The sequence below is a fragment of the Dictyoglomus sp. genome, assembly GCA_025060475.1.
GTDB lineage: Bacteria > Dictyoglomota > Dictyoglomia > Dictyoglomales > Dictyoglomaceae > NZ13-RE01.
The window spans coordinates 1-57,671 of record JANXBZ010000011.1; the positions used below are offsets into that span (position 1 = coordinate 1).

Annotated in this window: 50 protein-coding genes, 4 tRNA genes and 1 riboswitch (1 of these 55 running past the window's edge); of the genes, 46 read left to right on the top strand and 8 right to left on the bottom strand. The window is 31.0% G+C overall.

Annotated features, from left to right (window positions below; translation table 11 throughout):
* Positions 1-107 precede the first annotated feature (107 nt).
* The 7 genes from NZ841_06880 to NZ841_06910 all read left to right on the top strand — a co-directional run bounded on the left by NZ841_06880 (position 108) and on the right by NZ841_06910 (position 12,637).
* Positions 108-1,319 carry an iron-containing alcohol dehydrogenase gene (locus NZ841_06880; GenBank protein ID MCS7202482.1) on the top strand — a complete coding sequence of 404 codons (1,212 nt, stop codon included), beginning with the start codon at positions 108-110 and terminating at the stop codon, positions 1,317-1,319.
* A 13-nt stretch (positions 1,320-1,332) separates the two neighbouring features.
* A complete protein-coding gene (locus NZ841_06885; GenBank protein MCS7202483.1) occupies positions 1,333-4,563 on the top strand; it encodes a diguanylate cyclase in 3,231 nt (1,076 codons plus the stop codon).
* Positions 4,564-4,605: 42 nt separating this feature from the next.
* Positions 4,606-5,760 carry an iron-containing alcohol dehydrogenase gene (locus NZ841_06890; GenBank protein ID MCS7202484.1) on the top strand — a complete coding sequence of 385 codons (1,155 nt, stop codon included), beginning with the start codon at positions 4,606-4,608 and terminating at the stop codon, positions 5,758-5,760.
* A 68-nt stretch (positions 5,761-5,828) separates the two neighbouring features.
* Positions 5,829-7,511, top strand: coding sequence for a dihydroxy-acid dehydratase (gene ilvD / locus NZ841_06895; protein ID MCS7202485.1), 1,683 nt, complete (start codon positions 5,829-5,831; stop codon positions 7,509-7,511).
* A gap of 17 nt (positions 7,512-7,528) precedes the next feature.
* The gene (locus NZ841_06900; protein ID MCS7202486.1) at positions 7,529-8,506 is read left to right on the top strand and encodes a methylcobamide--CoM methyltransferase; all 978 of its coding nucleotides are present in this window, start codon (positions 7,529-7,531) and stop codon (positions 8,504-8,506) included.
* Positions 8,503-9,531, top strand: coding sequence for a methionine synthase (locus tag NZ841_06905; protein MCS7202487.1), 1,029 nt, complete (start codon positions 8,503-8,505; stop codon positions 9,529-9,531). The genes NZ841_06900 and NZ841_06905 overlap by 4 nt, the downstream gene beginning before the upstream one ends.
* Before the next feature lie 10 nt (positions 9,532-9,541).
* Positions 9,542-12,637 carry a glycosyl hydrolase-related protein gene (locus NZ841_06910; GenBank protein ID MCS7202488.1) on the top strand — a complete coding sequence of 1,032 codons (3,096 nt, stop codon included), beginning with the start codon at positions 9,542-9,544 and terminating at the stop codon, positions 12,635-12,637.
* A gap of 28 nt (positions 12,638-12,665) precedes the next feature.
* Here the strand turns inward: NZ841_06910 and NZ841_06915 are convergent, their stop codons facing one another.
* Positions 12,666-13,703, bottom strand: a complete 1,038-nt coding sequence (locus NZ841_06915) for a Gfo/Idh/MocA family oxidoreductase (GenBank protein ID MCS7202489.1) — start codon at positions 13,701-13,703, stop codon at positions 12,666-12,668.
* A gap of 117 nt (positions 13,704-13,820) precedes the next feature.
* Positions 13,821-14,102 (bottom strand): RNA-binding protein, encoded by a 282-nt coding sequence (locus NZ841_06920; protein ID MCS7202490.1) that lies wholly within the window; start codon positions 14,100-14,102, stop codon positions 13,821-13,823.
* A 168-nt stretch (positions 14,103-14,270) separates the two neighbouring features.
* Here NZ841_06920 and NZ841_06925 point away from each other — a divergent pair, with 168 nt between their 5' ends.
* The 3 genes from NZ841_06925 to NZ841_06935 all read left to right on the top strand — a co-directional run bounded on the left by NZ841_06925 (position 14,271) and on the right by NZ841_06935 (position 16,957).
* A complete protein-coding gene (locus NZ841_06925; protein ID MCS7202491.1) occupies positions 14,271-15,215 on the top strand; it encodes a D-alanine--D-alanine ligase in 945 nt (314 codons plus the stop codon).
* Between the two features lie 65 nt (positions 15,216-15,280).
* The gene (gene ppcA / locus NZ841_06930; protein ID MCS7202492.1) at positions 15,281-16,741 is read left to right on the top strand and encodes a phosphoenolpyruvate carboxylase; all 1,461 of its coding nucleotides are present in this window, start codon (positions 15,281-15,283) and stop codon (positions 16,739-16,741) included.
* Between the two features lie 121 nt (positions 16,742-16,862).
* Positions 16,863-16,957, top strand: a tRNA-Ser gene (locus NZ841_06935).
* A 4-nt stretch (positions 16,958-16,961) separates the two neighbouring features.
* On the opposite strand, the gene NZ841_06940 is transcribed toward NZ841_06935, so the two are convergent.
* Positions 16,962-18,371, bottom strand: a complete 1,410-nt coding sequence (locus NZ841_06940; GenBank protein MCS7202493.1) for an FGGY family carbohydrate kinase — start codon at positions 18,369-18,371, stop codon at positions 16,962-16,964.
* Between the two features lie 48 nt (positions 18,372-18,419).
* Positions 18,420-18,521: riboswitch (purine riboswitch) on the top strand.
* 136 nt (positions 18,522-18,657) lie between these two features.
* Here NZ841_06940 and purB point away from each other — a divergent pair.
* The 32 genes from purB to NZ841_07100 all read left to right on the top strand — a co-directional run bounded on the left by purB (position 18,658) and on the right by NZ841_07100 (position 50,097).
* On the top strand, positions 18,658-19,992 hold the full coding sequence (gene purB, locus NZ841_06945; protein ID MCS7202494.1) for an adenylosuccinate lyase: 1,335 nt from the start codon (positions 18,658-18,660) through the stop codon (positions 19,990-19,992).
* The gene (purS, locus tag NZ841_06950; protein MCS7202495.1) at positions 19,973-20,233 is read left to right on the top strand and encodes a phosphoribosylformylglycinamidine synthase subunit PurS; all 261 of its coding nucleotides are present in this window, start codon (positions 19,973-19,975) and stop codon (positions 20,231-20,233) included. Before purB ends, purS begins: the two co-directional genes overlap by 20 nt.
* On the top strand, positions 20,224-20,901 hold the full coding sequence (purQ, locus tag NZ841_06955) for a phosphoribosylformylglycinamidine synthase I (GenBank protein ID MCS7202496.1): 678 nt from the start codon (positions 20,224-20,226) through the stop codon (positions 20,899-20,901). The genes purS and purQ overlap by 10 nt, the downstream gene beginning before the upstream one ends.
* Before the next feature lie 11 nt (positions 20,902-20,912).
* A complete protein-coding gene (gene purL / locus NZ841_06960; protein ID MCS7202497.1) occupies positions 20,913-23,048 on the top strand; it encodes a phosphoribosylformylglycinamidine synthase subunit PurL in 2,136 nt (711 codons plus the stop codon).
* A 2-nt stretch (positions 23,049-23,050) separates the two neighbouring features.
* A complete protein-coding gene (gene purF / locus NZ841_06965; protein ID MCS7202498.1) occupies positions 23,051-24,445 on the top strand; it encodes an amidophosphoribosyltransferase in 1,395 nt (464 codons plus the stop codon).
* Positions 24,385-25,443 carry a phosphoribosylformylglycinamidine cyclo-ligase gene (gene purM, locus NZ841_06970; protein MCS7202499.1) on the top strand — a complete coding sequence of 353 codons (1,059 nt, stop codon included), beginning with the start codon at positions 24,385-24,387 and terminating at the stop codon, positions 25,441-25,443. Before purF ends, purM begins: the two co-directional genes overlap by 61 nt.
* Positions 25,440-26,087: a phosphoribosylglycinamide formyltransferase gene (gene purN / locus NZ841_06975; protein ID MCS7202500.1), complete on the top strand. Its 648-nt coding sequence runs from the start codon at positions 25,440-25,442 to the stop codon at positions 26,085-26,087. Before purM ends, purN begins: the two co-directional genes overlap by 4 nt.
* Positions 26,056-27,303, top strand: a complete 1,248-nt coding sequence (gene purD, locus NZ841_06980; GenBank protein ID MCS7202501.1) for a phosphoribosylamine--glycine ligase — start codon at positions 26,056-26,058, stop codon at positions 27,301-27,303. Before purN ends, purD begins: the two co-directional genes overlap by 32 nt.
* A gap of 109 nt (positions 27,304-27,412) precedes the next feature.
* On the top strand, positions 27,413-27,853 hold the full coding sequence (speD, locus tag NZ841_06985) for an adenosylmethionine decarboxylase (protein MCS7202502.1): 441 nt from the start codon (positions 27,413-27,415) through the stop codon (positions 27,851-27,853).
* Positions 27,840-28,724, top strand: coding sequence for an agmatinase (speB, locus tag NZ841_06990; GenBank protein ID MCS7202503.1), 885 nt, complete (start codon positions 27,840-27,842; stop codon positions 28,722-28,724). Before speD ends, speB begins: the two co-directional genes overlap by 14 nt.
* Positions 28,721-29,860 (top strand): UDP-N-acetylglucosamine 2-epimerase (non-hydrolyzing), encoded by a 1,140-nt coding sequence (wecB, locus tag NZ841_06995; GenBank protein ID MCS7202504.1) that lies wholly within the window; start codon positions 28,721-28,723, stop codon positions 29,858-29,860. The genes speB and wecB overlap by 4 nt, the downstream gene beginning before the upstream one ends.
* A complete protein-coding gene (locus tag NZ841_07000) occupies positions 29,853-30,554 on the top strand; it encodes a ComF family protein (GenBank protein ID MCS7202505.1) in 702 nt (233 codons plus the stop codon). Before wecB ends, NZ841_07000 begins: the two co-directional genes overlap by 8 nt.
* Positions 30,555-30,569: 15 nt before the next feature.
* Positions 30,570-31,106 (top strand): ribosome-associated translation inhibitor RaiA, encoded by a 537-nt coding sequence (raiA, locus tag NZ841_07005; protein MCS7202506.1) that lies wholly within the window; start codon positions 30,570-30,572, stop codon positions 31,104-31,106.
* A complete protein-coding gene (secA, locus tag NZ841_07010) occupies positions 31,106-33,574 on the top strand; it encodes a preprotein translocase subunit SecA (GenBank protein MCS7202507.1) in 2,469 nt (822 codons plus the stop codon). The genes raiA and secA overlap by 1 nt, the downstream gene beginning before the upstream one ends.
* Before the next feature lie 2 nt (positions 33,575-33,576).
* Positions 33,577-34,693, top strand: a protein-coding gene (gene prfB, locus NZ841_07015) for a peptide chain release factor 2 (protein ID MCS7202508.1) whose coding sequence is annotated in 2 segments (ribosomal slippage) — positions 33,577-33,654 and positions 33,656-34,693 — 1,116 coding nt in all. Because the reading frame shifts where the segments join, the coding sequence is not laid out codon by codon here.
* Between the two features lies 1 nt (position 34,694).
* The gene (gene csaB / locus NZ841_07020) at positions 34,695-35,699 is read left to right on the top strand and encodes a polysaccharide pyruvyl transferase CsaB (protein ID MCS7202509.1); all 1,005 of its coding nucleotides are present in this window, start codon (positions 34,695-34,697) and stop codon (positions 35,697-35,699) included.
* Positions 35,696-36,421 (top strand): WecB/TagA/CpsF family glycosyltransferase, encoded by a 726-nt coding sequence (locus tag NZ841_07025; GenBank protein ID MCS7202510.1) that lies wholly within the window; start codon positions 35,696-35,698, stop codon positions 36,419-36,421. Before csaB ends, NZ841_07025 begins: the two co-directional genes overlap by 4 nt.
* Before the next feature lie 5 nt (positions 36,422-36,426).
* Entirely contained in the window at positions 36,427-37,266 is an 840-nt protein-coding gene (locus tag NZ841_07030; GenBank protein MCS7202511.1) for a YitT family protein, read from the top strand.
* Positions 37,263-37,841: a Maf family protein gene (locus tag NZ841_07035; protein ID MCS7202512.1), complete on the top strand. Its 579-nt coding sequence runs from the start codon at positions 37,263-37,265 to the stop codon at positions 37,839-37,841. Before NZ841_07030 ends, NZ841_07035 begins: the two co-directional genes overlap by 4 nt.
* A gap of 26 nt (positions 37,842-37,867) precedes the next feature.
* A complete protein-coding gene (locus NZ841_07040) occupies positions 37,868-38,911 on the top strand; it encodes a rod shape-determining protein (protein ID MCS7202513.1) in 1,044 nt (347 codons plus the stop codon).
* Positions 38,912-38,913: 2 nt separating this feature from the next.
* Positions 38,914-39,699: a rod shape-determining protein MreC gene (locus NZ841_07045; GenBank protein MCS7202514.1), complete on the top strand. Its 786-nt coding sequence runs from the start codon at positions 38,914-38,916 to the stop codon at positions 39,697-39,699.
* A 426-nt stretch (positions 39,700-40,125) separates the two neighbouring features.
* On the top strand, positions 40,126-41,874 hold the full coding sequence (mrdA, locus tag NZ841_07050; protein ID MCS7202515.1) for a penicillin-binding protein 2: 1,749 nt from the start codon (positions 40,126-40,128) through the stop codon (positions 41,872-41,874).
* The gene (locus NZ841_07055; GenBank protein MCS7202516.1) at positions 41,855-42,442 is read left to right on the top strand and encodes a septum site-determining protein MinC; all 588 of its coding nucleotides are present in this window, start codon (positions 41,855-41,857) and stop codon (positions 42,440-42,442) included. Before mrdA ends, NZ841_07055 begins: the two co-directional genes overlap by 20 nt.
* Positions 42,443-42,452: 10 nt before the next feature.
* Entirely contained in the window at positions 42,453-43,247 is a 795-nt protein-coding gene (minD, locus tag NZ841_07060) for a septum site-determining protein MinD (protein ID MCS7202517.1), read from the top strand.
* 9 nt (positions 43,248-43,256) lie between these two features.
* Positions 43,257-43,499 carry a cell division topological specificity factor MinE gene (minE, locus tag NZ841_07065; protein ID MCS7202518.1) on the top strand — a complete coding sequence of 81 codons (243 nt, stop codon included), beginning with the start codon at positions 43,257-43,259 and terminating at the stop codon, positions 43,497-43,499.
* 72 nt (positions 43,500-43,571) lie between these two features.
* Positions 43,572-44,423, top strand: coding sequence for a shikimate dehydrogenase (gene aroE / locus NZ841_07070; protein MCS7202519.1), 852 nt, complete (start codon positions 43,572-43,574; stop codon positions 44,421-44,423).
* Positions 44,411-45,577 carry a chorismate synthase gene (gene aroC / locus NZ841_07075; protein MCS7202520.1) on the top strand — a complete coding sequence of 389 codons (1,167 nt, stop codon included), beginning with the start codon at positions 44,411-44,413 and terminating at the stop codon, positions 45,575-45,577. The genes aroE and aroC overlap by 13 nt, the downstream gene beginning before the upstream one ends.
* Complete coding sequence (aroB, locus tag NZ841_07080) at positions 45,559-46,629, top strand: 3-dehydroquinate synthase (GenBank protein ID MCS7202521.1); 1,071 nt, start codon at positions 45,559-45,561, stop codon at positions 46,627-46,629. The genes aroC and aroB overlap by 19 nt, the downstream gene beginning before the upstream one ends.
* A gap of 4 nt (positions 46,630-46,633) precedes the next feature.
* Positions 46,634-47,659: a 3-deoxy-7-phosphoheptulonate synthase gene (gene aroF / locus NZ841_07085; GenBank protein MCS7202522.1), complete on the top strand. Its 1,026-nt coding sequence runs from the start codon at positions 46,634-46,636 to the stop codon at positions 47,657-47,659.
* On the top strand, positions 47,656-48,498 hold the full coding sequence (locus tag NZ841_07090; protein MCS7202523.1) for a prephenate dehydrogenase: 843 nt from the start codon (positions 47,656-47,658) through the stop codon (positions 48,496-48,498). The genes aroF and NZ841_07090 overlap by 4 nt, the downstream gene beginning before the upstream one ends.
* Positions 48,495-49,796: a 3-phosphoshikimate 1-carboxyvinyltransferase gene (gene aroA / locus NZ841_07095; GenBank protein ID MCS7202524.1), complete on the top strand. Its 1,302-nt coding sequence runs from the start codon at positions 48,495-48,497 to the stop codon at positions 49,794-49,796. Before NZ841_07090 ends, aroA begins: the two co-directional genes overlap by 4 nt.
* Entirely contained in the window at positions 49,777-50,097 is a 321-nt protein-coding gene (locus tag NZ841_07100; protein MCS7202525.1) for a YerC/YecD family TrpR-related protein, read from the top strand. Before aroA ends, NZ841_07100 begins: the two co-directional genes overlap by 20 nt.
* A 10-nt stretch (positions 50,098-50,107) precedes the next feature.
* Here NZ841_07100 and NZ841_07105 read toward each other — a convergent pair whose 3' ends face one another.
* The 5 genes from NZ841_07105 to NZ841_07125 all read right to left on the bottom strand — a co-directional run bounded on the left by NZ841_07105 (position 50,108) and on the right by NZ841_07125 (position 56,729).
* Complete coding sequence (locus NZ841_07105) at positions 50,108-51,088, bottom strand: ABC transporter ATP-binding protein (GenBank protein MCS7202526.1); 981 nt, start codon at positions 51,086-51,088, stop codon at positions 50,108-50,110.
* On the bottom strand, positions 51,081-52,049 hold the full coding sequence (locus NZ841_07110) for an ABC transporter ATP-binding protein (protein MCS7202527.1): 969 nt from the start codon (positions 52,047-52,049) through the stop codon (positions 51,081-51,083). Before NZ841_07110 ends, NZ841_07105 begins: the two co-directional genes overlap by 8 nt.
* An 11-nt stretch (positions 52,050-52,060) precedes the next feature.
* Complete coding sequence (locus tag NZ841_07115) at positions 52,061-53,443, bottom strand: ABC transporter permease (protein MCS7202528.1); 1,383 nt, start codon at positions 53,441-53,443, stop codon at positions 52,061-52,063.
* Positions 53,444-53,455: 12 nt separating this feature from the next.
* On the bottom strand, positions 53,456-54,445 hold the full coding sequence (locus NZ841_07120; GenBank protein ID MCS7202529.1) for an ABC transporter permease: 990 nt from the start codon (positions 54,443-54,445) through the stop codon (positions 53,456-53,458).
* Positions 54,446-54,614: 169 nt separating this feature from the next.
* The gene (locus NZ841_07125) at positions 54,615-56,729 is read right to left on the bottom strand and encodes an ABC transporter substrate-binding protein (GenBank protein MCS7202530.1); all 2,115 of its coding nucleotides are present in this window, start codon (positions 56,727-56,729) and stop codon (positions 54,615-54,617) included.
* A 172-nt stretch (positions 56,730-56,901) separates the two neighbouring features.
* Between NZ841_07125 and NZ841_07130 the strand changes: the two genes are divergently transcribed.
* From NZ841_07130 to NZ841_07145, 4 genes are all read left to right on the top strand, one after another.
* Positions 56,902-56,976 (top strand) — tRNA-Gly (locus NZ841_07130).
* A gap of 7 nt (positions 56,977-56,983) precedes the next feature.
* Positions 56,984-57,059 (top strand) — tRNA-Cys (locus tag NZ841_07135).
* Between the two features lie 7 nt (positions 57,060-57,066).
* Positions 57,067-57,141, top strand: a tRNA-Ala gene (locus NZ841_07140).
* 25 nt (positions 57,142-57,166) lie between these two features.
* Positions 57,167-57,671 carry the 5' portion of a hypothetical protein gene (locus NZ841_07145; GenBank protein MCS7202531.1) on the top strand. The gene runs 188 nt beyond the window's last position, so the window shows 505 of its 693 coding nt (coding positions 1-505); it begins with the start codon at positions 57,167-57,169; the stop codon falls past the right edge of the window.

Sequence of the window (57,671 nt, forward strand, 5' to 3'; positions counted from 1 at the left end):
AAATAGAAAGGTATGCAGAAGAAGTAAGAAGAGTTTTAAATCCTGTCTGGATTGAAGAGTTTGGTGGAAAAGCACCTATGGAGGAGAAAGAAGAAGTGAAGGTATAAATGTTGGAATGGGATGAAGATTTTAAGAAGTTAATTTGTTTTTTGAAATATCAAAAAGAAAAGCCTTTTTTAATTTGTGATGAAAATACTTATAAGGTTTGTGGAGATTATATTTCGAAAGAATTAGAAAAACAAAAAAGAGAGTATGATTTATTAATTCTTCCAGGAAACTCTTCTTCTGACGAAAAAAGTATCTGTAAAGTTTTATTAAATACTGAAGAGAACTCATTAATAGTTTCCATAGGATCTGGAAGTATAACTGATACTGCAAGATTTGTGGCTTATAAACAAAAACTAAGATTTGTTTCTGTTCCTACAGCTCCTTCAATGGATGGATACGCATCACCTGTTTCCGCTCTTACTATTGATGGTTTAAAAACAACAGTTTTAGCTAAACCTCCCGAAAAAATCTTTGTAAATTTTAATATTATAAAAAACTCACCTGATATATTAAAAAAAGCTGGTTTTGGAGACTTAATGGGTAAATATACTGCTCTCTCCGATTGGATGCTTTCTAATATCTTAACAGGTGAGAATATAAATTTAAATGTAGTAAATGAAATGTATGATGCTTGTGAAAATACATTAAAAAGCATAGAAAAAGAAGATTTTGAAAAATTGCTTCTTGAAGGACTTGTTAAGTCGGGGAAACTAATGATAGTTGTGGGAAATTCAAGACCAGCATCAGGTTCTGAGCATCATTTAGCTCATTATTTAGAATTTTTAGGATATAATTTGTTTCATGGTATAAAAGTTGGTATTTCAACTTTATACATAATTCGCCTTTATAAAAATCTTTTGAAGATTGATTTAGATGATTTCAGAAACAATATTGCATATTCCATTGAAGATTGGAAAAAAGAGATTAAAAATAATTTTCCCAATATTTATGATAAAATTATTAAAGAAAATATTGAAAGACTAAAAAAAATGAATGATCCAAGTTTTAGAAGAGAAATGATTAAAAAAATTAAAGAGAATATTAAAAAAATATATTCAATTGTTGAAACTTTAGATAAAAAAGAAAAAGAAATTTTAGAGGGTTATAAAAAAATAAATTTTTCGATAACTTTAGAGGACTGGGGAATTAAAAAAGAGGACTTAAGAAGAGCAATAATCTATTCTCTATATATTCGTGATAGATTCTCAATTCTAACCTTATATCAAATGTTAGGAATATTAAAAGAAGAGGCAGAAAAGATTATTTCATAAGGGGAAATAGCTTTTGAGAAAAAACATAGGAATTATTGTAAATGCACTTTATGAAAGTTATCAGCTAAAAATACTTTCTGGAGCATTTACTGCAGGAAAGAAATTAAATGTAAACCTATTTACTTTTGTAGGGGGCTCCTTAAATCCTGACCCTGAAAGTTTACAGAGGAACCAGATATATAATCTCATATCAAAGGAAAGTCTCCATGGTCTTATTATATTGGGATTAGTAGTAGGTTTTAACCTTCCTAAAAATAAAATTGCTGAATTTTATAATAATTTCTCAAAAGAATTACCTATTGTAAGTATAGGTTTAAATTTAGAAAATATTCCTAGTATAATCGTGGATAATGAATTGGGATTTAAAGAACTCTTAATCCATATTATTGAAAAACATAAATACAAAAAAATTGCCTTTGTTAAAGGACCATCTAATAATGAAGAAGCCCAATCAAGATATGAGACTTTTATGGAGATTATGGAATATTATGGGATTAAAATAGATGATAATTTTATATTTGAAGGAGATTTTTCTGAAACTGCTGGGATAAATGCAATTAGGACCTTTCTCGATGAAAGAAAACTATTTCCTGATGCTATTATTTTTTCTAATGATACAATGGCAATTTCTGCTCTTAATGAGTTGAAAAGAAGAGGGATAAAAGTCCCACAAGATATTGCTATAACTGGATTTGATGATATAGAGGAAGCAAACCTTGTAGATCCACCTCTTACCACGGTATATCAGCCTCTTTATGATCTAGGCTTTAAATCTGTAGAAACATGTTATTCTATGATTTCAGGAGAAAAAGTGCATGATAAAATTATTCTTCCTACAAAAGTTAAAATTAGAGATTCCTGTGGTTGTAAACTTTTATTTGATAGAAAAAAAGTAGAACCTTTAGAGAAAGACAAGTTAAATAGTTTTAAAGATTTAAGAAATTTAAAAGAACAATTTCTTAAATATATAGAGAGAAATTTAAAATTCTATGATAAAGAAATAACTCCATCTTTAGAAAAGCTTTATTTATCATTTATAAATGATCTTGAAGAAAAAACTCAAAGAGATTTTCTTGAGAATTTAGAAAATTTTTTAAAAGAAGAAAAAAAGAATTTAGAAATTTATCATGAGTTCATATCTCTTCTTAGGAAATTTCTCTATCCCTATTTAAATGATACTCTTCTTATTATGGCAGAAAATTTATGGCACCAAGCAACAATTATAGTTAGTAATATTTCAGATAGAATTCAGAAATTAGAGAGAGTCAAAAGTCAACAACAAACCATACAAATTACAGGAATCGGAGTAGACTTTATTACAACCTTTAAATTAGAACATCTTCTTGATAGTATTTCCTCAAGACTATTGACCCTTGAGATTCCATCTTTTTATATTTCCTTATACGAAGATAAAATTCCCCCTTTTAAAAAAGCAAGACTAATTCTTGCGGTTAATGATGGAAAAAGATTGAGAGAGACAAATATTAACTATCTCTTAAAGGAAATAATACCTCAAAAATATCTTCCTAAGAGAAGATTTACAATGATTGTTGAGCCTCTATTCTTCCAGAATAATCCTCTTGGTTTTGCTATTTTTGAGGTAGGTCCAGAAATAGGAATAATATATGAAAATCTAAGATCTCAAATTAGTTCAGCTATTCAAGGAGCTTTAATCTTTGAGGAGAGGGAAAAATTTATAAATGAACTAACTACTATTAATAAAATTGGAAGCACAATTACTTCTACTATTGAGTCAGATCTTCTTTGGGACTTAGTTATAAAAGAGATTTCAAAAATTTTTGAATATTCTGCTTTTTATATAATTCTATGTAAGGAAAACCATACCAAATTTAAAATAGTTGCTAAGGATATAAAAGAGAATATTAAAAAAGACTTGTCTTCTACAGAAATAGATTTAATATTGAAGATCTTGGAAAAGAAAAAAGCAAGATGGAAAAGAAGCAAGGATGGTATGATCAAATCCTTCTTAGGAGTTCCTATTATATTAGGAGAAAAAGTTAAGGGGGCTTTAATTCTTGAGCATTTTGAAAAGGATAATTTATATAATGCACATAGTATTGATATTTTATCTATCATTTCCGATTTTATTGCCGTTGCTGTAGAAAATATTCACCTCTTTGAAGAAATAGAAAAACTAGCCATATTGGATCCTCTAACAGGTGTCTTGAATAGAAGAGGATTTGAAGAAATATATCAAAAGGAAATATCAAGGGCTAAAAGATATAATAGACCTTTATCGGTCATGATTCTTGATATGGATGATTTTAAATTATTAAATGATACCTATGGACATCTTTTTGGAGATCAAATTTTAAAAGAAATAGCAAATCTTCTTAAAAAAGCCTGTAGAAAAGGAGATACTATAGGAAGATATGGAGGAGATGAATTTGCTATAATCTTACCTGAAACCAATATCGAAGATAGCAATAAAGTTGCTGAGAGAATTCTAAGAAAGATAAAGAATAATCCCATTATAACCCCAAATAAAAAAAAGATTTCTTTAAAGATAAGTATAGGAATAGCCTCTTATCCAGAAGATACACTGGAACCTGAGAAATTACTTGCCTTAGCAGATACAGCTATGTATAAAGCAAAAATTTATGGAGGTGGACAATATTCCTACTTTTCTTCCCCATCAAGGATTTCTATTTTAAAGGAAATTCCTAAATTTGATATATTTTTAGGATTAATAAATGCTATAGATCACAAAGATAATTACACTTTTACCCATTGCCAAGATGTAGCAAAATATGCTTATAAATTAGGTGAAAAATTGAAACTTTCTAAAGAAGAACTTGAAATTCTCAATTTAGCGGGAAGACTTCATGATATCGGTAAAATTGGGATACCCTCAGAAATATTAAAAAAGCCTGGTCCTCTTTCGGAAAGTGAGTGGAACATTATAAAGGAACACCCAAGACTTGGATATCTTATTCTCAGTCAGATTCCTAAAATGGAAAAGCTTTTAAATGCAGTTCTTTATCATCATGAAAGGTATGATGGTAAAGGTTATCCTCAAAATCTTCAAGGAGAAGATATACCATTATTTGCAAGAATTCTTGCACTTGCAGATGCATACTCCGCTATGAGATCCGATAGACCTTATAGAATGGCTCTTACTAAAAGACAAATAATTAAAGAAATTCAAAAAAATGCAGGGAAGCAATTTGATCCTGAATTAGCAAAAATTTTTACCAATCTCATTGAAAAGGGTGAAGTTTAAAACTCTTAAATAAAATTATCAAATTAGAAAGGAGGAACTTTAATGAATAAATTTGTTTTTTATAATCCTACTAAAATAATTTTTGGGGTTGATACAACTAATGAAGTAGGGAAGGAAGTTAAAAACTATGGAAAAAAGGTTTTAATAATATCAGGTCAAGGAAGTATTAAAAAGATTGGACTTTACGATAAAGTAGTAAAAATTTTAAAAGAAGAAATAGAAATTTTTGAGCTTGAGGGAGTTAAGCCAAATCCAAGGGTTGATCTAGTTAGAAAAGGAATAAAAATGGTTAAAGAAAATAATATTGATCTTTTGCTTGCAGTAGGGGGTGGAAGTGTTATAGACACAGCAAAAGCAATTTCAGCAGGACTTTCTTATGATGGAGATGTATGGGATCTTTTTAGATACAGAAAACCAATAAAACAAGGTATTCCTATTGGAGTAATTTTAACCCTTGCTGCAACAGGTTCGGAAATGAATGGTAATGCAGTTATTTCGAATTTAGAAACCCAAGAAAAGCTTGCTATATCAAGTCCTTATTTATATCCAAAATTTTCTATCCTTGACCCTAAAAACACAGTGACTGTTCCTTTAAATCATACCTTATATGGTATAGTAGATATTCTGTCCCATGTTTTTGAACAATATTTTGATAGGACTGAAGGAGCAATTCTTCAAGACAGATTTGCTGAATCAATTATGAAAACCATAATTGAAACTACTCCTAAATTAATTGAAAATCCAGAAGATATCAACGCAAGAGCTATAATTCTTTGGTGTGGAACCAATGCCCTAAATGGAATAATAGGAGTAGGAAAGGAACAAGATTGGGCTACTCACTCCATAGAACATGCTATTTCTGCAATATATGATATTCCTCACGGTTTAGGTCTTGCTATTGTATTTCCTCACTGGATGAAATATGTCATTGATGCTATACCCCACAAGTTTGCCCAATTTGCAAGAAATGTTTGGAACATTCAAGGTGATGATAATCTTAAAGTAGGATTAGAAGGTATTGAGAAGCTAATAAATTTCTACGAAAGTATTGGAATTCCTACGAAACTTTCAAAAATAGGAATAAATGAAGAAAAAATAGAAGAAATGGCGGAGAAAGCGACAATTTTTGGACCTATAGGTAATGTTAAAAGGCTTACAAAGGAAGACGTAATAAATATTTTAAAGATGTGTTTATGAATCTTGACATTAGTCTTTTTTTATTGTTAGGATTATTAAAATTTTCTCTGGGAGGGAAGTTAGAAGTTATGGGAAGAAGCGAACAAGTAAAAAAAGGAATTGAAAAAGCTCCTCATAGGGCTCTTTTTTATGCCATGGGATACACCTCTGACGAATTAGAAAGGCCTCTTATTGGAGTAGTGAATTCAGGTAATGAAATGATTCCTGGACATATACATCTGGACATTATAGCTCAGTCGGTAAAAATGGGAATTTTAGAGGCAGGGGGAACCCCCATGGAATTTAGAGTTATTGGGATATGCGATGGAATTGCTATGGGACATAAAGGGATGAAATACTCTCTTCCCAGTAGAGAGCTTATCGCGGACTCTATAGAAGCTATGGTAGAAGCCTATCAACTTGACGGAATGATTCTTTTAACGAACTGTGACAAGATTGTTCCAGGAATGATTATGGCGATGGCAAGATTAAATCTTCCTTCCCTTATACTCAGTGGGGGTCCAATGTTGGCAGGCAGATGGAGAGGAAAAGATGTAGATTTAATTAGCGTATTTGAAGGAATTGGACAAGTTAAAACAGGAAAACTGAAAGAAGAAGAACTTAATGAGCTAGAACAATTTGCATGTCCTGGATGTGGTTCTTGTTCGGGAATGTTTACTGCAAATACTATGAATTGTTTATCTGAAGCTTTAGGTTTAGCTCTCCCTTATAATGGAACTTTACCTGCAGCCTACGATGGAATGAGAAAAAGATTATCAAAGGAGGCAGGCGAAAGAATTGTTCAATTGGTAAAGGAGGGAATAAAAGTAAGAGATATATTAACAAAAACAGCTTTTGAAAATGCCATTGCTGTTGATATGGCTCTTGGAGGATCTACAAACACAGTGCTTCATCTTCTTGCTATCGCAAAGGAAGCTAAAGTAGATCTTTCTCTTGATGTTTTTCAAAGAATAAGCGAAAAAACTCCAAATATCTGTAAATTAAGCCCAGCATCTTCTCAGCATATTCAAGATCTTCATGAAGCAGGAGGAATCCCCGCAGTCATGAAGGAACTCTTAAGGGGAAATCTCATAGATCCTTCTGCCCTTACTGTTTCTGGAAAGACTATTGGAGAAATAGCCATGAATGCTGTTATAAGGGATAGAAATGTAATTAGGCCTCTTGAAGATCCTTATGCTCCTGATGGGGGTATAACTATATTATATGGAAATTTAGCACCTGAAGGGGCTGTAGTAAAAAAATCTGCAGTGAGTCCCAAAATGTTGAAACATTCAGGACCAGCAAGAGTTTTTAACAGTGAAGAAGAAGCTATAAAGGAAATTTATGCTGGAAAAATTAAAAAGGGAGATGTAGTGGTAATAAGATATGAGGGACCAAAAGGAGGACCTGGAATGAGAGAAATGTTGGGACCAACATCTGCTCTTTCGGGTATGGGACTTGATGAGGATGTAGCATTAATAACTGATGGAAGATTTTCAGGAGGAAGTAGAGGAGCAGCGATAGGGCATATTTCTCCAGAAGCAGCAGAAGGAGGGCCTATAGCCCTTCTTAGAGATAAAGATATTATTGAAATAGATATTCCAAATAGAAAATTAAATGTAATGTTAGATGAGGAAGAACTTAAAAATAGAAAAAAAGAATGGAAACCTTTAAAGAGGGAAATTGAATTTAGTTATTTAAAAAGATACTCTGCTTTGGTAACATCTGCAAGCTATGGTGCTGTATTAAAAGATTTGTATGAAGAATTCTAACAAAGGGAGGTTAAGAAATGATAATAACTGTGGTAGATCATTATCCAAAAATTCCAAACCCCCCAAAAGAACCTAAATTAAGAAAAGCAATTCATGCGTATGATCAAGGAAAAATAACAAAAGAAGAACTAGATAAAGTATTTGATGAGGTAACAAAAGAAGTAATAGAAGAACAGATATCTTTAGGAATAGAATTGATAACTGATGGACAAATAAGATGGGAAGATGGACAAAGCTATATTGGAAGAAAACTTGAGGGGGTTGAGATTGGTGGACTTTTTAGATATTTTGATAATAATACTTATTATAGACAACCAATAATAAAAGGAGAAATAAAGTGGAAAGAGCCAATAATATTAGAAGATTGGAAAAAGGCTCAAAATTGGGCAAAAAATATACCAGTAAAAGCAGTGTTAACAGGTCCCTATACCCTGGCAAGATTAAGTAGAGACGAATATTATAAAGATTTAGGAAAATTAGCTTTAGCATATACAAAGGCTCTTTTGGAAGAAGTAAAATTACTGGAGCAGAATAAAGTCCCTTATCTTCAATTTAATGAACCGTCTATTCAATATTATCCTGAAGATTTTGATCTATTCCTAAATTTATATAAAGAATTTAGAAAAGTTTATTCAGGTAAACTAGCTATATATACTTATTTCTATACTCTTCTTCCTTTGAAAAATAGATTGAAGGAACTTCCTATAGATATTTTAGGTGTTGATTTTGTATCAAAAAGAGAGAATTTTGAATTATTAGAGTCTTTTCCAAAGAGTTTAGCTCTTGGCTATGGAATTATAGATGCAAGAAATACAAAATTAGAAACGCCAGAGCAAATTGCGAACCTAATAAAAAAGGCTTTAGATTATATTCCCGAAGAAAATCTATATGTAAATCCCAGTTGTGGCCTTGAATATTTACCTAGAGAAAGAGCCTACGAGAAACTTCTAAATCTTACTCAAGGAGTTAATTTAGTAAGAGGTGATAGAAAATGAAAGAGATAAAATTACCTATATTACCTACAACATCTGTGGGAAGTTTTCCAAAGCCCGATTATCTAGTAAAGGCAAGAAATCAATATACAAGAGGATTAATATCTTACTCTACCCTCCATGAGTTAGAACTAAAAGCAACAGAGGAAGTAATAAAAATGCAAGAAGAAATAGGAGTGGATATTCTTGTTCATGGAGAAATGGAAAGAGGAGATATGGCCACCTATTTTGCAGAAAATCTAGAAGGATTTACTATTAGTGGACTAGTTAGATCTTACGGAAACAGATATTATAAAAAGCCTATTGTTATAGGAAAGATAAAAAGAAATAAACCTATAACTATTGATATGTTTAAATATGCTCAAAGTCTTACAAAAAAACCCGTAAAGGGAATGCTCACTGGACCTTATACTATTGCAGATTGGTCCTTTAATGAATATTACGAGAATAAGAGAGACTTAGTAATTGATCTTGCAGAAGTGATTAATAAAGAAGCTTTAGATTTAGAAATAGCAGGAGCTTTGTTTATACAGATAGATGAGCCTGCAGTTCCTACTCATCCTGAGGAAATTGATATTGCAAAAGAGGGATTTAAAATATCCACAAGAAATTTAAAAAGTTTTCTCATCACTCATATATGTTATGGAGATTTTAGACCTATTTGGAAGGAGGTAATAAATTTTCCTGTTCATCAATTTGACTTGGAATTTACAAATAATTCAGATAAACTTTATCCCCTTATTGAAAAGAATGGTTTCCCAAAGGAAAAGTATATAGCAGTAGGAGTTATTGATGTTCATTCCCACAGAATAGAAAGTGTTGAAGAGATAAAGGCTAGAATAAAAGAAGCTTTAAGATATTTTAGGCCTGAACAGATGTTTATAGATCCTGATTGCGGATTAAAGACAAGAACCTGGGAAGAAGCAAAATCTAAAATGCTAAATATGGTAAAGGCAGTAGAAGAAGTAAGAGAAGAGTTAATAAAAGAAGGTTATCCCTCAGAAATAATAATAAAAATGGAGGCCTAAGGATATTAAGATGTACGAAGAATATATATTAAAACAGTGGGGTTTTTGGTTAGATGAACTTTATTCTTTTACTATATTACTAAGAAAAGAACTCTCTCCCTGGTATTTTACAAATAAAGAAGAAAAATCTTGTAAACCAATTGATGGATGGGAAGAGATCAAAATAGGGGATAGATGGCCTTCACAAACTTTTCCTGTCTGGTTTTATCATTTATTGACTCTTCCTACTGATTTATATAATCAGCCTATTTATTTATCTTTAGATTTTGGAGGAGAGGCTCTTTTATATATCAACAGAAAGCCTTTTTTTGGTCTGAATAATTATCATAAAGAGGTTTTACTAGCAAAAGATCAAGATTGTAAAAGTTTTGAAATCTTAGTTGAGGCAGTACCCAAAGGATTAATGGGACAACACCAATATGAACCTAAAATTTTAAAAGCAGAGATTTTTCAAAGAGATGAGGAGCTTTATTCTATTTTTTTAGACTTTTACACTTTATGGGAAGTATGTAAAACTCTTGAAGATATAGACTTAAAAAAGTCAATATTGGAAATTCTAGAAACTACTTTAGGAGAAATAAAACTTCCAACTTCTTTTGAGATTTTTAACTCTAGAGTAAAAGAAACTTATTTAACATTAACGGAATTAAAAAAACTATGGAAAATGCCCCAATTAGGAGAAATAAAAAAAACATTAGATGAAAAAACAAGAGCAAATATATTAGAAAAGGATAGAAAATTAAAAGAAAAATTAGAGATATTAAAGAAGAAGTATCCATCACAAGGAAAAGTTTATACTATTGGGCATTCCCATTTAGATTATGCGTGGCTCTGGCCAAGAAAAGAAACTATAAGAAAAGCTCAAAGAACTTTTTCTACCATGCTTAAGCTTATGGAAGAGTTTAAAGAGTTTAAATTTTTGTGTAGCTCTGCACAGATATATAAAGACATAAAGGAAAATAATTTCTATATATATGAAGAGATAAAAAAGAAAATAGGAAATGGCCAATGGATAGTGGAAGGTGGAATGTGGGTAGAAAGTGATTGTAATTTACCTTCGGGCGAATCCTTAGTAAGACAAATTCTTTATGCTCAAAAATTTTTTGAAAGGGAATTTGGAATAAGATGTAAAATTGCTTGGCTTCCAGATTCTTTTGGGTTTAATGCTAATTTACCACAAATTTTAAAGAAAGCAGGGATAGAATATTTTGCTACTACAAAACTTACATGGAACGAAACAAATAGATTTCCTTATGACTTGTTTTATTGGAAGGGAATTGATGGCACAAGGATTGTTTCCCATATATTTTGCAAGAAAAGTGGCTATAATGCAGAAATGAGTCCAAAGGAAATATTAGACAATTGGAAAGATTATGATCAGAGAAATATTTATCCTGCAACAATTTATAGTTTTGGGCATGGAGATGGTGGTGGCGGTCCTACAAGAGAAATGATAGAAAAATGGCAAAGACTAAAAAACCTTCCGCATTTTCCAGAATTATTAATGGAATCTCCTTTAAAATTCTTTGAAAATATACCAGAAAATTTGCCTACATACTTTGGAGATTTGTATTTAGAACTTCATAGGGGGACATATACAACTCAAGGAAGGATAAAAAGATTAAATAGAAAAGCTGAAAATTATTTATTTATTCTAGAGGCTTTAAATACAATTTCATATTTAAAAAGAGGAAAATACAATCAATTTATTACTGAACTTTGGGAGAAGCTATTAAGAAATCAATTTCACGATATTCTTCCTGGTTCCTCTATAAGAGAAGTTTATGAGGAAACGGAAAAGGAACTAAATGAAATTTTAAATGAAAATCCTGATATTAATTGGATTTTTGGAAATAAAAAGGTAATCTTTGTTTTTAATCCTACATCTTTTCCTCAACCCTTAAAGATAGAACTTTCTTTATCTCCAATGGAAGCTTTATATACCTCTTCTGGAGAGATTCTACCCTATCAAGAAGGAGATAAAACTTTAATTTATGACTCTTCTTTCCTCATTCCTCCTTTGACCTATATAACTTTAGAAGTAAAGGAGAAAAAAGAAAAAGAATTTGAAAAAGATATTAAAATTAGAGAAAATGTTGTGGAAAATAAATTTTTTATCTTAAGGATAAATGAAGATGGAACCTTACAAATTTATGATAAGGAGAGAAAAAGGGAGGCATTTAAAGAAAAGGGAAACCAGATCTGGGCTTTTTATGATATACCAAGAAATTGGGAAGCTTGGGATATAGCACTAAATTACGAAAAATTTGGAATAGAAATAAAAGAAGTAGAAAATATTAAATTTTTAGAAAAAGGACCTTTAAGAGTAAAGATTGAAGTGACAAAAAAATTTAATGATTCAAAGATAAAACAGATATACTGTGTTTACGCAAATTCTCCAAGAATAGATATAGAAAATGAGATAGATTGGAAGGAGAAAAGAATTCTTTTAAAAGCTTTCTTTCCCATAAATGTAAATTCTCCCCTTTCTTTTTATGAGATTCCCTATGGAGTCTATTTTAAAACAACTCACGAGAACACATCTTGGGATAAAGCAAAATTTGAATTTCCTGTTCAGAGATTTATTAATCTATCTCAAGGTGATTTTGGAATAAGCATATTAAATAATGGTAGATATGGACATAGTGTAAAAGAAAATGTGATAGGAGTAACCTTATTAAGATCTCCTGCAATACCTGATTTTTATGCTGATTTAGGAAAACATGAATTTACCTATTCTATATTACTTCATGGAAAAGATTGGAAATATATTACTATAAAAGAAGCAGAAGAATTAAATAGACCTCTCTTTGTAAAAGAAATAGAGAAAGGAGAAATAATAGAAGAATCCATTATAAATTGGAATTCGGAAAATATTGTAATAGGAGCTATAAAGAAAAGTGAAGATGAGAAAGGTATAATTTTAAGATTTGCAGAATATTTTGGATGGGAGAAGGAAATAGAATTTAGCTTTAATTTTCCTGTAAAAGAAGTTTATGAGACAAATCTTTTAGAAGAAAATATTTTAAAGTTAGAGTTAATTGAAAATAGAGTACAAGTAAAGGTTAAACCTTATGAGTTAAAAACTTTAAAAATAATTTTATAAAGAAAAGGAGGGTGAAGATCCCTCCTTCTTAAATTTCTATAGGAATTCCCTTTTCCGAAGATTCATATATACCCATAAGCATTTTCATTACAGTTAATCCTTGTTCTCCTGTTACAATAGGTTCCTTATTTTCTTTAACACACTCAACAAAGTGATCTATCTCTCCCTCTCCCCATTCAGTGGATTTTTCAATTATTTCTATATTAGAGGACATATTCTCCAAATCCTTAAAGATTTTAGGAGGATTTAGTTGAGCACCTCCAAGAGTTCCTAATATAAGATAATTTCCTTCATCTTTCTCTATATTAGAAGCCCAACTAGTCTCAATGGTTAAAGTTGCCCCATTTTCAAATTTTATAAATCCTACTGCAAAATCTTCCACATCAAAGATGGGTTTCCCCTTAGCACCCTTGTTCCATCCTCCCTCTCCTAAACCCTTTGGACCAAAATTTGCGTAGGTATTTCCAAGAATAAATTTAGGTTTTGGCATACCCATAAGCCACCAAACAATGTCTAGGATATGCACTCCAATATCTAAAAGACATCCTCCTCCTGCCATTTCCTTAGTAGTAAACCATGTACCTATTCCTGGAATCCCCTTTCTTCTTAACAAACTTCCCCGAGCATAATAAATCTCACCTAGTTCTCCTTTTTCAATAATCCTTTTTAATGCAGAGTTAAAGGGTCTAAACCTCTGAGTCTGTCCTATCATTAAAATTTTTCCTGATTTTTTACTTGCTTCAACCATATCTTCTGCTTCTTTTACAGAAGTTGCCATAGGTTTTTCACATAACACATGAATCCCTCTATTTAAGGCAGAAATAGTAACAGGTGCATGAAGATAATTAGGGGTACACACACTTATAGCAGTTAAGTTTTCTTTTTCAAACATCTCTTCATAGTTACAATAGATTTTTGGGATATTAAATTCTTGAGCTAAGATTTCTGCTCTGTCTTTATCACTATCTGCAATAGCTACAACTTCTACATCGGAAATCTTTTTGTATCTTGGAATATGAAGATGTCTTGCAATTCCACCAGCTCCAACAATACCTACTCGGATCATATAAACCCCCTTTAGCTTAATTTATAAAAAATCAAACCAAGAGATTATATAAAAAGAAAAAGCCCTAAGTCAAAACTTAGGGCTTTTTTTCAATTTAAAGAAACTTTCTATAAATTTTTAAAATCTTCGAAAATTATTTCTTGCTGGACGATCCTTTTTAGGTTTTGCTTCTGAAACTACAATCTTTCTTCCATCAAGCTCAGTTCCATTATAATTATTAATTATTTTTTGAGCTGTTTCTTCGGATGTTTCTACAAAAGCAAATCCTTTTGATCTTCCAGTGTTTCGGTCTGTTATTAACCTTACACTCTCGATGGATCCCTCCTTGCTAAATAATTTTTGCAGATCCTCCTCTGTGGTCTGCCATGAAAGGTTCCCTACATACAGTGTCTTAGACAATTTTTTGTACCTCCAATTTATAAAAATTTTTCTTAGAAACCTAAGACTCTTTAGTTTAACATAAAAAAATTTTTTGTCAAAAAATTTTTTATTTTTTAATTTCGTCTTTAAAAGTCCTTATAAAAATGATATAAAAAGTTCTAAGAATAAAATTGGAAGAGGTGATAAATGATTAGGGTTGGAGTATTAATAGGAATAAAATCTTCTGAAAGTGAAATAGCAAAAAGAACTGCCCAAAATGTATCTTCAGCTTTAAAATCGAAAGGCTACGAAGTTATAGAAATTCCTATAGATGAAAATCTAGCTGAGAATTTGAAAAAAGAAAAAATTAATGTTGCTTTCATATCCGCTCATGGAATTTATGGTGAAGATGGCACAGTTCAAGGACTTTTAGAATTGTTAGGAATTCCCTATGTAGGATCTCGAGTATTGGCAAGTGCTTTAGCTTTGAATAAAGCTATAGCTAAAAAAATATTTACCTATGAAGGGATTCCTACCCCAAAGTGGATAAATTTGAATAAAAAGGATCTAGAGGAGAAGGGTATAAAAGAAATTCTAAAAATTTTAGAATCTTTTAAGTTTCCGTTGGCAATAAAACCAAGCTCTCAAGGTTCCACCATAGGTTTCTCCCAAGCTAAAGATGAGGAGAGTCTTCTAATTTCATTAGAGAATGCTTTCAAATATGATTACGAAATTATAATAGAAGAGTTTATAAAAGGAAAGGAAATAACTGCAAGCATCTTTGACTGTGAAGAAACAATATGTTTCCCTTTAATTGAAATAATTCCAAAATCTGAATCAGGAGTTTATGATTATCAAGCCAAGTACACTCCTGGGATGAGTGAACATATTATTCCCGCAAGGCTTTCTCCTGAAACTTATAAAAGAGCACAAGAATTAGGAGTAAAAGCTCATAAGGCTTTAGGTTGCAGACATTTCTCCCGTGTTGATATGATAGTTGAGGATAAAACAGAAGAAATATACGTTTTAGAAGTAAACACTATTCCAGGAATGACAGCTACAAGTCTCTATCCTGAAGCATGTCGAGCCTATGGAATTGATTTTCCTGAATTACTTCACTTCTTAATAGAAAAGGCCTTGAGAGAGGGATGATGTCTTACATAACTTTTTATAAGCTATACTATAATTATTCTGAAAAAATTTAGTGGGGTGAAATGATGGAAATAAAAATACCTAAATGTATGAGTACTCAACATCCTGATAATGTGACAACTCCCTTTTTTTCTGAAAGTCCAGAAATTGGTGGAGATGATGAAATAACAGAAGCTTATTACGCTTTTTCTCATTTAGGTTGTGACGAGCAAATGTGGGATTGTGAAGGAAAAGAGGTGGATAATTTTGTTGTTAAAAAGTTATTAACTCGTTATGATTCTTTCTTTTCGGAAAATGTTCTTGGTAAGGATGTTTTTATAACCTTAAGAGTACCAAATCCATTATTTGAAAGAGATGAGGCAAAAATACTAATTGAAACTCTTGAAAGTATACCTCGATCTTACGATACTGCAAGAATTTTTTATCAGAAAGATATAGCTCCTATCTTTGAGATTATACTTCCTTTAACCACTTCTGCAACTTGTCTTAATAGAATATACTGGTATTATCGAGATTTTGTCTATGGAAAGCAATATATCAAATTTAGAAATGATGATTGTACTATAGCAGAATGGATAGGAGATTTTAACCCTAGTGATATTCATATTATACCTCTTTTTGAAGATTGGGATCATATATTAATTGCAGATCAAATTGTAAAAGAGTTTCTAAGAGATAAAGATTTTAAATATATAAGAGTATTCTTTGCAAGATCTGATCCTGCAATGAATTATGGAATGATAAGTGCAGTATTGTTAAATAAAATAGCTCTTCAAAGAATGTATAAACTTTCTGAAGAAATTGGAGTTGAAATTTATCCAATTATAGGGGTAGGATCTGCACCTTTTAGGGGTAATATGAAACCCTCTACCGTTGAAAGAATTCTTAAGGAATATCCAAGTGCTCATACTTTTACAATTCAATCTGCATTTAAGTATGATAATTCTCCTGATGAAGTAAGGGAAGCTATTAAGAAAATACGCTCTCGTTCTAAAGGTTTACCTCATATGGTAGATGAGGAAAGAGCTCTTGAAATAATGAAAAAATATACTCAAGCATATAGAGGACATATTAAGAATCTTGCTAACTTAATAAATGAAGTAGCTAAATACGTGCCCAAAAGAAGAAGAAGAAAATTGCATGTAGGACTTTTTGGGTATCCCCGAGAAGTTGAAGGTATAAAACTTCCACGAGTGATTACTTTTACTGCAGCTTTATACTCTATTGGTATACCACCTGAGGTTTTGGGGTTAGAGGTTTTAGATAAAGAAGATATAAGATTTTTAAAGACCGTTTATGTAAATTTTGAGGAAGATATCTTTGATGCTCTTAGTTATCTTGATATAGAAAATAATTATTTGCCTGAGGAAATTAGAAAAAGTGTTCATAAACTTGACTTTTCTTCTTTCAATATAGAGCACATCAAAATTTCTAGAAAAATTATAGAATTCCTTAAAGATGGAAAATATGATAATGTTCAGGAAGAGGTTCTAAGAGCTGCTTATCTTAGAAAATTCTTAGGATAAGTTTTATAGATAATAATATCATTTCCTGTGCTTGTTCTGACAAGAATTTGAAATAAGTGATGGAATCCAACATAGAAAATTGTTGCCAACTATCTTCCATAATGATATAATTCTTTCGAAAGGAGAGGTGGCCGAGTCGGCTTAAGGCAGCCGCCTGCTAAGCGGTTGTACGGGCAAAAACCCGTACCGTGGGTTCGAATCCCACCCTCTCCGCCATCTTTTAGAAGTTTTCTATAAAAATCTTATTTACTAACTCTTTATATTTTTCAAATTTTTCTTGATATAATCTAGATTTAAAACTAGGAAGTATTTTATCAAATTCGTTGACTAAAAAATATTTTTGAAATTCTTGAGGAAATACTCTTTTTGCTACCAAATAGGCAGTACCTTTACTTGTTAATTCCCTGTCTTTTGATATTAATAAGGGAATACTTAAAATATTACTCTTCAATTCTAACAAATTCTTATATCTTGTCATTCCCCCACAAACAATAATTTTTTCTATGGGAAAACCTAAACCTCTTAACTCTTCAATAATGATTTTAGTTTCAAAAAATAAACCTTCCCATATAGCCTTTTTAAGTTCAGAAATCTCAGTATTTATATCAATTCCATAGAATACCCCTTTTGTATTAGGATTAGGAAAAGGAATGTTTCTTCCTAAAATATAAGGAAAGAAAAATATATTTGTAGGTTTATCAAAACTCCGAGGAATATTCCATTTTAATTTTTCCTTGATCCAATTCCTTATACCTCCTGAAAAATGAATTCCTGCGATAAGATAATAATTTTCTTTAAAGATATAACCTACAGAAAAACCTTTCTTTCCAATATCTTTGTTTAAAAGAGGAAAAGGGATAGATAAGAATAAAGCTTCAGCAGTACCCCACGAATCTAAAAGAACTTTATAAGATAAAGATAAAGAGATACTACCTATAGGGTGATCATGTCCACCTAAGATAACAGGAACAGCTGGGAGAGAGTATTTTTCTTGCCAAGAAGGTAATATTTCTCCTATTATATTCCCAGCAAAGTTAATGCAAGGAAGTAGAGAAATATCTAAATTGCATAGATCAATGATCTCTTTCGACCAGGTCTTATTTTTTATATCAAATAACAACATTCTACTTGCAAGAGTATAGTCTGTTATGAAATTTCCTGTTAAAAGATAATTTAAATAATCAACCACATTTAACCACTTATATCTCTTTTTCCAGATATCTTTTAAGTTTTCTTTAACCCAAAGAATTTTTGCTAAAGAGTATTTTGGAGATATTTTTAATCCTGTAATTTCAAATATCCTATCTTTACCTATTTTTTCTAATATCTTAATCTCTTTTTCTCCTCGTATATCCAACCATGAAAATATATCTGTTAATGGATTTCCGTGATAATCAATTAGAAGGCCTGATTCTCCCATTCCTGAGATAGCTATTCCTACAAGTTTTTTTCTTCGATTTTCTAAGATTTCGAAAGTTTTATCTAAGTAATTTTTTAGTATAAACGGAGATATAGAATAATCTTTATTAAAAGGAGTAGGAAAAAATTTTTTAAAGATGATTTTTCCTTCTCTATTCCAAAGAAAGATTTTAAAGTTTGTTGTTCCCAGATCTATAGTTAAAATATACATAACTATGTAGATTATACAATAAACTCAAAATTGACACAGCAAATTTTTCTTTTTATACTATAATTGTCTCGTATAGTCCCAAGGATAAGGCTTGGGAGTTTCTACCAGGCAACCGTAAATTGCCTGACTACGAGTGGAAGAGTCCCTTAGGGCTCATTCAGAGTCCAAGCGGGACTGGCAAGACTTGTTAGTCTTGCTACACCGAAGGGATAAAAACCCAGGCGGGTAGGTTCCCTCGTATGAGTCCTACCTTCCTGGGTTTTAAAATTTATAATGGGGTGAAAGAATGCTAGATAGATATTGCAGAAAGGAATTAAAAGAAATTTGGTCTGATGAGAATAGATATAGTCTTTGGCTTAAAGTAGAGTTAGCCTTTTTGAAGGCGCGTGCTTTTTATGGAGAGATTCCTACAGAAATAGTAGAAGACATAGAAAAAAAAGCAAAATTTTCTGTCGAAGAAATAAGAGAAATAGAAAAAGAAACAAATCATGAAGTAATAGCCTTTTTGAGTAATGTTTCTCAATATGTAGGGAAAGGCTCTGAATATATCCATCAGGGTCTAACTTCCTCAGATATTATGGATACAGCTTTTTCCTTACAAATTCTCTCTTCCTTAAGTTATATTGAACAAGATATTCTAATTCTTTTAGATATTCTAAAAGAGAAAGCATTAGAATATAAAGATCTTCCCATGATTGGAAGAACTCATGGGATGCATGCTGAACCTATAACTTTGGGTTTTAAATTTTTAGGTTGGTGGTCAGAATTAGAAAGAGATTTAGAAAGACTTAAAAGAGCAAGAGAAAATATAAGATTTGGTAAATTTTCAGGAGTTGTAGGAACTTTAGCTCATATAGAACCAAAAGTTGAGGTAAAAGCTTGTGAAATTTTAGGACTTAAACCCGAACCAGTAGCAACCCAAGTTATTCCTAGAGATAGACATGCAGAAGTTATGTATAGTTTAGCAATGCTTGCTACTACTCTAGAAAGAATTGCTCAAGAAATAAGACATTTGCAGAGAACTGAAGTAGGTGAATTAGAAGAACCTTTCAGAGAAAAACAAAAAGGATCTTCTGCTATGCCTCATAAGAGGAATCCTATATTATCTGAAAGAATATGTGGTTTGGCAAGAGTAATAAGAGGGTATTTAATAACTGCCTTAGAAAATATTCCCCTCTGGCATGAAAGAGATATAAGTCATTCTTCTGCGGAAAGAGTTATTTTCCCTGATGCTACTTCTTTATTAGATTATCTTTTAAATCTTATGATTAATATTATAAAGGATCTAAAGATTAATAAAGAAAAAATATGGAAAAATTTAGAAATGAACCAAGGAGTGTTTTATTCACAAAATCTTTTAATTGCCTTAACAGAAAAAGGGATTCCAAGAGACATTGCATATTCTTGGATTCAAGAAGATTCCTTTAGATCAATGAATGATAATATTTCTTTTAAAGAGGTAGTATTAAAAGATGAGAGAATAATAAATAAATTATCTAAGGAAGAAATAGAAAAATGTTTCTCTTTAGATATTTTTTTAAAGAATATAGACATAATTTATAATAGAGTTTGGAATACCAAAAGATTGGAGGAAGAAAATCTTGGGGAAATGGTGGGTTAAATTAGAAATATTTTTAAAAGAAGGAATCCTAGATCCTCAAGGTAATACTATTAATTCTGCACTTCACTCTCTGGGTTTTGAGGAAGTAGAGGAGGTTCGTATGGGAAAAATTTTGAAACTTAAGATGGAAGGGGAAACTGAAGAAGAAGTTAGAGATAAAGTAAAAAGAATGAGCGAAATTTTTTTAGCAAATCCTGTAACAGAGAATTTTGAGATCAAGGTAGAAAAGATATGCGAGTAGGTATTGTAGTTTTTCCAGGAACAAATTGTGATTATGATACCTTCTGGGCTTTGAAGCTAGCTGGATTGAACCCTGTTTTTCTATGGCATAAAGAAAAAGACCTTAAAGATGTTTCCGCGGTAATTCTTCCTGGTGGATTTTCTTACGGTGATTACTTAAGAGCCGGAGCTATCGCAAGATTTTCTCCATTAATTGATAGAATCTTTGAATTTGCAGAAAAAGGTGGTTTAGTTTTGGGAATATGTAATGGTTTTCAGATATTACTGGAAATGGGGCTTCTACCAGGTGCCATGCTTCCTAATGATACTAATACTTTTATATGTAAACCTGTTTATTTAAAAGTAGAAAATAATGATTCTCCCTTTTTAAGAAAATATCAAGTAGGCGAAATATTAAAGATGCCTATCGCTCATAAAGAAGGAAGATACTACATCCCTGAAAGAGATCTTTTAGCTTTAGAAAGGGAAGGACAAGTAGTGTTAAGATATGTGGGACCGAAAGGAGAGTCAGATTTAAAATTTAATCCTAATGGTTCAGTAAATAATATTGCTGGAATTGTAAATAAAAAAAGAAATGTTATGGGCTTAATGCCTCATCCTGAAAGAGCTGTAGAAAAATTATTGGGTAGTGATTCGGGTTTAAGGTTATTTTTATCCCTTTTAGATTAGGGGGTAATTACATGGGAATTCATGGATTAAAAGATGAAGAAATTCGACATGCGAGAAAATTATTAGGAAGAGAACCTAATGATATTGAATGGTCCGTGATTTCTGTCATTTGGTCGGAACATTGTAGTTATAAACATTCAAGAAAGTATTTAAGAAATTTTTTAACAAAAGCTAATTGGGTAGCTCAAGGTCCAGGAGAGAATGCAGGAGTAATAGAGTTAGGAGATGGTTACAAACTAGTCTTTAAAGTAGAAAGTCATAATCATCCTTCGGCGGTAGAACCTTTTCAAGGTGCAGCAACAGGAGTAGGTGGGATTGTAAGAGATATCTTGGCTTTAGGAGCAAGACCCATCGCACTATTAGATTCTTTAAGATTTGGACCTCAGGATAATTTAAGAAATAGATATCTATTTAATGGAGTTATATCTGGAATAAGTTTCTACGGTAATTGTATTGGAGTTCCTGTAGTGGGTGGAGAAATTTTCTTTGAAGAATGTTATAGCTCTAATCCTTTAGTAAATGTTATGTGTGTAGGAATAATTCCTCCAGAAGGAAAAATATATAAGGGGAAAGCAGAAGGTAAAGGGAATTTAATATTATTAGTAGGAGCAAGAACAGGTAGAGATGGAATTCATGGAGCAAGTTTTGCATCAGAAAAATTAGAAGAAGATATACATTCTCAAAGGCCATCAGTCCAAGTTGGGGATCCTTTTATGGAAAAACTTCTTATTGAAGCATGTTTAGAGGCTGGATCTTTAGATGGAGTTATTGGAATCCAAGATTTAGGTGCTGCAGGACTTGTTAGTGCTTTATCAGAATCTGCAAGTAGAGGAAAATCAGGGGTAGTGGTTTATTTGGATAAAGTCCCTCAAAGAGAAAGAAATATGACTCCTGAGGAGATTTTAATATCTGAATCTCAAGAAAGAATGATTCTTGTTGTTAAGCCAGAAGAGATTGAAAAAATTAAAAAGGTTTTTCAAAAATGGGATTTAGAGGCAGAAGTTATTGGAGAGGTAATAGAAGAAGAAAAATTTATTGCTTATTTTAAAGGTGAAAAGATTGTAGATCTACCTATAAGTTTGTTGACAAAAGATTCTTTAGAGTTTGATCCTATATATAAAATCCCAGAAAAAACTTACATGCCAATTTTACCTAAAAATAATGAAAAGATTGAAAAATTTATTGATAAATTGATACAAGATATTAAAATTAAAGAATATATTTATCATCAATATGATTATTCTGTCCAGACAAATACTGTGCTTCCTCCTGGAAAAGGAGATTCTGCTGTATTAAGGATTAAAAACACAAGAATAGCGATAGCACTAACTATAGATGGAAATGGAAGATACTGCTATCTAGATCCTAAAATGGGAGCTATGTATGCAGTCTCGGAGGCTTGTAGAAATATACTTTGTGTTGGAGGAAGGCCATTGGCAATAACGGATGGTCTTAACTTTGGAGATCCTGATGATCCTGAAGTTTTCTATCAATTTAGAGCAGTAGTTTCTGGAATTAATCTTTCATCAAGGGTTTTAGAGATTCCTATAGTTAGTGGTAATGTAAGTTTTTATAATGGTCAAGGAGAAAATAAAGTATTTCCTACCCCAATAATTGGAATGGTAGGAATATTAGAAGATATCAGCTATTTAATTACTCCTGATTTCAAAGAGGAAGGAAATTTGATTTATCTTTTAGGAGACTTAGACTGGTTATCTTTAGAGGGAAGTGAATATGTTAAATACTCTTATAATATTACCGCAGGAAGTCCCCCATATGTGGATCTTACCTGGGAAAAGAGATTAAAAAATTTTATGGAAGAAATTAGAAAAGAGAGAATAATTCTTTCTGCCCACGATGTGAGTGAAGGTGGGCTTCTAAATACTCTTTTAGAAATGAGTTTTTGGGGAGAGAAAGGAATAGATATTAAACTTCCAAAAGTTGAGGATTATGAAAGACTTCTTTTTGGAGAAGGGTCAGGTTTAATAATTGTTGAAGTTTCTAGAGAAAATAAAGATTATTTTACTAAAGAAACAGAAAAATATGGATTAAAAACTTATTTATTAGGAAGAGTAGTAAAAGATATTTTTAAGATTGAGCCTTATATTGATTATCCCCTTAAAAAAATATTAGAAAGAGGGAAATAATAATGAGAGATAGATTTAAAGAAGAGTGTGGTATTGTAGGGGTTATAGCTCCAAATAAAAGTGATTATGCTAGTTTTTTAGTTTATCAGGGTTTATTTAATTTACAACATCGAGGACAAGAAAGCGTAGGAATTGTAAGTTTTAAAGGTTCAGAACTGATGTATCATAAAGACTTTGGTTTAGTAAATAATGTTTTTAATGAAGAGATAATTAAAAAATTAAAAGGAAGAATTGCCATAGGACATGTAAGATATTCCACTTCTGGTAAGAATAATCCTAATAATATTCAACCTTTAATCGTAAATTTTCCTAAATTTGGTTTTCTAGCTTTAGCCCATAATGGTCATATTTCTAATGCTAATTCTTTAAGAAAAAAACTTGAAGAAGAAGGAGCTATTTTCCAAAGTACTTCTGATACCGAAGTAATTATTCATCTTCTTGCTCGTTCTTCTAAAATTACTTTAGAGGAAAAACTTAGAGATGCTTTAGACAAAATAAACGGAAGTTATTCTTTGATAATAGGAACTAGTAAAGGAGTCTGGGCTATAAAAGATCCCTATGGTTTTAGACCTCTTTTTATGGCAAAACTTAGGGATGGAGCAATAATATTTGCATCAGAAACTTGTGCCTTTAAACACCTTCAAGTGATAGAGATAAAAGAATTAGATAGAGGAGAGATGTTTTTTGTAGATTTAGAAGGAAATATTATAGAAAAAGTTTATAAAAAGAAAGAATCAAGATTTTGTCTATTTGAATTTATATATTTCTCACGACCTGATAGTTTGTATAATAATAAAACAGTCTATAATTATAGAAGAAATATGGGAAGAGTTTTAGCAAGAGAATCTTATGTTCCTGCAGATTTAGTTATTCCTGTTCCTGACTCAGGAATACCTGCAGCTATCGGATTTAGTGAATATAGCAAGATACCTTTAGAAATGGCTTTAGTAAGAAGTCACTATATAGGAAGAACTTTTATTCAGCCCAAGCAAAAAGAAAGGGAAGAAGCAGTAAGGATGAAAATTCTCTTAATAGGAGATATTATTAAAAATAAAAGGATAATATTAGTTGATGATTCCTTGGTTAGAGGTACTACTGCGAAAAGATTAGCAGAAATGTTTAGAAGAGAGGGAGCTTTAGAAGTTCATCTCAGACTTTCATCTCCTCCTATAGTTTCTCCATGTCATTATGGGGTAGACATTCCTAGTTCAAAGGAATTAGTAAGTCATTACTATACTCCAGAAGAGATAGCAAGACTTTTAGGCTTTGATTCTGTAGCTTTTTTAAGTCTTGAAGGATTAGTAAGTATTTTACCTGATAAAGGATATTGTGGAGAATGTTTTGGAAGGAAAGTGGTGAAAAGGAAAATATGCCTAAAAGAGTTACATACAGTTTAGCTGGTGTGCATATAAGCAAAGTTGAAAAGAGCCTTTCCTGTTTAAAGCCCTACTTTGAGTCTACTTATACTTCAAATGTTATTCCCTTTTGGAATGGCTTTTCTTCAGTGTTAAGAATTGATTGGAAGAATTATAAAAATCCACTCATTCTTCTAACTACAGATGGGGTTGGAACTAAATTAAAGCTTGCTCTTAGAAAGAAAAGATATGATACCATAGGTCAAGATTTAGTAGCCATGAATATAAATGATCTTTTAACATGTGGAGCAAAACCTATCGCCTTTTTAGATTATTTTGCTACTGGAAGAATTGACGAGGAAGTTTATCAAAATATTTTAATAAGTATTTCAAAGGCATGTAAGGCAGTGGAGTGTAGTTTTGTAGGAGGAGAAACAGCGGAATTACCAGGAATATACAAAGGAAAGGACTTAGATCTTGCTGGTTTTGCGATAGGAATTGTGGAAGAAGAGGATTTATTGCCTAAGTTAAATGATATAAATGAAGATTGCAAATTGATTGGAATCTCTTCTTCAGGGTTACATAGTAATGGATTTTCTCTTTTAAGATATATTATGAAAAAGAAAAAATTGTCATGGAAAAATAAGATAGGAGAAATAACTATAGAGGAAGAAGTTTTAAAACCAACAAAACTTTATTCTCCAATTATTCTTCCTTTATTAAAAATATTCAAAAATTCTATTAAAGGAATAGCTCACATAACAGGAGGGGGAATACCAGGAAATCTCCCAAGAATTCTTCCAAAAGGATATGGCGCATTGATTGATAGTTCTTCTTGGGAAATACCGGAGATTTTTTTATGGATTATTAAAAAAGGAAATTTATCTAAGAAAGAAGCCTTTAAAGTTTTTAATATGGGAATTGGACTTATTTTAGTTGTAAAAGATGAAAAGGAAATTATAAAATCTTTAAAAAATCAAGGAGAGAATGCTTTTTTAATTGGCAAAGTTGAAAAATGGGAGGGAATTAAAATTATTTGAAAAAAAGATTAGGAGTTCTTGTATCAGGAAGAGGTACTAATCTTCAAGCTTTAATAAATGCAGGAAAGAAGAAAGAATATCCGGCAGAAGTAGTAGTAGTTATTAGTGATAATCCTAATGCTTATGCTATAACTCGTGCAAAAAAAGCCCAAATTCCAGTCTATGTAGTCCAAAGAGAAGAATATAAAACCAAAAGAGAATATGAAGAGAAAATTAAGGAAATTCTTATATCTTATAGAGTAGATCTTGTTGTTCTCGCAGGATATATGAGAATTGTAGGTAAAGTTCTTCTTTCTGCTTTTCCTATGAAGATAATAAATATTCATCCTTCTCTTCTCCCATCCTTTCCTGGTCTTAATGCTCAAAAGCAAGCATTGGAATATGGGGTGAAATTTTCAGGATGTACAGTTCATTTTGTAGATGAAGGAATAGACACAGGGCCAATTATTGGCCAAAAAGTTGTTCCTGTCTATGACTATGATACTCCTGAATCTTTAGCGGAAAGAATATTAAAAAAAGAACATAAACTTTTAGTAGAAGTTATTAGGAAATTACTTACTGAAGAATATAAATTAGAAGGAAGAAGAGTGATTTTTATTAGAAAAAAGGAGGATGAAAAACATGAAGGTTCTTGTGGTAGGTAATGGAGCACGGGAACATGCTATAGTTTGGAAATTAAAACAAGATAAAAACGTTAGTGAAATTTATGCTCTTCCAGGAAATGCAGGAATTTCTCAAATTGCAAAATGTATTGAAGAGAGAGTAGATAATGTCCAAAAAATAGTAGATATTGCTTTAGAGTACAAAGTTGATTGGACTGTGGTAGGACCAGAATTGCCTCTTTCTCTTGGTATTGTAGATGCTTTTGAAGATAAGGGTTTGAAAATTTGGGGTCCTAATAAAGAAGGAGCTAAGTTAGAATATAGTAAGGCTTTTGCTAAAGAAATTATGAAAGAATCTAAAATTCCCACAGCAGAATTTAAAATATTTGATTCCTTTTCTTCTGCGGAACAATTTATCAAAAAGGCTTCATATCCTTTGGTAATTAAAGCTGATGGACTTTGTGGAGGAAAAGGGGTTAAAATTGCGGAATCTTATGAATCCGCTATTAGAATTCTGAGTGAATATATGATTGATAAGATTTTTGGAACTGCAGGAGAAAAAGTAGTTATTGAAGAATATCTTGAAGGAAAGGAGTTTTCATTAATAGCAATAATTAAAAATGGGAATTTTTATTTTTTACCGCCTGCTCAAGACTATAAAAGAGTAGGGGAGGGAAATACAGGAGAAAATACAGGAGGAATGGGGGCTTTTTCTCCTATTCCGTGGATTAATGAGGAAATATTAAAGAAATGTGAAAAAAATATTTTTTATCCTTTATTGGATGAATTAGACAAAAGAAAAATAAATTACCAAGGCTTTTTATATGCAGGTCTAATCTTGGTTAAAAATGATCCGTATGTTTTGGAATTTAATGTTCGTTTAGGTGATCCTGAGGCACAAGTAATTTTACCTCTTTTAGATTTTAATTTTACTGATATTCTTTATAATACTAGTTTTCCTTGGTCTTTAGATAAAAAAGCATTATGTGTCGTATTAGCGTCTAAGGGATATCCTGGTAATTATGAGATTGGAAAAGAAATAGATTTTAAGAACATAGATTTTAAAGATTTGTATATATTCCATGCAGGGACAATTAAAAAGAACGGAAAAATAGTAACCTCTTCTGGAAGAGTTCTTTCTGTTACAGCATGGGGAGAAGACTTCAAAGAGATTCGAGAAAGGGTATATACTGCAATAGAGAGTATACATTTTGAAAATAAATATTACAGAAGAGATATCGGGGTTGAGCTTATCTAAATAAACAAATAACCTTTAAGAAAAAAGTTAATTCTCTTAGAGGAAAACTTCTATCCCCTTTGTAAGCAAAAATTATTGACAGGGATAGGGGTTTGATGTATATTTAGTTTTGAATTTTTTAAGGAAAGGAGTTAAAAGAGAAGAAAAAATGTTGGGACCGCATGTTGTTTTAGATTTCTATGGATGTCCCAAAGAATTATTAGAAGATATTGACTATATCTATGAAATTTTAGATGAACTTCCTGAAAAAATTGGTATGCATAAAATTATGCCACCATACGTAATGAAATATTTTCCAGATGAAGAACCAATGGACTGGGGAATCTCGGGAGTCGTCTTAATTGCGGAAAGCCACATAACCATTCATACCTGGCCCGAATTAAAATATACAAGTATAGATATTTTTTCCTGCAAAGCCTTTGATATTGAAAAGGCTAAAAAATTATTGGAAACAAAATTTAAACCAGAAAAGATAGAATGGGAAGTATTAGTTAGAGGTAAAGAATTTCCATCGCATCTATTAAAAAGAGGAAAATATGGAACAAGTTAAATCAACTCCTTCTTTTGCTGGCTTACCAAATATTTCTTTTGAAGAGGCTCAGGTAATTATTATTCCTATTTCTTATGAAGTTACTACTTCATATAAAAAAGGAACAAGAGACGGCCCCATAGCAATTCTTAATTCATCATATAATATAGAATTATATGATGAAGAACTAGATACGATCCCTGCAGAAATAGGGATTTATACTTATCCTGAGCCTCTTCTTCCAATTGGAGATTTGAAACTTCCTCTAGAGTGTATAAAGGAAATTGCTAGTAAAATAATTGATTCAAAAAAATTCCCTATATTTTTAGGAGGAGAACATACAATAACTCGAGGAATTCTCTCCGCATATATAGAAAAATTTTTTACCGATGATCTAAGTGTTTTGCATTTAGATGCTCATTGCGATTTAAGAGAGGAGTATGAAGGTACTTCCTACCATCATGCTTGTGCATTAAGAATGGTAGCAGAAAAGTTGCCATTGATTCAAGTGGGGATAAGAAGTCTTTCAAAAGAAGAGAAAGAATTCATAAATGGAAAAGATAATATAAAAATATTTTGGAATTGGGAAATAAAAAAAAATAATAACTGGATAGAAGAAGTAATTACATCTCTAAAAGATAAAGTTTATATAACCTTGGATTTGGATGTATTTGATCCTTCTATAATGCCTTCTGTAGGAACACCTGAACCTGGGGGTTTAGATTGGTGGGATGTTTTGGAATTATTAAGAAAGGTATTTGAGAAAAAGAAAGTTTTAGGTGTAGATATAGTTGAGTTATCTCCTATCCCCGGATTAGTATATCCTGATTATTTAGTTTCAAGACTAATATATAAAATAGTGGGTTATTATCGAGTTTTTCAAAAGAAATGATTAAAATTTCTTTAGTATTTGGAACAAGACCTGAAGCCATAAAAATGGCCCCTGTAGCGTATGCCCTTAAAAATTCCCAGTTTTTTGAAACTCAGATTATTCTAACAGCTCAACATAGAGAATTATTAGATCAAGTGATGGATTTATTTAAGCTTACTTCAGATTATGATTTAAATATTATGGAGGAAGGGCAATCTCTAACAGATATAACTATCAGAGTATTAAAAGGACTTGATAAGATTTGGAATAAAGATAAACCAGATATGATATTAGTTCATGGGGATACAACTACAACTTTTTCTGCAAGTCTATCTGCCTTTTATAAAAAGATTCCTATAGCTCATGTAGAGGCAGGCCTTAGAACATATAATAAATATCAGCCTTATCCTGAAGAAATGAATAGACGTTTAACAGGAATTTTAGCAGATTTACACTTTGCTCCTACAAAAACTGCAAAAGAAAATCTATTAAAAGAAAATGTTCCTAAAGAAAATATTTTTATAACAGGAAATACAGTAATAGATGCTTTTTTGTATACCTATAAAAATTTAGGAGATTTTAAACCTAGGAATATAAATCTTCTAGATGGAAAAATGATTCTTGTTACAGCTCATAGAAGAGAAAATTGGGGGGAGCCTTTAAAAAATATAGCTTTAGCTTTAAAAGAAATTTTAGAAAATTTTCCTGATGTTTATATAGTTTTTCCAATGCATCCTAATCCTATTATAGGAAAAGCATTCTTACCTATTTTAGGTGATAGTAAGAGAGCAATTCTTACTTCTCCTGTTGATTATAGAACTATGGTATATTTAATTGCAAATTCTTATATAATTCTTTCTGATTCAGGAGGGATTCAAGAGGAAGCTCCTTCCTTAGGAAAACCTGTTCTTGTATTAAGAGAAGTAACAGAAAGACCCGAAGCTGTGAAAGCGGGAACAGTAAAATTAGTAGGAACAAATAAAGATAATATTGTAAAGGAGTTATCAGAACTTCTTGAAAATGAAGAATCTTATAGAAAAATGTCTTCGGCAATAAATCCTTATGGTGATGGAAAAGCAAGTTTAAGAATAGTAGAGATTTTAAAATATTATTTTAAGCTTTCCTCCTCTATTCCTGAAGAATTTAAAGGTGAGTAATTTATATATTTTGAAAGAGATATTATTGGAATTATTTTTCCCTTCTAAATGTGTATTTTGTGGGGTTTATTTAGAAGGATATATTTGTCCTAAGTGTATTAATAAATTAAATTTTGCAAGAAATTTCTGTATATTCTGCGGAGTTCCCCTTACATCTTTAGAAAATATTTGTTATAATTGTAAAAAAGAAGAAAGGATAATAGATGGATTAGAATTATTAGGATACTATAAAGAAAGATGGGAAATTTTAATTCAGAAATTCAAATTTGAAAATAAACCTTACTTAGCAAAAACCTTTGCTTATTTAGGAAAAGAAAAAATTAAAAAAAGAGATTGGCATATAGATTTTATTACTTACGTTCCCATGGAGAGAAGAAAAGAGTTAAAAAGAGGATTTAATCAAGCAGAAATTTTAGCTAGATTTTTAGGAAGAGAACTTAATATTAAAGTTATTAATATATTAATTCAGAAAAAACCTATTTTGGAACAAAAATCTCTTGAATATAAAGAAAGAATTAAAAATGTAAAGGACGCATATAAAATGAATTCAGGGATAAATATTGAGGGAAGAAATATTCTTTTAGTTGATGATGTCTATACTACTGGGGCTACACTAAAAGAATGTGCTAAGGAACTTAAAAAGGGAAAGGCAAGTAAAGTTTTTTCCTTTGTAATATGTAAAACTTTGATTTAATAAGGAGGTTTAATTATGCAGATTAATATTACAGGAAAGAATATATCCCTTTCTCAAACAATGCAAGATTATGTAGAAAAAAAGATATCAAAATTATCAAGATTTTTTGATCATATTTCTCATATTGAAGTAGTATTAAAAGAGGAAGATAGAAAAGATGTTGGGAAAAGTCATATAGTTGAGGTTACTTTAGATGTTAATGGTACTATAATTAAGGCATCAGAGGAAAATCAAAATTTTAGGGCATGTATTGATTTAGTAGTTGATAAATTGGAAAGCCAATTAAAAAAATATAAGGAAAAGTTAATTGAAAGGGGAAGAAGAGGACCGAGTATTCGTGAAATTTTAGCTACAGAGGAAGAATCTAAGCCTAAAGTTGTAAAAGTGAAAAAATTTGGACTTAAACCCATGGATATTGAAGAAGCAATTTTGCAAATGGAAATGCTTGGCCATGACTTTTTTCTATATTTAGATGCTGAGACTAATAAAATGTCTTTATTGTATAAGAGAAAAGACGGAAATTACGGACTGATAATTGCTGAGGAGGAATAATGGGATTTTTTTCAAAATTATTTGATTCCAATGCTAAAACTCTAAAAAAATTAGAAGATTATGTAAAAAGAATAAATGCTTTGGAACCTGAAATTTCTAAACTTTCTGATGAAGAGCTAAGTAAAAAAACTCAGGAATTTAAAACCAAATTAGAGAGAGGTGCAACATTGGATGATCTATTGATAGAGGCTTTTGCAGTAGTAAGAGAGACTGCAAAAAGAAAAGTTGGAATGCGTCCCTTTGATGTTCAGTTAATGGGAGGAATTGTTCTTCATCAAGGAAAAATTGCAGAGATGCAAACAGGTGAAGGAAAAACTTTAGTTGCTACTATGCCTGCTTATCTTAATGCCTTAGAAGGTAAAGGAGTTCATATAGTAACTGTAAATGATTATCTAGCAAAGAGAGATAGATACTGGATGGGACCAATATATGAGTTTTTAGGTTTAAATGTAGGACTTCTTCAACATGATACACCTATTTTAGAAAGAAAGAAGGCTTATAATGCAGATATTACTTATGGTACAAATAATGAGTTTGGATTTGACTATCTAAGAGATAATATAGCCCTTTCTCCAGATCATATAGTTCAAAGGACTTTAAATTATGCCATCGTAGATGAGGTAGACAGTATTTTAATCGATGAGGCAAGAACACCATTAATAATCTCGGGTCCTTCCCAGGGTAATAGTCAAATTTATAAACTTGCAATAAGAGCCGCAAGATATCTTGAAAAAGATAAAGACTATTTAGTTGATGAAAAGTCTAAAACAGTATCCTTAACTGATGAAGGATTGAGAAAAGCTGAAAAATTTTTAGGTATAAAAGATTTATATGATTTTGAACATATGAATTTAGCTCATGCTCTTCTTCAGTGTTTAAAGGCTCTTAATTTATTTCATAAAGATAGGGATTATATTGTTAAAGATGGAGAAGTAATAATTGTTGACGAATTTACAGGAAGATTAATGTTTGGAAGAAGATATAGTGATGGTCTTCATCAGGCTATCGAAGCAAAGGAAGGTGTAAGAATCAAAGATGAAAATATTACTTTGGCAACTATATCGATTCAAAACTATTTTAGAATGTATAAAAAACTTGCAGGAATGACAGGAACAGCAGCAACAGAAGAGGAAGAATTTGTAAAAATATATGGATTAGAGGTCGTAGTTATTCCTCCAAATAAGCCTTTAATTAGAACTAATTATCCCGATGTAATCTATAAAACTGAGAAAGAAAAATTTGAAGCTGTGGTTAAAGAGATAGAAGAATTGTATAAAATTGGAAGACCTGTGCTTGTTGGTACTACATCTATAGAAAAATCAGAGAAATTGAGTCAAATGTTAAAGAAAAAGGGTATCCCTCATAATGTATTAAATGCTAAATATCATGAAAAGGAAGCATATATTGTGGCTCAAGCAGGAAGATATAAAGCTGTTACTATTGCCACAAACATGGCAGGAAGAGGAACAGATATACTTCTTGGAGGAAATCCAGAGATGCTTGCAAAACAAGAAGTAGATCCCGAAAAGGATAGGGAAAAGTATCTAAAGAAACTTGAAGAATATAAAAAAATATGTGAAGAAGAAAGGAAAAAAGTTGTAGAATTAGGTGGTCTACATGTTATTGGTACAGAGAGACATGAAAGCAGAAGAATAGATAATCAGTTAAGAGGAAGAGCAGGAAGACAAGGTGATCCTGGATCTTCTCGTTTTTATCTATCCCTTGAAGATGATCTTTTAAGACTTTTTGGAGGGGAACAGATTAAAAATTTAATGTCAAGATTAGGAATGGAAGATGGACAGCCTATAGAATCTCCTCTTTTAACAAGAATTATTGAGAATAGTCAAGCAAAGGTTGAAAAGATGAATTTTGAAATTAGAAAGCAACTTCTAGAGTATGATGATGTACTAAATAAACAAAGAGAGATAGTCTATAGTGAAAGAAGAAAGATTTTATTAAATGAAAATCTAGATGAACTTGTAAGAAATATTTTAGATAGAGTAATGGAGAGATTTTTTAATGGGTTAATGTATGAAGATAAAAATTTATGGGATAAATTATTTATAAATCTTTACGGATTTCTACCCAAAAATTGGAAAGAAATTATTAATAAGAACGATGAAAAAGAGATACTCGAAGAATTAAGAATAAAAATACTTGAAAGATTTGAAGAGAGAAAAAAAGAGTTTGGTAAAGATTTGTGGGATCAAATTCAAAGATTAGTCTTATTGTATATTATAGATAAGCTTTGGATTGAACATCTTAACGATATGGATACTTTAAAAGAAGGAATTGGGTTGAGAGCAATAGCACATCATGATCCATTAGTAGAGTATAAAAAGGAAGCTTATGAAATGTTTCAAAATATGGTGCATACATTTGAATGGGAAAGCATAAGGTACTTATTTAATATTCATGTTACTCAAGACAAAACATCAAAGTCTATGAATAAGGGAAGGAGGTATTAAATATGGCAATATCTTCTATAGAATTAGAGAATACATATCAAGAGTTAATTTCAAAATTTGAACAACTAAGAGGTTATCTTTGATATAGACAAAGAGGAAGAAGAACTGAAAATCTTAGAAGACAAAATCTCCAAAGAAAGTTGGCACGATCCAGAAAAGCTTAAAGATTTGACAACAAAATATAAAAGACTTAAAGAAAGATTAGAAAAGTGGTACTTTTTAGAAAAAGAAATAAAAGAACTCGCAGAATGGAAAGAACTTATAGAAGAAGGAGAAGAATATAAAAATGAATTTTCTATCAGATTAAAAAATTGTGAGAAATTACTTAAATCTTTTGAACTAGATTCTATCCTTCAAGATCCTCATGATAAAGTAAATGCTATCTTATCCCTTCATGCGGGAACAGGAGGTACCGATGCTCAGGACTGGACTGAAATTCTTTTAAGAATGTATATAAGATGGGCAGAGAAGAAAAATTTTAAGGTTAAAATTATTGATATATCTCAGGGAGAAGAAGCAGGGATAAAGAGTGCTACTTTATTGATTGAGGGTGAAAATGCATATGGTTATTTAAAAAGTGAGAAAGGAGTGCATAGATTAGTAAGAATTTCTCCTTTTGACGCAAATCATAGAAGGCATACATCTTTTGCTCTAGTAGAAGTAATACCAGAACTTCCTGATAGCAAAGTTGAAATAAAACCAGAAGACTTGAAAATAGAAACTTTCAGAGCAGGTGGGGCAGGGGGGCAACATGTGAATAAAGTAGAGTCTGCAGTAAGAATTACTCATATTCCCACAGGAATAGTTGTTCAATGCCAAAATGAAAGGTCTCAACATGCTAATAAGGAAATGGCTTTGAGAATTTTAAAGGCGAGATTAGAAGAATTAGAAGAAAAGAAAAGAAGGGAACAAATACAAGCTTTAAAAGGAGAAGTTCAGGAGATAAGCTGGGGAAATCAGATAAGATCTTATGTCTTTCATCCATATACTCTGGTGAAGGATCATAGAACAGGATTGGAAATTGGTAATATTCAAGGGGTAATTGATGGAGACTTAGATCCCTTCATTGAAGCTTATCTTTATAAAGAATGGCAGAAGTTAAAAGGGTTTTCTAAATAACATGAAAAATATTTTGATTTTTGGATATTATGGAGAAAAAAACTTAGGCGACGAATTAATTTTAGAGAATCTTAGAGATTGTTTTGAAAAAAGATTTAATTTAGGTGTGCTCACTTCTAATAAAGATTATTATAAAAATTTAATTACCTTTCAGAAGTTTAAACCTTTGGAATTATTCAAAGGAATAAATTGGGCAGATATAATAATAGGAGGCGGAGGGGGGATATTCCAGGATAAAACAAGCTTAAGATCTCTTATTTATTATCTTTCTATCCTTTGGCTTTCCTTTTTAAAAGGAAAAAAAATATATCTCCTTGGACAAAGCTTTTCACCTTTTAAGTACGCTATAAGTAAGTATTTAGTGAAAATTTCTCTTCTATTATGTGAAAAAATATATTTAAGAGATAGTTTTTCTTTCAAATATTTGATTAACATTGGTATTCCAAGAGAAAAGCTTTATATAATTCCTGACATAGCATTTCTTTCAAAGTTTGAAAAACGAAGTTTAAATAAAAATTATGTAGGTGTAAATTTTAGACCTTGGAAAGGGATTAATATAAATGATCTTGAGAACATTTTAAAGAACCTAAAAAAAAATGAGAGAGTAATATTTTTTTCTTTTCAAGATTCTTTAGATTTAAAGTTTTTTAATAGTCTTTCTCAAGAAGCAAAAAAAGATATTGACGTTGTACCATATTTTGATGAAAATTTTATTGATAAATTTTCCTCTTGTAAATATTTTATTGGAATGCGTCTTCATTCGTTGATCTTAGCATCTATTTTCTATATCCCCTTTCTTGCAATATCCTACGATGAGAAGATAGAAGCATACTTGGAAGATTTAGGATGGAAATTTTATCTGAAAATTAATGACTTAGATCGATTTTTACCCTTATGGATTCAACTAAAAGAAGAGGATGGTTTAGACTTATACTTAAGATACAAAGTAGAGGATAAGAAAAAATCATTAAAAGAAGAACTTGAGAAACTTATGTCTCAGATATGAAAACAGTAAAAATTTTAGGAATTCCATTTACTTTTTTTGAAGATATAAAAGATTTTGAGAACAAAGTTATATCTTTTTTGAAAGAAGAAAAAGTACATTCTATTTTCACCCCAAATGCAGAAATGATTTCAATCTCAGAGAGAGATGATATATTTAAAGATATGTTAATAAATTCTGATTTAAATATTCCTGATGGTATAGGAATAATTCTTCTTGCTAAGAAATTTGGATATAAAAATTTAAGAAAACTTGCAGGAATTGATGCTATGAAATATATTCTTCATTTATCTATTAGAGAAAATATTCCTGTCTATTTTTTGGGTGCAAAGAAAGAAGTTTTAGAAGAATTGATAGATAGAATAAAAAAGGACTATAAAGGAATATCTATAGCGGGGTATCATCATGGATATTTTCTAAAAGATTCTCAAGAAAAGATTATAGAAGATATAAATAAATCTGGAGCTAAAATATTGTTTGTTGCATTAGGAGCTCCAAAACAAGAAATATGGATAAGCAAAAATAAGAATAAATTAAAAGTAAGAATAGCAATGGGAGTAGGGGGAAGTTTTGATGTTCTATCAGGAAAAAAAAGAAGAGCTCCTAAGATTTTTATAGATCTTGGTTTAGAGTGGTTATATAGGATTCTTCAAGATCCAATAAGATTGATAAGAAGGGCTCCTAATCTTTTTTATTTTTTGTATTTGTATATTATTAGGAGTTGACGTATATGTTTAAAAAGGCCATAGATTATCTAGGAATTTTTGTTGGAGTTCTCTTGGTTGCTATAAGTATTGTTGTTTTTTTAGCACCTAATAAGCTAGTGGGTGGAGGAGTTAGTGGTATTGCCATTATTCTTTTTCATACTCTTAAATTTCCTATTGGAGTTGTCATGATAATTTTGAATATACCGATATTTATTTCAGGAGTTAAAATATTAGGATTACATTTTGGAATAAAGACTTTTATAGGAACTTTGTTACTTTCTATCCTAATAGATATTTTTCAATTTTTTCCTCTTCCTTCTATAACTAATAACTTTTTAGCTACAGTCTACGGAGGTCTTATTGGAGGATTTGGTCTTGGAATTGTCTTTAAATATGGAGGATCAACAGGAGGAACAGACATTCTTGCTCAAATTCTTTCTCATTATTCTGGTTTAAATTTAGGTCAAGCTCTTTTATTAATTGATGGAATAATTGTTTTAATTGCAGGATTTATCTTTAATTTTGAATTAGCTCTGTATGCACTTTTAGTAATCCTTATTCAAGGATATGCAATTGATCTTGTACAACAAGGTCTTTCTTATACAAAAGCAGCTTTGGTATTTTCTGATAAACCAAGGGAACTTGGAGAAAAAATATTATATGATTTAGGAAGAGGAGTTACAATTCTCTATGGAATGGGACTTTACACGGGACAAGAAAAGGAGATATTATATTGCGTTGTTAGTCAATCGGAAGTTGGAAAACTAAAAGAAATAATTCATAAGAATGATCCTAAAGCCTTTGTTGTAATTTCACCAGCTCATGAAGTTTTAGGGGAGGGATTCAAATCTTTCAAAAAATGAAAAAGATCGTTCTTGCATCTAATTCTCCAAGAAGAGAATTTCTCTTGAAACTGATAGGTTTAGATTTTATTATTTATCCTAGTAATATTGAAGAAGATGAAGGAGAAGATAAAAAATCCCCAAAAGAGGTTGTTTTAAGAAATGCATTAGAAAAAGCAAAGGCTGTTTCCCAAGTTTTTAATTCTGCTATTATTATAAGTGCTGATACTATTGTTGTTTTAGATGGCAAAATATTAGGAAAACCTAAAGATAAAGAATCTGCTATTAATATGCTGAAAAAATTAAGAGGAAAAACTCATCAGGTTTTTACAGGAGTAGTTGTTTGGGAGACACCAGAAAATAGGTACTTTACAAGAGTTGTAAAAAGTTTAGTAAAAATGAGAAATTATTCCATGGAAGAAATTATAAATTATGTAGAAACAGGAGAACCTATGGATAAAGCTGGAGCTTATGGTATTCAAGGGAAGGGAGCACTTTTAATTGAAAAAATAGAAGGTGATTACTATAATATAGTTGGATTACCATTAGCCCCTTTATATTTACTTTTGAAAAAAGTAGGGGTTAGGATTTTTTAAAATAAACAAAGAAAGAAGGAGGAGTTATGGCTTTTAATTTTTTAGCAAATATATTCTCAAAGGATTTAGGAATTGATTTGGGAACTGCAAATACAGTAGTTTATGTTCGAGGAAAGGGAATAGTAATATTTGAACCTTCAATGGTTGCTATTAGAAGACAAGATAAGAAAGTTATTGCCGTTGGAGATGAAGCTAAAAAGATGCTGGGGAGAACGCCAGAAGAAATTATTACTTTAAGACCTTTAAAAGATGGAGTTATTGCAGATTTTGAGTCTGCTGAAAAAATGTTAAGATATTTTATTGAAAAAGCCCATAATAGAAGAGACTTTTTTGTTAGTCCTCGTATTGTTATAGGTATTCCGTCGGGAACTACTTCTGTAGAAAGAAGAGCAGTAATAGATACTGCGTATCAAGCAGGAGCAAGAGATGTTCTTTTAGTTACAGAACCTATGGCTGCAGCAATTGGAGCGAATATTCCTATATGGGAACCATCGGGCAATATTATTGTAGATATTGGTGGTGGAACTACAGAAATTGCAGTTATTTCGCTTGGAGGAATTGTGGTAAGTAGTTCTATAAAAATAGCGGGGGATGAGATGGATGAAGCTATTATACATTTTATAAGGAAAAAATATAGTCTTTATATTGGAGAGAGAACTGCAGAAGAGATAAAAATAAAATTAGGAAATGTTTATTTTGGGAACGAAAATAAAGAATATATGGAAGTAAAAGGTAGAGACCTTATAACTGGTGTTCCAAGAACTATAGAGCTTTCATCTACAGAAGTAAGAGATGCTCTAAGAGAAATTGTAAATATAATTGTCAATACTATAAGAGATACATTAGAAAAGACCCCACCTGAACTTGCAGCAGATATAATGGACAAGGGAATAGTTTTAACGGGGGGAGGAGCTCTTCTTAAAGGATTAGATGAATACATTTCTGAAGAACTGGGTGTTTATACTTTTGTAGCTGAAGAACCTTTGTATTGTGTGGTTAAAGGAACAGGAAAAATTATTGAAGAATACGAAAAATATAAACAGGTTCTTCCAAATTTGAGTAGCTATTAATAATGAATAAAAAAAAATTAAAGTGGCGAATTTTAGCATTAATATCTTTAATATTTCTGATCTCTTGGGGGGAAGGATTTTTAGAAGATGGGATATCTTATATACAAGGATATTTTTCAAACTTATTAATAAGTATAAGAGAGTTTAGAAAAAATTTATATGATTTTGTTACAATATATAAAAACTTGCAAAAAGAAAAAGAATATTGGCAAAAAGAAGCTGAAGGTTTATATAAAGAAAATGTTATCCTAAAACTTTCTCTAGAAAAAATAAAGAGACTTCAAGAGTTTTCATGGATAAAAAATTTTAAGATAGAAAATTATGAGTTAATTCCTGCTATTATAATCGGAAGAGACTTCTTGAGTTGGAACCTAAATTTTAGAATTAATAAAGGAAAACGGGATGGATTAAAGGAAAACATGCCAATAATTTATAAAGACCAGTTAATTGGGATAATTGAACACGTTGGTGAGAATTATTCTGAAATAAAGTCTATTTTTGATCCATCCTTTTCTGTAGGTGTAGTTATACCTGAAACAAAGGATCAAGGAGTTATAAAAGGTGCATTAGATTATATGGAAATATCATATTTATTTTCTGACAGTGGAATAGAGCGTGGATTCAATGTAATTACTTCAGGCATAGAGGGGTATGTTCCTTATGGTTTAAAGGTAGGATATATTACTGAAGTTGATAAAAATTCAAGTCACTTTTTGCCTAAAATAAAAGTTTTGCCTTTCTATGACCTCTCCAAATTAGAGGGGGTAGTAGTTTGCAAAAAGCTTTAGTTTTCATTCTTCCTCCTATCTTTTCCTTATTACAGGGTTTATTATCATTTGAGTACTTTAAGCCATATTTTTTGCTTTTGTTTTTTATATATCTCTCTTTAAAGGGAATTTTTAAAAGAGAGCTTCTTATATATTTTTCCTTTTGGGAATCAATTTTTTATTATAAACCTTTTTATTTTTCTTTAATATTTTGGATTATTTTAGAGGTTATAATGAATTTTTGGAAAAAAAGGCTTTTTCTCATTCATAAAAGCTTTTCTTTTGTTTTAGTAATTTTTTTTAGCTTGTTAACTTTGGTGTTTTGGAATTTCACTTCTTTTTTAAATTTCGGTATTTTTAGAAAATTTCTATTCTTTTCTTCGTCTAATCTAATAGCCTTTTTGCCTTTTTACCTATTTTTGCCAAAATACTTAGAGAAAATTGAATATGAAGAAGTCTAAGAGTTTCTTATATATAATTCATGTTCTATTATTTATTTTAGCTTTTAGGCTTTTTCATGTTCAAATAATAAAGGGAGATTTTTATGATGATCTTTCTAAAAGAAATTATCTCAAATTTATAATTATACCTTTTCCTCGAGGATTGATCACAGATAGAAATGGAAATATTCTTGCATCAAATAAAGTAAAATACTCATTATATCTTGTTCCTCCATACGAATTTGATGAAAACAAAACTAAAAATCTTGCAAAAATTCTTAACCTATCTTTTGAAGAATTAGAGAAAAATCTAAAAAAAATTAATTCTTATAACCCTGCAGTACTTTTGAAGAAAAATCTTGATAATAAAGAGATTTCTTTACTAGAGAGTAATAGGAAGAAGTTACCATCGTTTATTATTAATATGGAACTTGAAAGAACTTATCCTTTTGGAAGTATGGCTTCTCATATTTTGGGGCATGTAGGAGAAATAGGAAAAGAAGAATTTTTAAATGGAGAAGATTTTGATTATTCTCTTGGAGATATGATTGGAAAATCTGGATTAGAAAAAATATATGAAAGATACTTGAGAGGTAGAAAAGGTTATAGAAGTATAGAGCTTTTTTCGAATAAAAGGAAATACAATCTTCTTCCAAGTAAAGATCCTGAGCCGGGAAATACATTAGTTCTTACTATTGATAAAGATTTACAGGAGCTTGCTGAGAAAGTATTAGGTGACGATGTAGGAGTAATAATAATTTCAGATCCATGGAGTGGAGAAATTCTTGCCTTAGTTAGCCATCCTGATTTTGATCCTAATAAGTTTGTTATTGGATTTTCTAAAAAGGAATGGGAAGAACTTATAAACAATCCAAAAGATCCTTTTAACAACAGAGCAATATCGAGTCTTTATCCTCCAGGCTCCATATTTAAATTAATTGTTGCTCTGTCTGTTTTAGAGAATAATAAGATTTCCTTAAGAGAAAAATTTTATTGTTCGGGAGGTATAAGCTTAGGAAAGAACTTTTTTGGCTGTTGGAAAAGTGAAGGACACGGATCTATTGATTTTCTCGAAGGAATAGCCCAATCTTGTAATGTGGTTTTCTATAATTTAGGCCTAAGAGTTGGACCTGATGAAATATCAAAAATGGCTAAAAAATTTGGATTAGACGAAAAGACAGGTATAGATCTACCAGGAGAACTAAAAGGATTGATTCCTTCTCCAGCATGGAAACAAAATAAGTTAAAAGAACCTTGGTATCCGGGCGATACTTTGAACATGTCCATAGGACAAGGATATATTTTAACTACTCCCATAGAAATACACTTTATGATGAGTATTATTGCTACGGAAGGTTTAGGATATAAACCTCATTTAGTTAAAAAGATCATAAATTCTCAAGGAGAAGTTGTTAAAGTTTTTGAACCTGAGATTTTAAGAAAAGTTTCTCTAAAACCTGAAAGCTGGAAAATTCTTAAAGAAGGAATGAAATTAGTAGTAGATAAAGGCACAGGAAGGTCTGCAAAAGGGGAAATTTGGAGTGTAGGTGGAAAAACAGGAACAGCTCAAAATCCTCATGGAGATAGTCATGCATGGTTTGGAGCATTTTTTCCTTTGGAAAGTCCGAGATATGTAATATCAATTTTTGTAGAACATGGGAAAAGTGGTGGAGGAAAATGTGCTCCAAAGGCAGGTGAAATTATAAGATACTTAGAGAAGAAAGAGGTTGAGAGGGTTGGAAAAGATAGTCATTAAGGGAGATATAAAAGAGGGATTGAAAATTATTGTGGATCCTAATCTTACTTGGGAAGAAATTAAAGAGCTCATATGGGAAGAATTAAGCAGAAAGGAAAGTTTTTTGAGAGGAGCTTCTATAAGTTTAGATTTAAGAAATAAAAAAATAGATGAAGAAGAATGGATTAATTTTCAACAGAAAATTTTTAAAGAATTTGGTATAATGTTATATAAAGAAATTTTTGCAACAAAATTAGAAGATAAAAATATAGCTCAAATCATCTTAGGACCTATAAGAAGTGGACAAAGAATCTATTCTAAAAATAGTCTGTTAATTATAGGAGATATTAATCCAGGTGCAGAAATTATTAGTGAGAAGAGTATTTTTGTATTAGGAAAAATTAAAGGTTTTGTTTATGCAGGGATGGAAAGAAATAGAAAAGCTTTAATTTTTGGATTATATTTAAGTCCAGTTCATATGCAAATTGCAGACATTGTATGGGAAGGGGAGAAAATTTTAGATTCTTCTTTTGGATATTGGGTGTATATAGAAGATGAGAAGTTGAAGATAAGTATAAATATTCTTTAGGAGGGAGACAATGGGAAAAGCTTTTGTAATAACATCTGGTAAGGGAGGGGTGGGAAAAACTACAGCGGTAGCAAACATAGGAACAGGTTTAGCTATGAGAGGATATAATGTAGCATTAGTAGACACAGATATTGGATTAAGAAATTTAGATCTTCTACTAGGATTGGAAAATAGAATAGTTTACACTATTGTGGATGTTGCTGAAAAGAAGTGTCAAATTAGACAAGCATTGATTAAAGATAAAAGATTATCAAATCTTTTTCTTCTTCCAGCTGCTCAAACTCGAGAAAAAGATGCTATAAATAGAAATCAAATGATAGAAATAATTGAAGAATTAAGAACATCTTTTGATTATATTCTTATTGATTGTCCTGCTGGAATTGAGCAAGGTTTTAGGAATGCTATTGCTGGGGCAGATTTTGCAATAGTTATAACAACCCCAGAAGTTGCAGCAGTAAGGGATGCAGACAGGGTAATTGGTCTTCTAGAAGCTAACGGATTTAAAGATCCAGTACTTATTATAAACAGAGTTCGACCTGATATGGTAAAAAGAGGAGATATGTTGGGAATAGAAGATGTTTTGGAAGTTCTTGCAATTAAACTTTTAGGAATTATTCCTGAAGATGAGGAGATAATTGTAAGTGTTAATAAGGGAGAACCAATTATTTTTAATAATAATAAAAGCAAAGCAGGAATTGCATTTAATTTAATAGTAGACAGTCTCTTAGGAGAAAAAGTAGATTGGAATAATCTATTTGTAGAGTCCACTCTTTGGGATAGATTAAGGAAATTTTTCAATATTTAGGAGGATAAAATGCCTATTTTTGATTTTGGAGGAAAACAAAAATCTCCAAGAGATATAGCAAAAGAAAGACTTCAAGTTATGTTAGTATATGACAGAATACATATAGATCCAGGATTAGTAGATGCATTAAAAGAAGATTTAATTAAGACAATTTCTAGGTATTCTAAATTTGATGTGGATAATCTAGCTATAGATCTTTCCAATAGAGATAATCAGATAATATTAAGAATAGATATACCCATTAAAGGCTAACGAACTCATTAATTGACAACACCTTAAATTTTTGATAAATTAATCCCAAATTTATATCAGGGAAAGGAAACTATGATTTCACAAGAGACGAAGATTTTAGGTTTAATAGGCTATCCTTTAAAACATTCCATATCCTTTATTTTGCATAATTTTGCTTTTAAACAATTAAATATTCCTGCGATCTATTTAAATATTCCTATTCCCTATGAAAAATTTCATAAGGCTTTAGAGGGGTTAAAACATCTTCCTCTTTATGGGTTAAATGTTACTATTCCCTATAAGGAATTAGTGATTACTTATTTAGATGAAATATCTATTTTGGCTCAAAAAATCAAAGCTGTAAATACAATAACAGTTAAAGATGGAAAATGGTTTGGAGATAATACAGACGTCCCGGGATTTATTAAAACCTTAGAAGATTTAAACCTTCCAAGGGATATTTCTTATTTAGTATTAGGAGCAGGAGGCGCAGGAAGAGCTATAGCTTTTTCCTTAATAGAGTATGGTGTTCAGAAAATTTATATCACTAATCGAACAAAAGAAAAAGGAGAAAATTTAATAAAAGATCTAAAATATTATTATCCTTATATAAAATCTGAGTATATTTCCTGGGAAGAGAAAGAATATTTCTCAGAATATCCCTTTGTACTTATAAATACAACATCTGTAGGATTAGACGGAAAAACTTTATCCTTTAAAATAAATAAAACTTTTAAGGAAAGAATATATTTAGTTTACGATATAATTTATAATCCATATAAAACTCCATTAATATTACAGGCTGAAGAACTAAAAATTCCATGGAAAAATGGGCTAGATATGCTTATTTATCAAGCCATCTATGCTTGGAAAAACTGGTTTGGTTTTATGCCTCCTTTTGAATTTCTTAAAAACGAGGGAGAGAAATATCTATGCGCTTTTTAACTGCAGGAGAATCTCATGGTCCATGCCTTACTGCAATAATTGAAGGATTTCCAGCAGGAGTAAAAGTTTCTATTGATGAGATAAATAAAGAATTAGAAAAAAGACAAAGAGTCTATGGGAGAGGAGAAAGGATGAAAATTGAAAAGGACGAAGTAGAGATCCTTTCAGGAGTAAGAGGAGGCTATACTCTTGGTTCACCAATAACTTTAAGAATAAAAAATAGAGACTGGGAGAACTGGAAAGAAATTATGAATATTTTAGAAGAACCCCATATTAATCCTATAACTATACCTCGGCCTGGACATGCGGATCTTCCAGGAGTTTTAAAATATCATTTTGATGATATTAGAAATGTTTTAGAAAGAGCAAGTGCAAGAGAAACTGCAATTAGGGTTGCTGTTGGTGCTTTTGCAAAAATCTTTTTAAAAGAATTTAATATTGAATTATTAAGTTATACCGAATCTATCGGGGAAATCGAAGATAAATTTGATAATCTCTCTTGGGACGAATTAAAGGAAAGAGTCGAAAATTCTGATTTGAGATGGATAAATTTCGAGTCAGAAAATAAGGTTAAGAACTTGATTGATAAAGCAAAAGAAGAGGGAGATACTTTAGGAGGAACTTTTATTGTTTTAATCAGAAATGTACCTCCAGGACTTGGAAGTTATGTTCATTGGGATAAAAGATTAGATGGTTTGTTAGCTCAAGCTATTCTAAGTATTCCATCGGTAAAAGGGGTGGAAATTGGGGAAGCTTTTTTGATTTCAAAAAAAAGAGGATCTGAAGTTTTAGATTCTTTTGTAGAAGAAAGAGGAATAATTAAAAGAAAAACAAATTACATGGGAGGAATAGAGGGAGGAGTTTCCAATGGAGAAAATATAAAAATAAGAGGAGCTGTGAAGCCTATTCCTACTTTAAGAAAACCGTTGTTATCCTTTGATCTTAAGGAGCATAAATTAAAAGAAAGTTTTTATGAAAGAAGTGATGTATGCGTGGTGCCTGCAGTATGTATTATAGGAGAAGCAATGGTCTCTTGGGTAATTGCCTCTGAATTTTTAAAGAAATTTTCAGGAGACCATCTTTCTGAGATAAAAAGAAGTTATGAAGAATATAGAAAATATCTTTATAAAAGAATATGGAAGAAATTAGAGTAAATATTCCTCAGAATGAATATTCTATATTTATAGGTGAAAACTATCTTTCTTCTCTTCCAGCTTGCTTTTTTTCTTGTTCTTCTCTGTTTATAATTACCCATCCTTTCTTAGCTTGGCAATTTGGCGAAGAAATTAAAAAGAGTTTAGAAAAGAATAATATAAAACCTAATTTTATATTTGTTCCTCCTGGAGAAAAAAGTAAATCCTTTAAGGAATTTATTAGGATTCAAAGAATTCTCGCTCAATCTAATGCAGATAGAAAATGTATTATTGTAGCGTTAGGAGGAGGAGTTATTGGTGACTTAGCTGGATTTGTCTCTGCTACTTATTTGAGAGGTGTAGATTATGTACAGATACCTACCACTTTACTTTCACAGGTTGATAGTTCCATTGGAGGTAAAGTAGGAATAAATATCCCTGAAGGGAAAAATCTTGTTGGAGCTTTTTATCATCCTAAAGTAGTCTTTATTGATGTAAAAACTCTCGATACTCTCCCAGAAAGAGAATTTAAAAGTGGTTTAGCGGAAGTTATTAAATATGGGGTTATTTTAAATGAAGATTTATTTGAATTTTTAAATAAAAATTATGAGAAAATTCTAAAAAGAGATGAAAAATCTCTTTTATATATCATAAAAGAAAGTATATTATGTAAAAAATACGTAGTCGAAAAAGATGAAAAGGAGAAGAATTTGAGAATGATATTAAATTTTGGACATACAATAGGACATGCTCTTGAAGCAAAAGGAAGATTTAATAAATTTCTACATGGAGAGGCTGTAGCTATAGGAATGCTATTAGAAACAAAAATATCTTATCTTCTTAACTATTGTTCAAAGGATACTTATATAAAAATAAAGGAAATCTTATTGAAATTTGGTTTTAATTTAGACTTTTCTTATAAATTTTCTTCTTTACTTCCTTATATTATGAGGGATAAAAAAGCTTTATCCAGTAAGATTAGATTTATTCTCCCTTTAAAAATTGGTGAGGTTTTTATATGTGAGGAAGTATCTTTAGATATTGTTAAAAAAGTTATTAATAAGGAGGAGTAAAGAAATGATAATAGTATTAAGACCTACAGCTACTGATGAGGACATTCAGAAAGTAGTTGAAAAACTAAAGGAATTTAATTATGGTGCTCATATATCAAGGGGAGAAACAAGAACTGTAATTGGAGCTATAGGAGAAAAAAGGATGGAAGAAAAAATATTAATAATGGAACAAATAGAAGTTCTTCCTTTTGTTGAAAAGGTTATACCTATTTTAACTCCTTATAAATTGACTCTTCGAGATTTAAAACCTGAAGGGACAAAGATTTATATAAATGATATAGAAATTGGTGGAAATACTATAATTATTATGGCAGGGCCATGTGCTGTTGAAAGTAAGGAACAATTAAGAGAGACTGCAAAGTTTATAAAGGAAAAAGGCGCAAAAATATTAAGAGGAGGAGTTTTTAAGCCAAGAACATCTCCTTATAGTTTTCAGGGTTTAGGAATAGAGGGTCTAAAACTTCTTTATGAAATTAAAGAAGAATTTAAAATTCCTGTGATTACTGAAATAATGGATCCTCGAGATTTAGAAAAAGCCTTAGATTATATAGATATTGTACAAATCGGCGCAAGAAATATGCAAAATTTTACCTTATTAAAAGAAGTGGGACAAATTAGAAAACCTGTTCTTTTAAAAAGAGGACCTTCTGCAACTTTAGAAGAATTGCTTTTTGCTGCAGAATATATTTTATTAGGAGGAAATAACGAAGTTATTCTTTGTGAAAGAGGAATAAGAAGTTTTTCTGACTTTTCAAGAAATACATTGGATTTAAATATTGTTCCTGCTCTAAAAGAAAAAACTCATCTTCCTGTTTTTGTTGATCCTAGTCATGGAACAGGAAGTTACAAATTAGTACCTAGTATGGCAAAGGCAGCTATTGCATGTGGAGCGGATGGTTTAATTATAGAGGTTCATCCTAATCCTGAAAAGGCTTTATCCGATGGGCCTCAGTCTTTAAATTTCTCAGCTTTTGAAAGTCTTATGAAAGATCTTGTAAAGATTGCAAATGCTGTAGGTAGAAATATATGAAGATAGGAATAATAGGTTTGGGACTTATTGGCACCTCTTTAGCTCTTGCATTTAAAGAACAGAAATTATTTATATGGGGTATAGATATAGAAAAAACTGCAGTAGATAATCTTTTAAATAATGGAATTATAGAAAAGGGAGATACAAATTTAAAAAAATTATCGAAAGAAATAAAAGAAAGTGAAGTAATTTTCATTTCAGTGTATCCATCAAAAGTTTTAGAAATTGTTAATGAATTGAAAAATTTTTTAAATGAAAATCAGATTTTGACGGATACTGCAAGTATAAAAGAAAAAATTATAAATTATATTGAAAAAGATAAATTTCTAAGAAAAATATTTATTGGTGGACATCCTCTTGCTGGAAAGGAAAAAGGTGGATATAAAGAGGGAGAAGTAAAACTTTTTCAAGATAAAATATACTTTTTAACTCCATCCTCCGAAGTTTCTGATGAAAAACTTAATAAAATTACATCTTTAATTAGATCAATTGGGGCAAAACCCTTTATTATCTCACCTTATGAACATGACAAAATATTATCATATACAAGTCATCTACCTCAGATAATTTCATATATACTTTCTTATTCTGTTCCTCTAGAGTACTTATGTTTTACTGGATCAGGATTTAAAGATTCTACAAGATTAGCGAAAAGTCCTGTAGATCTTTGGATGGATATCATAAAAGAAAACGAAGAGAATATTTTAAAGGCATTAGATGATTTCTATAAAGTTTTCAATATTGTTTATGAAAAAATTAATATGAAAGATTGGAACGAATTAAAGAATTTTTTAGAAAAATCTAGAGAAAAAAGATTAGAGATTGAGGTGAAATCATGAGAAGAATAATGGTAAAAAAAAGTAAAGGCCTAAATGGAGTAATAGAAATTCCAGGAGACAAATCCATTTCTCATAGAGCTCTTATTTTCTCTTCTTTGGCCAAAGGAAAATCTAAGATTGTGAATTTTTTATTTGGTCAAGATTGTATTTCTACTATGAACTGCCTAAAAAAATTGGGAGTAAAGATAGAAATTGAGAATAATATAATTCATGTGGAAGGCAGAGGATTAAGAGGATTATCAGAATCCGAAGATATCTTAGATGCTGGAAATTCGGGAACAACAGCAAGAATTCTTTTGGGAATATTAGCAGGTCAGGAAGGTTTATTTAGTGTGTTAACTGGAGATAGTTCTCTAAAAAAAAGGCCGATGGGAAGAGTAGTTCAACCTCTTTCTCAAATGGGAGCGCATATCATAGGAAGAAAAGAAGGAAATTTTCTTCCTATTGCTATTAAAGGAAAAAAATTAAGGGGAATAACTTACAAATTACCTGTTCCTAGTGCTCAGGTAAAATCCTGTCTTCTTCTTGCTGGATTATTAGCAGAAGGAGAAACAAAAATAATAGAACCTTCTTTATCTCGTAATCATACAGAACTAATTTTTGAATATCTTAATTTACCTTTAATAAGAAACGATTTAGAAATAATTACCCATGGAATAGAAGAATTTTCCTCTAAAGATTTTTATATTCCTGGCGATTTTTCTTCTGCAAGTTTCATAATAGCAGGAGCATTGCTAGTTCCAAATTCAGAGATTATATTAAAAAATTGTGGATTAAACCCAACAAGAACAGGAATGTTAGAAGTCTTAAAAAAATGTGGTGCTAAGATTCATATATTAAAAGAAGAATATTGGGGAAAGGAAAAAGTAGGAGATATCTTAGTTAAAACCTCAGACTTAACTGAATTTATTATAGAAGGGGATATAGTTCCAAGATTAATTGATGAAATCCCGATATTAGCAGTAATTGCAACCCAAGCAAAGGGAAAAAGTTACTTTAGAAATGTTGAAGAATTAAGAGTTAAAGAATCTGATAGGATAAAAGGAATTTTAGAAAACATTAGAAAAATGGGGGGGAAAGGTGAAGAAACAGCAGAGGGCTTTTATATTGAGGGACCTACTCCTCTTAAGGGAATACAAATTGAAACTTTTAATGATCATCGTTTAGCAATGGCTTTTACTATTGCAGGACTTATAGCAGATGGTGAAACTATTGTAGAAAGAGAGAGTATTGATATTTCCTTTCCTAATTTTATAGAAGTTCTTAAAAATATTGGGGGTGAAGTATTTGAATTATGAGCCTAAATGGTTAGATGAGAATATTAAAGAATTAGTTCGTGCTATTTTAGTTTTGGAGACAGAAGAAGAGGTTTTAAGATTTTTAGAGGATATTTGTACTATAAATGAAATAAGAGATTTAGCACAAAGATTAGTTGTAGCAAAAATGTTAGATGAAGGAAAATCTTACGAAGAAATTGAAAAAGTTACAGGTACTAGCTCAGCAACTATTAGTAGGGTTAAAAAATTTTTATATTATGGAGCAGATGGTTATAAAATTGTTTTAGATAGATTAAAGAGATTAAAAAAGGGAGAGATGTAGTCTCTCCCTTTTATTTATTAAATAACCAACATTTTACCCAATGATTAGGTTTTACCTCTATTTCCGCAGGTTCAGTACTACAAATTTCCATTGCATACTGACACCTTGGAGAGAATCTGCAGCCAGGAGGTGGATCAATAAGATTTGGTGGTTCTCCTGGAGGAACGTCTCTTAGTTTCTTTCTGTTTTCAGGATCAGGATCTGGAATTGCAGAAAGAAGAGCTTTTGTGTAAGGATGAAGAGGATTATTTAAAATTTCATTAGTATGTGCTCTTTCTACAAGATTTCCCGCATACATAATGAAAATCCAATTAGAAAACATCCTAACAGTAGCTAAATCATGGGTTATATATATAAGGCTCATATGAAACTTTTCCTGTAATTCTCTAAGAAGATCTAAGATTTCAATTCTAACTGAGGCATCAAGCATAGATACAGGCTCATCTGCAATCACAAGTTTTGGTCTCATAATCAAAGCTCTTGCAATGACTACTCTTTGCATCTGTCCACCAGAAAGCATATGGGGATATTTAGGTGCAAAATCTTCGACAGGTGTCAATTTGACATCTTCTAAAGCTCTAAATATTCTTTCTTTTCTTTCCTCAGGAGTTCCTATTTTATGAATTAGTAATGGTTCCTCAAGAATTCTATAAACGGTGAAATGAGGAGGAAGAGCACCAAAAGGATCTTGTTGTATAAGACCTGTCTCTCTTCTATACCATTTCAAATCATTCGAGTTTAAATTAGTTATATCCTTTCCATCAAAGTAAATCTTTCCAGAGGTTGGTTCATATAACTTTAAAATTGTTTTACCAAGAGTAGTTTTTCCACTGCCACTTTCTCCAACAAGAGAAATGGATTCTCCTTTTTTCAATTCAAAATTTATTCCATCCACAGCTCTTACATAAAGAGGTTGAGATATAAGTCTTCTTTTAATTTCAAACCATACCTTTAAGTTTTCAATTTTTAATAAAATTTGATCATTATTCATGGCTCTCACCTATATAACATTTTGCAAAATGTTCTTCATCTTTTTTAAACATTTCTGGCTCTTTGATCCTACATATGTCCATCACATATTGACATCGGGGATGAAATCTACAAGCTTTTGGGGGTGATATAAGACTTGGTGGGGTTCCGGGGATAGATCTTAATTTTTTATCTGTCTTTAAAGTAGGCACACTATTAATAAGCATCATAGTATATCCATGAGCAGGTTTATGATAAAAAGACTCAGCAGGACTTATTTCTACGATTTCTCCTGCATACATTACTGCTACCCTATCCGCAAGCTCACTTGCTGTTGCAATATCATGGGTAATGAAAATATAACTTAAATTAAATTCTTTTTTAAGCATTTTAAGAAGATTCATAATATTAGCTTGAGTTATGATATCTAATGCAGATGTTGGTTCATCAAGTATTACAATTTGAGGATTAGTTATCAGAGCCATTGCAATAACAACTCTTTGTTTCATACCACCAGATAGTTCAAAAGGATATCTTTCTGCAAAGGACTCTGAAATACCAACTAAGCTAAGTATTTCTTTTGCTCTTTTGAAGGCAGTTTCTTTGTCTATTTTTGTATGAACTATTAATGGTTCCGCTACTTGATATACTACTTTTAATACAGGATTAAGAGAATTCATAGCTCCTTGAAAAACCATAGAAATTTTACTCCATCGAATATTTTTTCTAAAAGTTTCTTCGTCTAATGAGAGAATTTCTTGTCCATCTAAATAAATTTCGCCAGAAGCTCTTTCTAAATTTCTTGGAAAAAGACGCATAATGCCCCTTGCTAATGAACTTTTTCCACAACCTGATTCTCCTACAATTGCTAAAGTCTCTCCCTTTTTTAGCTCAAAATTTGCATTTCTTACTGCTTCTAAGATTCCCTTTCTTGTTTTATAAGAAATACTAAAATTTTTTATTCTTAAGATTATCTCATCCATATCTTTCACTCCTATATTTCCTTTAGTTTTGGATTTACAATTCTATCTATGACAAAACCTAATAATGCAAAAGATACTGCTGTTAATATTAGAAGAAAAGATGGTTCTAAAACCCAATAATAATATCCTTTATATAAAGCTCCATTTCTAAAAGCATCTTCAATTATTCTCCCCCAAGTTGGTTGAGTAGGATCAAGAACCCCAAAAAGAGACAATATTGCTTCTAGAAATACATAAGCAGGTATTGATATTATAAGACTTGGAATTACTGGGGGTAATATTTTGGGAATAATATATAGAAATATTATTCTCCAATTACTCGCGCCATATGCCTTTGCAGCTTCAATATATGGTAGGGTTTTTACTTGGAGAACCAAAGCTCTTTGAGTTTTTACTCCTGTTCCGAACAAACTCAAGAATATAAGTACAAAAAGAAGTTTCCAAATAGTAAGCTTATAAAATAAAGAAATCATGATCATAAGAGGAAGAAAAGGAAGTACCATATATATTTCTGTTAATCGTTGTATAAATGAATCTACTTTTCCTCCAAACCAGCCACTAATGGTTGCTAAGATTAAATGTAAAAGAGTAATACTTATGGATGCTCCTAATCCAAAGGCAAGATCAATAGGAGTTCCCCAAAGAAGAGCTAATTCAAGAGGTCTTCTTAAATGATCTGTTCCTGCTATACCATATACCTTTCCGTATATTATTGGTTCAATTTCAATAGTGTCTTCTTGGTTTTTAAATTCCACTTCAATGTGAAGTTTATATTCTCCTTTTTCAATATTTATATTACCTGAGGTATCTACAAAAAGTCCCCTTAAAACACTTACAGAGTAGGGAGGATGATATTCTAATTTTGATTTCAAATATTCTGTAAGTTTTTCTTCGATAGATGTTTCATTACCTAAATATAAGGTAGATTCTTCTCCGCCTAATTGATATTCTATCAAGAAAATCTTATCCTTATTGGGTTTTTCCCAAAATATTTTTACAGTTGGTGGTTCATTTTTAAAATTACTTTTGAAGAATATATTAAAATCCGTAGGAAAATCATCGTAATTATAATTAAAAGGATAAGTAATTTCAATTTTTTTGGGATTTTGAGAGGTCACATTTAATAAACCCTTTTTAGAGAGATCTATATTTCTTGGAAGGTTTTTTCCCGTCAAAAATCCCCACCAAATAGGTATAGCATTTCTTGGATATTTTAGCCATGCCTGACTATCATTCCATAATGAAATAGTCTTGTCATATGGGACTGCAATAACTGCATATATTATAAGAATAATAAAAAAGGCAAAAATAGCAAGAGAGAATATACCTATTTTATATCTTAATATTTCTTTAAATATTCCTTTTAAACTATAGATAGATAATTCTTCTGTCATCTTTTTCTCACCTCATATTCTTACTCTTGGATCAATAATAGCATAAATAAAATCTAATAATAAAACTGTTCCTGCCAAAAGATACGCGTAAATAACCGTTACTCCTATAATTACAGGAGCATCAAACATTCCAATTGCTTGAGATAGAACCATACCTAATCCTGGCCAGCTGAAAATATGTTCTGTTATTATGGCTCCCATCCAGGAAGAAATTACTGATAAAGCAAAACTTGTAATTATAGGGGGAAGTGCTGGTCGAAGAATATATTTTCTCTCTACATCTTTTTGGGGTAGACCTTTTGCTCTTGCTACTTCAACGTAATCTTCTGTGGAATAAATCAAGAAAAAGTTTCTTTCACTGTATGTACCCACAAAGATTGAAGATATAAGCCAAGCAGATAATGGAAGAATCATATGTTTAATCACACTCAAAATTTTCTCCCAGAGAGTAGGAGGAGGTGGGAAATCCATAAATCCTCCGTGAGGAAGAATATGGAGCCACGAGTAAAAAATCAAAAGAAGAAAAATTCCATAAAACCATCCAGGAATTGTAGATAAGGGGGAAAGATAGACAATTAATTTATCTAAGAAAGAACCATATTTTTGAGATAATTTAAGTCCAAGAAATAGATTAATAAAGAAAATTAATACAGTCGCTGTGGTAAATAAAAGAATAGTAAGGGGAAGTCTTTCGAGAATAATATTTTTAACTTTCATAGATCCACTATCACTCGTCATCCACATTGCAGTTCCCAAATCTAAGGTAAGAGCATTCCTTAAATGATATAGACTTCTTATAAAAAAGGGTTTATCTAAACCCTTCATTTTTAATTGAGTTTTTACTTGAGACTCTATAAGACTCATTTTCTGCTCTTCGGTATACCCTCTAAGAGTTGGATCCTCTTTTATAGCCATAGCTACATTCATTCTAATTTCTGTCTCAATTAATTTATCTACATATCCTCCAGCATTTGCGACTACAATAGTTAAATAGACTGCCACAGCTACCGTTATAAATAAAACTATAGTCCTTCTTAAAAAATATTTAAGAATTTTTACTATTTCTCCTATGGAAATCTACCTCCTTTTGTAATTTAATTTTATGAACTTTATTTTACCAAAAAAAATCCCAGGGAGGAAATACCCTCCCTGGGAAATAATTAAACTACTTCTATTTTAAGAATTTTGAATTCTTTAGTAAGACTGTATGAGCAGTTATATCTGGTTTCTCTAAGTAATATGGACCATTGCTAACCCATAGATGTCCAAATCTATCAAACCATTTCTTTAGTGATGCATATCTTTCTTTTGCTAAACTTTCTGATACATACTTTCCAACAAAAGCTTTGAAAGGAATATATGCATCTTTTTCAGATTTCTCTAACATATCTTTTAGAACCGCTAGACTTGGACCACCTATGTAATTCATCCATTCTACTTTCTTTTCTTGAGCTTTACTTGCTGAGAATGCGAGTTTTCCTTCTTCCTCTGCTCTAATACCTAAGGCGTGAGCATGCCATGGGAATAGTACAGAAGTTGTAGGCCATAAAGCAGTTAACTCTGCATCAAGTTCTGCGTAGTTAGTGTAGTATTCTATTATTAATGGATTTTCTTTAACTATCTTCCATGCTACAAATTGTTCTCTCCAAGATTTGAATGAAGCTACATAAGATTCATCATAGAGTTTGCTGTCTTTACTTGCTCTTTCAAATCCAATAATAAATTCTACAATATAATCTGCAAGATTCTGAACTGTTCCATCATGATATTTCTTTTTTCCAAGGACATCTCCATAGTTTATTACTACTTTGACTTTTGATTCTTTTACTCCAGCTTCACCTGCGGTAACCATAGTCTGTTTCTTTACATCCCAACCATACCATGCGTCAGATGGAACAGATACAGTCTTAACCTTCTTGAACTTAAGCCAACCTTCTGATCCTTTATTTGGGAATGTAGGAACTTCAGCGTTAACAGTTAATTCTGCACTTTCTATTCCTAGAAGAATAGGAAGACCTGTGTATGGATGATAGATCCAGTTTCTACCGAGTGTTGCTTCATATATAACAGTATCATACATCCAGTTAGATCCTGCGATCAGATTCCATGGATCAATAATTACTTCTAACATTCCTACTTTAACATTTCCACCCTCTCTTCCTGCAATTCTTAGAGTATAGGGCCATATTCTTGCAGCATTTCCGCCAGCAAAATCTACAGCTGTATCTATGGTTTTTCTTCTTGCCCATGCAGCTTTTTGATCAACTAAAAATATTCTTACAGAATCTTTAAGAGAAAGCTCCAAGGCTTTTCTCATAAGAAGGTTTCTTTCTGCTAGGCTCTTAAAATTCCTCTGGGCAAGTTTATTTGCAATATCTCTAAATTCTTTATCGGGCTTATAAGCTCTCCAAAGAGGAGAATAGGACATAGGAGAATCAGGAAGATAGAAAAATTGAAAATTATCGGACATATCCCTTGCAAGGACTGTAGTTATCCAGCCACCAGTATAAAGATCCCATTGTCCATCCTCAGGATTTCCTCTAACCCAAAGAGGTGATGCCTCACGAGATGTTCTATACATTCTTTCTACAGTAAATCCTAATTTTTCAAGCTGAGTAGAAACATAATCACCAATTATTTTTCTTGCATCTTCAATTCTTATGAGGAATTTTATTACAACAGGATTACCTTTGTAGTACCATTTTCCACCTCGAAGCTCTGCTCCCATTTTTTTCATTTCTGAAGTTATTATATTCTTTCCTTTTTCAAAATTATATTTATAAAGCTCCTCTAATTTTGTAATGGTATCTTTATATCTCTCATACTCTGGAAATCCTTTATTTATAGGCACAAATTTTGCTTCTCCAAGTCCTCCCATAATTTCATCAACAATGTATTTTCTATCAACAATCAAGTTCATTGCCTCTCTTATTTTTTTATTACTAAAAGGATTAAATCTTCCATCTTTATATGTAGGTCCTACTGGATTAAAAGTTAGTTCATAATATAGACCAAAGGATGTTCCATAGGTTAAATTTGGATCTTCTTTAATTCTTCTGAAAAGTGCTGGGTCTCCAAATTCATTAAAATAAATATCAATGTCTCCCTTTATTAACATTTCTAAAGCTTTTGCTCTATCTTTTTCAGGAATAAATACAACTTGATCAAGCCATCCATTGGGATTAACGTTCAATGTTTGAGCTGAGGATGGAAAAATTATAATAGAAAAAAGAGTTAATACAATTAATAATAGAGAAATTCTTGGAGACTTTAAGATTCTCCACATAAACTAATCACCTCCAAATAAGATTTTAATTGTAATATAATAGCGATTTTTTTATTTGTCAATCTTTATTACTAAATGTTTATTTTTTTCTAAGGGGACGGATGATTATTGTTTTAGGCTATTTCCAATTCTTGACAAAAAATGAAAAAAATTCTATTCTAACTATAAAAGAGCGGGTGTAGCTCAGAGGTAGAGCATCGGCTTCCCAAGCCGAGGGTCGCGGGTTCAACTCCCGTCACCCGCTCCAATATAGAGGCGGCATCGCCAAGCGGCTAAGGCAGGAGATTGCAAATCTCCCATTCCCCGGTTCGAGTCCGGGTGCCGCCTCCAAAAAAGTGGGGCTGTGGCGCAGAGGGAGCGCGCTTCCATGGCACGGAAGAGGTCGGGGGTTCAAGTCCCCCCAGCTCCACCATAAAATAGAATTTCGGGAGGGATTTATGAAATTCCTCTTTTTTTTATTAATTTTTTTCCTAATTATAAATTTTTCTTTGGCAATAAATAGTGAGAATATAAATACATTATTAAAAATTGCTAAAGAGCAAGAAGATATTTTCTGGAAAAATCCTGAAAAAGGCTATATACCTTGGAATATAGCTGTAGATTATTATACAAAACTCCTCCAAGTTTATAACAATTTTCAATTTCAAGAGAAATTAATCAGGCTCCATGTGGAAGGATATCTCATAAATAATAAAAATCCAAATTTTTTTAATTTTCATTATGCATATAATCCCAGTTATCCTTTGAAAATTATAGTATTAAATTTGAAAAACTATCCAAGATTTAATTTGCCAATTTTTGAAAAAGTCTTACCTTTGTTTGTAACAATACAAAATCATGGAGAAAAAAATTTAGATTTAAGTAAAATGAAACTTTATCTTGAGAATACTGGAAATTATCGTGAAATATTATTAAACAATGATCAATTATATAATAATCTTT

Coding starts and splice junctions, on each gene's coding strand:
- purM (MCS7202499.1), top strand. CDS start 24,385: ATGTTTTGGAAGGAAAGTGGTGAAAAGGAAAATATGCCTAAAAGAGTT.
- NZ841_07090 (MCS7202523.1), top strand. CDS start 47,656: ATGAAGATAGGAATAATAGGTTTGGGACTTATTGGCACCTCTTTAGCT.
- minD (MCS7202517.1), top strand. CDS start 42,453: ATGGGAAAAGCTTTTGTAATAACATCTGGTAAGGGAGGGGTGGGAAAA.
- NZ841_06900 (MCS7202486.1), top strand. CDS start 7,529: ATGATAATAACTGTGGTAGATCATTATCCAAAAATTCCAAACCCCCCA.
- NZ841_06925 (MCS7202491.1), top strand. CDS start 14,271: ATGATTAGGGTTGGAGTATTAATAGGAATAAAATCTTCTGAAAGTGAA.
- aroC (MCS7202520.1), top strand. CDS start 44,411: ATGCGCTTTTTAACTGCAGGAGAATCTCATGGTCCATGCCTTACTGCA.
- NZ841_07105 (MCS7202526.1), bottom strand. CDS start 51,088: ATGAATAATGATCAAATTTTATTAAAAATTGAAAACTTAAAGGTATGG.
- purB (MCS7202494.1), top strand. CDS start 18,658: ATGCTAGATAGATATTGCAGAAAGGAATTAAAAGAAATTTGGTCTGAT.
- NZ841_07025 (MCS7202510.1), top strand. CDS start 35,696: ATGAAAACAGTAAAAATTTTAGGAATTCCATTTACTTTTTTTGAAGAT.
- NZ841_07040 (MCS7202513.1), top strand. CDS start 37,868: ATGGCTTTTAATTTTTTAGCAAATATATTCTCAAAGGATTTAGGAATT.
- NZ841_07035 (MCS7202512.1), top strand. CDS start 37,263: ATGAAAAAGATCGTTCTTGCATCTAATTCTCCAAGAAGAGAATTTCTC.
- secA (MCS7202507.1), top strand. CDS start 31,106: ATGGGATTTTTTTCAAAATTATTTGATTCCAATGCTAAAACTCTAAAA.
- aroE (MCS7202519.1), top strand. CDS start 43,572: ATGATTTCACAAGAGACGAAGATTTTAGGTTTAATAGGCTATCCTTTA.
- purQ (MCS7202496.1), top strand. CDS start 20,224: ATGCGAGTAGGTATTGTAGTTTTTCCAGGAACAAATTGTGATTATGAT.
- ilvD (MCS7202485.1), top strand. CDS start 5,829: ATGGGAAGAAGCGAACAAGTAAAAAAAGGAATTGAAAAAGCTCCTCAT.
- NZ841_07110 (MCS7202527.1), bottom strand. CDS start 52,049: ATGGATGAGATAATCTTAAGAATAAAAAATTTTAGTATTTCTTATAAA.
- minE (MCS7202518.1), top strand. CDS start 43,257: ATGCCTATTTTTGATTTTGGAGGAAAACAAAAATCTCCAAGAGATATA.
- NZ841_06905 (MCS7202487.1), top strand. CDS start 8,503: ATGAAAGAGATAAAATTACCTATATTACCTACAACATCTGTGGGAAGT.
- aroB (MCS7202521.1), top strand. CDS start 45,559: ATGGAAGAAATTAGAGTAAATATTCCTCAGAATGAATATTCTATATTT.
- purD (MCS7202501.1), top strand. CDS start 26,056: ATGAAAAACATGAAGGTTCTTGTGGTAGGTAATGGAGCACGGGAACAT.
- ppcA (MCS7202492.1), top strand. CDS start 15,281: ATGGAAATAAAAATACCTAAATGTATGAGTACTCAACATCCTGATAAT.
- wecB (MCS7202504.1), top strand. CDS start 28,721: ATGATTAAAATTTCTTTAGTATTTGGAACAAGACCTGAAGCCATAAAA.
- NZ841_07125 (MCS7202530.1), bottom strand. CDS start 56,729: ATGTGGAGAATCTTAAAGTCTCCAAGAATTTCTCTATTATTAATTGTA.
- csaB (MCS7202509.1), top strand. CDS start 34,695: ATGAAAAATATTTTGATTTTTGGATATTATGGAGAAAAAAACTTAGGC.
- aroA (MCS7202524.1), top strand. CDS start 48,495: ATGAGAAGAATAATGGTAAAAAAAAGTAAAGGCCTAAATGGAGTAATA.
- purL (MCS7202497.1), top strand. CDS start 20,913: ATGGGAATTCATGGATTAAAAGATGAAGAAATTCGACATGCGAGAAAA.
- NZ841_06890 (MCS7202484.1), top strand. CDS start 4,606: ATGAATAAATTTGTTTTTTATAATCCTACTAAAATAATTTTTGGGGTT.
- purF (MCS7202498.1), top strand. CDS start 23,051: ATGAGAGATAGATTTAAAGAAGAGTGTGGTATTGTAGGGGTTATAGCT.
- NZ841_07115 (MCS7202528.1), bottom strand. CDS start 53,443: ATGACAGAAGAATTATCTATCTATAGTTTAAAAGGAATATTTAAAGAA.
- aroF (MCS7202522.1), top strand. CDS start 46,634: ATGATAATAGTATTAAGACCTACAGCTACTGATGAGGACATTCAGAAA.
- NZ841_07045 (MCS7202514.1), top strand. CDS start 38,914: ATGAATAAAAAAAAATTAAAGTGGCGAATTTTAGCATTAATATCTTTA.
- mrdA (MCS7202515.1), top strand. CDS start 40,126: ATGAAGAAGTCTAAGAGTTTCTTATATATAATTCATGTTCTATTATTT.
- raiA (MCS7202506.1), top strand. CDS start 30,570: ATGCAGATTAATATTACAGGAAAGAATATATCCCTTTCTCAAACAATG.
- NZ841_07030 (MCS7202511.1), top strand. CDS start 36,427: ATGTTTAAAAAGGCCATAGATTATCTAGGAATTTTTGTTGGAGTTCTC.
- NZ841_06880 (MCS7202482.1), top strand. CDS start 108: ATGTTGGAATGGGATGAAGATTTTAAGAAGTTAATTTGTTTTTTGAAA.
- NZ841_06940 (MCS7202493.1), bottom strand. CDS start 18,371: ATGTATATTTTAACTATAGATCTGGGAACAACAAACTTTAAAATCTTT.
- NZ841_06910 (MCS7202488.1), top strand. CDS start 9,542: ATGTACGAAGAATATATATTAAAACAGTGGGGTTTTTGGTTAGATGAA.
- NZ841_06915 (MCS7202489.1), bottom strand. CDS start 13,703: ATGATCCGAGTAGGTATTGTTGGAGCTGGTGGAATTGCAAGACATCTT.
- speB (MCS7202503.1), top strand. CDS start 27,840: ATGGAACAAGTTAAATCAACTCCTTCTTTTGCTGGCTTACCAAATATT.